The 55,763-nt window shown below is 71.0% G+C and carries 52 protein-coding genes (2 of these 52 running past the window's edge); 20 read left to right on the top strand and 32 right to left on the bottom strand.

All coding sequences use genetic code 11. The features are described from left to right. The 5 genes in view from ACFSVL_RS42315 to ACFSVL_RS42295 are tightly spaced (at most 27 nt apart) and all read left to right on the top strand, a layout consistent with a single transcriptional unit that may run on beyond the window. A protein-coding gene (locus tag ACFSVL_RS42315; RefSeq protein ID WP_378313060.1) for a Rieske 2Fe-2S domain-containing protein crosses the window boundary here: on the top strand, nt 1-322 show its end. The gene continues 854 nt to the left of window position 1, outside the view; only the last 322 of its 1,176 coding nucleotides appear in the window; the start codon falls outside the window, past its left edge; it ends in the stop codon at nt 320-322. Continuing rightward, nucleotides 319-585, top strand: a complete 267-nt coding sequence (locus tag ACFSVL_RS42310; RefSeq protein WP_378313058.1) for a hypothetical protein — start codon at nt 319-321, stop codon at nt 583-585. The genes ACFSVL_RS42315 and ACFSVL_RS42310 overlap by 4 nt, the downstream gene beginning before the upstream one ends. Next, nucleotides 578-1,603, top strand: coding sequence for a 2Fe-2S iron-sulfur cluster-binding protein (locus tag ACFSVL_RS42305; RefSeq protein WP_378313056.1), 1,026 nt, complete (start codon nt 578-580; stop codon nt 1,601-1,603). Before ACFSVL_RS42310 ends, ACFSVL_RS42305 begins: the two co-directional genes overlap by 8 nt. 10 nt (nt 1,604-1,613) lie before the next feature. Next, complete coding sequence (locus tag ACFSVL_RS42300; protein ID WP_378313054.1) at nt 1,614-2,474, top strand: MaoC/PaaZ C-terminal domain-containing protein; 861 nt, start codon at nt 1,614-1,616, stop codon at nt 2,472-2,474. A gap of 27 nt (nt 2,475-2,501) precedes the next feature. Then, nucleotides 2,502-2,969, top strand: a complete 468-nt coding sequence (locus tag ACFSVL_RS42295) for a riboflavin kinase (protein ID WP_378313053.1) — start codon at nt 2,502-2,504, stop codon at nt 2,967-2,969. A 1-nt stretch (nt 2,970) separates the two neighbouring features. Here the strand turns inward: ACFSVL_RS42295 and ACFSVL_RS42290 are convergent, their stop codons facing one another. The 6 genes from ACFSVL_RS42290 to ACFSVL_RS42265 all read right to left on the bottom strand — a co-directional run bounded on the left by ACFSVL_RS42290 (nt 2,971) and on the right by ACFSVL_RS42265 (nt 8,565). Beyond that, nucleotides 2,971-3,528, bottom strand: a complete 558-nt coding sequence (locus tag ACFSVL_RS42290) for a DUF5134 domain-containing protein (protein WP_378313051.1) — start codon at nt 3,526-3,528, stop codon at nt 2,971-2,973. 328 nt (nt 3,529-3,856) lie between these two features. Then, complete coding sequence (locus ACFSVL_RS42285) at nt 3,857-5,026, bottom strand: lipid-transfer protein (RefSeq protein ID WP_378313049.1); 1,170 nt, start codon at nt 5,024-5,026, stop codon at nt 3,857-3,859. Next, nucleotides 5,023-5,421 carry a MaoC family dehydratase gene (locus tag ACFSVL_RS42280; protein WP_378313047.1) on the bottom strand — a complete coding sequence of 133 codons (399 nt, stop codon included), beginning with the start codon at nt 5,419-5,421 and terminating at the stop codon, nt 5,023-5,025. Before ACFSVL_RS42280 ends, ACFSVL_RS42285 begins: the two co-directional genes overlap by 4 nt. Continuing rightward, entirely contained in the window at nt 5,418-6,326 is a 909-nt protein-coding gene (locus ACFSVL_RS42275; protein ID WP_378313045.1) for a bifunctional MaoC family dehydratase N-terminal/OB-fold nucleic acid binding domain-containing protein, read from the bottom strand. The genes ACFSVL_RS42280 and ACFSVL_RS42275 overlap by 4 nt, the downstream gene beginning before the upstream one ends. Next, nucleotides 6,323-7,495, bottom strand: coding sequence for an acyl-CoA dehydrogenase family protein (locus ACFSVL_RS42270; RefSeq protein WP_378313220.1), 1,173 nt, complete (start codon nt 7,493-7,495; stop codon nt 6,323-6,325). Before ACFSVL_RS42270 ends, ACFSVL_RS42275 begins: the two co-directional genes overlap by 4 nt. A 2-nt stretch (nt 7,496-7,497) precedes the next feature. Then, on the bottom strand, nt 7,498-8,565 hold the full coding sequence (locus tag ACFSVL_RS42265; RefSeq protein WP_378313043.1) for an acyl-CoA dehydrogenase family protein: 1,068 nt from the start codon (nt 8,563-8,565) through the stop codon (nt 7,498-7,500). A 127-nt stretch (nt 8,566-8,692) separates the two neighbouring features. Here ACFSVL_RS42265 and ACFSVL_RS42260 point away from each other — a divergent pair, with 127 nt between their 5' ends. Then, entirely contained in the window at nt 8,693-9,619 is a 927-nt protein-coding gene (locus ACFSVL_RS42260) for an alpha/beta fold hydrolase (RefSeq protein WP_378313041.1), read from the top strand. 27 nt (nt 9,620-9,646) lie between these two features. Here ACFSVL_RS42260 and ACFSVL_RS42255 read toward each other — a convergent pair whose 3' ends face one another. After that, nucleotides 9,647-10,192 carry a Uma2 family endonuclease gene (locus ACFSVL_RS42255; protein WP_378313218.1) on the bottom strand — a complete coding sequence of 182 codons (546 nt, stop codon included), beginning with the start codon at nt 10,190-10,192 and terminating at the stop codon, nt 9,647-9,649. A gap of 491 nt (nt 10,193-10,683) precedes the next feature. Here ACFSVL_RS42255 and ACFSVL_RS42250 point away from each other — a divergent pair, with 491 nt between their 5' ends. Next, entirely contained in the window at nt 10,684-12,315 is a 1,632-nt protein-coding gene (locus tag ACFSVL_RS42250; RefSeq protein ID WP_378313039.1) for a TIGR04141 family sporadically distributed protein, read from the top strand. Here ACFSVL_RS42250 and ACFSVL_RS42245 read toward each other — a convergent pair. After that, nucleotides 12,312-13,706 (bottom strand): WS/DGAT/MGAT family O-acyltransferase, encoded by a 1,395-nt coding sequence (locus ACFSVL_RS42245; protein ID WP_378313037.1) that lies wholly within the window; start codon nt 13,704-13,706, stop codon nt 12,312-12,314. The genes ACFSVL_RS42250 and ACFSVL_RS42245 overlap by 4 nt on opposite strands. 59 nt (nt 13,707-13,765) lie before the next feature. On the opposite strand from ACFSVL_RS42245, the gene ACFSVL_RS42240 reads away from it, so the two are divergent. Further along, nucleotides 13,766-15,004 (top strand): alpha/beta hydrolase fold domain-containing protein, encoded by a 1,239-nt coding sequence (locus tag ACFSVL_RS42240; protein ID WP_378313035.1) that lies wholly within the window; start codon nt 13,766-13,768, stop codon nt 15,002-15,004. Here the strand turns inward: ACFSVL_RS42240 and folE are convergent. Continuing rightward, nucleotides 14,968-15,564, bottom strand: a complete 597-nt coding sequence (gene folE, locus ACFSVL_RS42235; RefSeq protein ID WP_378313034.1) for a GTP cyclohydrolase I FolE — start codon at nt 15,562-15,564, stop codon at nt 14,968-14,970. The two genes, ACFSVL_RS42240 and folE, sit on opposite strands and share 37 nt — an antisense overlap. Nucleotides 15,565-15,704: 140 nt before the next feature. Between folE and ACFSVL_RS42230 the strand changes: the two genes are divergently transcribed. Continuing rightward, complete coding sequence (locus ACFSVL_RS42230; protein ID WP_378313032.1) at nt 15,705-16,415, top strand: helix-turn-helix transcriptional regulator; 711 nt, start codon at nt 15,705-15,707, stop codon at nt 16,413-16,415. A 129-nt stretch (nt 16,416-16,544) separates the two neighbouring features. On the opposite strand, the gene ACFSVL_RS42225 is transcribed toward ACFSVL_RS42230, so the two are convergent. From ACFSVL_RS42225 to kstR, 5 genes are all read right to left on the bottom strand, one after another. Further along, on the bottom strand, nt 16,545-17,090 hold the full coding sequence (locus ACFSVL_RS42225) for a TetR/AcrR family transcriptional regulator (RefSeq protein WP_378313030.1): 546 nt from the start codon (nt 17,088-17,090) through the stop codon (nt 16,545-16,547). A gap of 1 nt (nt 17,091) precedes the next feature. Beyond that, nucleotides 17,092-17,913, bottom strand: coding sequence for an SDR family NAD(P)-dependent oxidoreductase (locus ACFSVL_RS42220; RefSeq protein WP_378313028.1), 822 nt, complete (start codon nt 17,911-17,913; stop codon nt 17,092-17,094). 221 nt (nt 17,914-18,134) lie between these two features. Then, a complete protein-coding gene (locus ACFSVL_RS42215) occupies nt 18,135-19,289 on the bottom strand; it encodes an SWIM zinc finger family protein (protein ID WP_378313026.1) in 1,155 nt (384 codons plus the stop codon). Next, entirely contained in the window at nt 19,289-22,024 is a 2,736-nt protein-coding gene (locus tag ACFSVL_RS42210) for a DEAD/DEAH box helicase (RefSeq protein WP_378313024.1), read from the bottom strand. The genes ACFSVL_RS42215 and ACFSVL_RS42210 overlap by 1 nt, the downstream gene beginning before the upstream one ends. Before the next feature lie 370 nt (nt 22,025-22,394). Beyond that, nucleotides 22,395-23,027, bottom strand: coding sequence for a cholesterol catabolism transcriptional regulator KstR (gene kstR, locus ACFSVL_RS42205; RefSeq protein WP_378313022.1), 633 nt, complete (start codon nt 23,025-23,027; stop codon nt 22,395-22,397). Between the two features lie 157 nt (nt 23,028-23,184). Between kstR and ACFSVL_RS42200 the strand changes: the two genes are divergently transcribed. Further along, complete coding sequence (locus tag ACFSVL_RS42200; protein WP_378313020.1) at nt 23,185-25,182, top strand: acyl-CoA dehydrogenase family protein; 1,998 nt, start codon at nt 23,185-23,187, stop codon at nt 25,180-25,182. A 322-nt stretch (nt 25,183-25,504) separates the two neighbouring features. On the opposite strand, the gene ACFSVL_RS42195 is transcribed toward ACFSVL_RS42200, so the two are convergent. Next, on the bottom strand, nt 25,505-26,341 hold the full coding sequence (locus tag ACFSVL_RS42195; protein WP_378313018.1) for an LLM class F420-dependent oxidoreductase: 837 nt from the start codon (nt 26,339-26,341) through the stop codon (nt 25,505-25,507). A 108-nt stretch (nt 26,342-26,449) separates the two neighbouring features. On the opposite strand from ACFSVL_RS42195, the gene ACFSVL_RS42190 reads away from it, so the two are divergent. After that, entirely contained in the window at nt 26,450-27,154 is a 705-nt protein-coding gene (locus tag ACFSVL_RS42190; RefSeq protein WP_378313016.1) for a class I SAM-dependent methyltransferase, read from the top strand. A gap of 4 nt (nt 27,155-27,158) precedes the next feature. Here ACFSVL_RS42190 and icmF read toward each other — a convergent pair whose 3' ends face one another. Continuing rightward, nucleotides 27,159-30,407 carry a fused isobutyryl-CoA mutase/GTPase IcmF gene (gene icmF, locus ACFSVL_RS42185; RefSeq protein WP_378313015.1) on the bottom strand — a complete coding sequence of 1,083 codons (3,249 nt, stop codon included), beginning with the start codon at nt 30,405-30,407 and terminating at the stop codon, nt 27,159-27,161. 122 nt (nt 30,408-30,529) lie between these two features. Between icmF and ACFSVL_RS42180 the strand changes: the two genes are divergently transcribed. The 4 genes from ACFSVL_RS42180 to ACFSVL_RS42165 all read left to right on the top strand — a co-directional run bounded on the left by ACFSVL_RS42180 (nt 30,530) and on the right by ACFSVL_RS42165 (nt 32,586). Continuing rightward, nucleotides 30,530-30,862, top strand: coding sequence for an ArsR/SmtB family transcription factor (locus ACFSVL_RS42180; protein ID WP_378313013.1), 333 nt, complete (start codon nt 30,530-30,532; stop codon nt 30,860-30,862). Then, nucleotides 30,859-31,296: an SRPBCC family protein gene (locus ACFSVL_RS42175; protein WP_378313011.1), complete on the top strand. Its 438-nt coding sequence runs from the start codon at nt 30,859-30,861 to the stop codon at nt 31,294-31,296. The genes ACFSVL_RS42180 and ACFSVL_RS42175 overlap by 4 nt, the downstream gene beginning before the upstream one ends. Then, nucleotides 31,293-31,943 carry a DUF899 domain-containing protein gene (locus ACFSVL_RS42170; RefSeq protein WP_378313009.1) on the top strand — a complete coding sequence of 217 codons (651 nt, stop codon included), beginning with the start codon at nt 31,293-31,295 and terminating at the stop codon, nt 31,941-31,943. Before ACFSVL_RS42175 ends, ACFSVL_RS42170 begins: the two co-directional genes overlap by 4 nt. Before the next feature lie 85 nt (nt 31,944-32,028). Continuing rightward, complete coding sequence (locus ACFSVL_RS42165; RefSeq protein ID WP_378313007.1) at nt 32,029-32,586, top strand: dihydrofolate reductase family protein; 558 nt, start codon at nt 32,029-32,031, stop codon at nt 32,584-32,586. 135 nt (nt 32,587-32,721) lie between these two features. On the opposite strand, the gene ACFSVL_RS42160 is transcribed toward ACFSVL_RS42165, so the two are convergent. Genes ACFSVL_RS42160 through ACFSVL_RS42145 form a run of 4 tightly spaced genes read right to left on the bottom strand, consistent with a single transcriptional unit; the run spans nt 32,722 to nt 38,869 of the window. After that, nucleotides 32,722-33,336 (bottom strand): GTP-binding protein, encoded by a 615-nt coding sequence (locus ACFSVL_RS42160; RefSeq protein WP_116205993.1) that lies wholly within the window; start codon nt 33,334-33,336, stop codon nt 32,722-32,724. Next, a complete protein-coding gene (locus tag ACFSVL_RS42155; protein WP_378313005.1) occupies nt 33,317-34,087 on the bottom strand; it encodes a DUF742 domain-containing protein in 771 nt (256 codons plus the stop codon). The genes ACFSVL_RS42160 and ACFSVL_RS42155 overlap by 20 nt, the downstream gene beginning before the upstream one ends. Before the next feature lie 7 nt (nt 34,088-34,094). Continuing rightward, complete coding sequence (locus ACFSVL_RS42150) at nt 34,095-34,547, bottom strand: roadblock/LC7 domain-containing protein (protein ID WP_037809909.1); 453 nt, start codon at nt 34,545-34,547, stop codon at nt 34,095-34,097. Next, nucleotides 34,544-38,869, bottom strand: coding sequence for a sensor histidine kinase (locus ACFSVL_RS42145; protein WP_378313004.1), 4,326 nt, complete (start codon nt 38,867-38,869; stop codon nt 34,544-34,546). Before ACFSVL_RS42145 ends, ACFSVL_RS42150 begins: the two co-directional genes overlap by 4 nt. Nucleotides 38,870-39,835: 966 nt before the next feature. On the opposite strand from ACFSVL_RS42145, the gene ACFSVL_RS42140 reads away from it, so the two are divergent. Beyond that, the gene (locus ACFSVL_RS42140; protein ID WP_378313002.1) at nt 39,836-40,273 is read left to right on the top strand and encodes a DUF485 domain-containing protein; all 438 of its coding nucleotides are present in this window, start codon (nt 39,836-39,838) and stop codon (nt 40,271-40,273) included. Then, on the top strand, nt 40,270-41,871 hold the full coding sequence (locus tag ACFSVL_RS42135; RefSeq protein WP_378313001.1) for a solute symporter family protein: 1,602 nt from the start codon (nt 40,270-40,272) through the stop codon (nt 41,869-41,871). The genes ACFSVL_RS42140 and ACFSVL_RS42135 overlap by 4 nt, the downstream gene beginning before the upstream one ends. Before the next feature lie 64 nt (nt 41,872-41,935). Here ACFSVL_RS42135 and ACFSVL_RS42130 read toward each other — a convergent pair whose 3' ends face one another. From ACFSVL_RS42130 to ACFSVL_RS42105, 6 genes are all read right to left on the bottom strand, one after another. Further along, the gene (locus tag ACFSVL_RS42130) at nt 41,936-42,286 is read right to left on the bottom strand and encodes a DUF3817 domain-containing protein (protein ID WP_378312999.1); all 351 of its coding nucleotides are present in this window, start codon (nt 42,284-42,286) and stop codon (nt 41,936-41,938) included. Between the two features lie 26 nt (nt 42,287-42,312). Continuing rightward, nucleotides 42,313-42,648 carry a hypothetical protein gene (locus ACFSVL_RS42125; protein WP_378313216.1) on the bottom strand — a complete coding sequence of 112 codons (336 nt, stop codon included), beginning with the start codon at nt 42,646-42,648 and terminating at the stop codon, nt 42,313-42,315. A gap of 264 nt (nt 42,649-42,912) precedes the next feature. Further along, nucleotides 42,913-43,845, bottom strand: a complete 933-nt coding sequence (locus tag ACFSVL_RS42120; protein ID WP_378312997.1) for a lytic transglycosylase domain-containing protein — start codon at nt 43,843-43,845, stop codon at nt 42,913-42,915. A gap of 105 nt (nt 43,846-43,950) precedes the next feature. After that, nucleotides 43,951-44,418 (bottom strand): hypothetical protein, encoded by a 468-nt coding sequence (locus ACFSVL_RS42115; RefSeq protein WP_378312995.1) that lies wholly within the window; start codon nt 44,416-44,418, stop codon nt 43,951-43,953. Between the two features lie 107 nt (nt 44,419-44,525). Further along, nucleotides 44,526-45,008 carry a helix-turn-helix transcriptional regulator gene (locus ACFSVL_RS42110; protein WP_378312993.1) on the bottom strand — a complete coding sequence of 161 codons (483 nt, stop codon included), beginning with the start codon at nt 45,006-45,008 and terminating at the stop codon, nt 44,526-44,528. A 339-nt stretch (nt 45,009-45,347) separates the two neighbouring features. After that, nucleotides 45,348-45,515: a hypothetical protein gene (locus ACFSVL_RS42105; RefSeq protein ID WP_167441848.1), complete on the bottom strand. Its 168-nt coding sequence runs from the start codon at nt 45,513-45,515 to the stop codon at nt 45,348-45,350. Nucleotides 45,516-45,709: 194 nt separating this feature from the next. On the opposite strand from ACFSVL_RS42105, the gene ACFSVL_RS42100 reads away from it, so the two are divergent. Further along, nucleotides 45,710-46,225, top strand: a complete 516-nt coding sequence (locus tag ACFSVL_RS42100) for a GNAT family N-acetyltransferase (protein WP_378312991.1) — start codon at nt 45,710-45,712, stop codon at nt 46,223-46,225. A gap of 199 nt (nt 46,226-46,424) precedes the next feature. Here the strand turns inward: ACFSVL_RS42100 and ACFSVL_RS42095 are convergent, their stop codons facing one another. Both ACFSVL_RS42095 and ACFSVL_RS42090 read right to left on the bottom strand, forming a co-directional pair. After that, nucleotides 46,425-47,567 (bottom strand): CaiB/BaiF CoA transferase family protein, encoded by a 1,143-nt coding sequence (locus tag ACFSVL_RS42095; protein ID WP_378312989.1) that lies wholly within the window; start codon nt 47,565-47,567, stop codon nt 46,425-46,427. 27 nt (nt 47,568-47,594) lie between these two features. Next, a complete protein-coding gene (locus ACFSVL_RS42090) occupies nt 47,595-48,746 on the bottom strand; it encodes an acyl-CoA dehydrogenase family protein (RefSeq protein WP_378312988.1) in 1,152 nt (383 codons plus the stop codon). 98 nt (nt 48,747-48,844) lie between these two features. Between ACFSVL_RS42090 and ACFSVL_RS42085 the strand changes: the two genes are divergently transcribed. Next, complete coding sequence (locus tag ACFSVL_RS42085) at nt 48,845-49,453, top strand: TetR/AcrR family transcriptional regulator (RefSeq protein WP_344267802.1); 609 nt, start codon at nt 48,845-48,847, stop codon at nt 49,451-49,453. Nucleotides 49,454-49,520: 67 nt separating this feature from the next. After that, a complete protein-coding gene (locus ACFSVL_RS42080; protein WP_378312986.1) occupies nt 49,521-51,131 on the top strand; it encodes a succinic semialdehyde dehydrogenase in 1,611 nt (536 codons plus the stop codon). Nucleotides 51,132-51,135: 4 nt separating this feature from the next. Here ACFSVL_RS42080 and ACFSVL_RS42075 read toward each other — a convergent pair whose 3' ends face one another. From ACFSVL_RS42075 to ACFSVL_RS42060, 4 genes are all read right to left on the bottom strand, one after another. Continuing rightward, nucleotides 51,136-54,150, bottom strand: a complete 3,015-nt coding sequence (locus ACFSVL_RS42075) for a helix-turn-helix transcriptional regulator (protein WP_378312984.1) — start codon at nt 54,148-54,150, stop codon at nt 51,136-51,138. Nucleotides 54,151-54,425: 275 nt separating this feature from the next. Continuing rightward, complete coding sequence (locus tag ACFSVL_RS42070) at nt 54,426-54,632, bottom strand: hypothetical protein (RefSeq protein ID WP_378312982.1); 207 nt, start codon at nt 54,630-54,632, stop codon at nt 54,426-54,428. Between the two features lie 187 nt (nt 54,633-54,819). Next, entirely contained in the window at nt 54,820-55,023 is a 204-nt protein-coding gene (locus tag ACFSVL_RS42065) for a DUF397 domain-containing protein (RefSeq protein ID WP_378313215.1), read from the bottom strand. 32 nt (nt 55,024-55,055) lie between these two features. Next, nucleotides 55,056-55,763: the 3' portion of a helix-turn-helix domain-containing protein gene (locus ACFSVL_RS42060; RefSeq protein WP_378312980.1), read on the bottom strand. The gene runs 168 nt beyond the window's last position; only the last 708 of its 876 coding nucleotides appear in the window; the start codon falls outside the window, past its right edge; its stop codon occupies nt 55,056-55,058.

Below are 55,763 nucleotides of genomic sequence, written 5' to 3'. Positions count from 1 at the left end.
GCACGCGGACAAGATCGCGGCGAAGCTCGCCAAGGGCATCGGCGTCGGCTTCCTGCAGGACGTGGAGATCTGGAAGAACAAGACCAAGATCGACAACCCGCTGCTGTGCGAGGAGGACGGGCCGGTCTACCAGCTGCGCCGCTGGTACGACCAGTTCTACGTGGACGCCGCGGACGTCACCGAGGACATGACGCGCCGGTTCGAGTTCGAAGTGGACACCACGAAGGCGAACGAGGTGTGGGCCGCCGAAGTGCAGGAAAACCTGGCGCGCCAGCGGGCGGAGGCCGAAGCCGCGGCTGAGTCGGAGGAGGCTGGGGTGTGACGGCCGAAGCCACCGAATTCCTCACGTCCGGGCTGCGGCCGCACGAATGCCGCAGCTGCGGAACCTGTGTGCTGGTCAAGAAAAACAGCCTGAAGCACACCAGCATCCAGTGGACCACCGACGCCGCGACCAGTTGCCCGGTGTTCGCCGCGCACGCCGCGTCCGGCGGCAACACCGCGTTGCTGGACACCTGCGAGAAGCTCGCGGACAGCATCGACAACGCGGTGCGCGACGGAAATTTCGGGCAGGTGCCGCATGACTGACGTCGTCACGCTCACCGTCGCCGAGGTGATCGAGGAAACCGCGGACGCCCGGTCCATTGTGTTCACTGTCCCAGCCGAGCACGCCGAGCGGTTCGCCTACTCCCCCGGGCAATTCCTCACGCTGCGGATTCCCAGCGACCAAACGGGTTCCGTCGCGCGGTGCTACTCGCTGTCGAGCGCGCCGCACGAGGATCGGGTGCAGGTCACGGTGAAGCGGACCGCCGACGGCTACGGCTCCAACTGGGTCTGCGACGAACTGAAGGCGGGCGCGACGATCGACGTGCTGCGGCCGTCCGGCGTGTTCTGTCCGTCCTCTTTGGACGCGGACTTCCTGCTGTGCGCCGCGGGCAGCGGGATCACGCCGGTGATGTCGATTCTCAAGTCCGCGCTGGAAAAGGGCACCGGCCGGGTGGTGCTGGTGTACGCCAACCGCGACGAGCAGTCGGTGATCTTCGCCCGGGAATTGCGCGAATTGGCCGAGCGCTACGGAGACCGGCTCACTGTCCTGCATTGGCTGGAAAGCCTGCAGGGCTTGCCGACCGTCACCGCCTTGCAGGCGCTCGCCAAGCCTTACGCAGGCCATGAAGCATTCCTCTGCGGCCCGGCCCCGTTCATGGCCGCCGCGCAGGACGCATTGCGCGAACTGGGCGCGCCGCGAGAACGCGTGCACGTGGAGAAATTCCACTCGCTGACCGGAAATCCTTTCGACAGCGAGCCGGAGCCCGAGGAGGACGCGGGCGGCGAGACCACCGCGCTCACCGTCGAACTGGACGGCGAGACCCGGCAGGTCGCCTGGCCGCGGCAGCGGAAGCTGCTCGACCACCTGCTCGCCGAGGGCCTCGACGCGCCGTATTCCTGCCGCGAGGGCCAGTGCAGCGCGTGCGCGTGCCGCATCACGTCCGGCGAGGTGAAGATGCTGAACAACGAGGTGCTGGACGCCGACGACATCGCCGACGGGATCGTGCTGGCCTGCCAGTCGGTACCGTTGACCGACGAGGTGTCCGTCAGCTACGAGTGAGGGAGAACCCGTGCCCATCGACCCCGCAGCCGCGATCGGAGCCGATCTCGGCGAGGTCGCCTTCGCCTGGACGCCGTCCGACGTGCTGCTGTACCACCTTGCCGTGGGCGCGGGCGCGGATCCGGTGGCCGAGCGCGAGCTGCGCTACACCTACGAGCGCGACCTGCGCGTGCTGCCGACCTTCGCCACCGTCGCGGCCAACCTGCGCACCTTCGAGCCGCCCGCGCTGAAGTTCCCCGGCGTTGACGTCGACCTGGCGAAAGTGCTGCACGGCAAGCAGGAGATCGAACTGCACCGGCCGATCCCGGTCGAGGGCAAGGCGGTCGCGCGCACCCGGATCGCCGACGTCTTCGACAAGGGCAAGGCCGCCGTGCTGGTGCAGGAGACCGAGGTCGCCGACGAGTCCGGGGCTCCACTGTGGACAGCCCGGTCCAGCATCTTCGCCCGCGGCGAGGGCGGCTTCGGCGGCGAACGCGGGCCGTCGGACAAGATCGAGTGGCCGGACCGCGAACCGGACGAAGTGCTCGACGTGCCGACGCTGCCCCAGCAGGCGCTTTTGTACCGGCTGTGCGGCGACCGCAACCCGCTGCACGCCGATCCGGCGTTCGCCAAGGCGGCCGGCTTCGACCGGCCGATCCTGCACGGGCTGTGCACGTACGGCGTGGTCGCGAAGGCCGTGGTCGACGCGTTCCTCGACGGCGATCCCGAGCGTGTCTCGGCATTCGGGACGAAGTTCGCCGGCGTCATCTTCCCCGGCGAAAACCTGCGCGTGCGCGTGTGGCGCGAAGACGGCCGTCTGCTGGTCACGACCACCGCGCCGGAGCGGGACGACGCCCCTGTGCTGGCCGACACAGTGCTCCGGCCCCGCTGACCTTCAGGACCGTTATACGGTTGTCCCATGGCGGACGAGCGAGACGGCACCTTCTTCGTGGTGCGCGGGCCAGTCGAGCCGGGCGACAAGCGCGGCCGCGAGCTGGGCTTCCCCACCGCGAACATCGCGCTGCGCGACCAGCGCGGCGAACTGGGCGACGGGGTGTGGGCCGGCTGGGTCGAGCGGGCGGACGGCACGCGTGTGGCCGCCGCGGTGTCGGTGGGCCGCCGCCCGACCTACTACGGGGCCGACGGCTACCGGCTGGTCGAGGCCTTCCTGCTCGACTTCGAGGGCGACCTGTACGGCGAACGCCTCACCGTCTGGCTCGGCAAGCACCTGCGGGAACAGCAGGGGTTCGGCTCCGCGCAGGAGCTGATCGACGCGCTGGGCCGCGACGTCGCCGCCGCGCGCGAATGGGTCGCCGCGCACCCCTCGGACGCCTTGCCGGAGCTGGCCGAACTCCCGCCGGACGGCGAAGTCCAGCGGCTGGGCTGAGTCAGACCGCCGCGAGCAGCATGACTCCCATGCCCGCGCCCATCGCGGCGCGGCAGAGGGTGCGCGAGGCGTGCCCCGGCACCGTGGTGCCGCGCGAGCGCATCGCTACCACGCCCGAGCGGACCGCGTCCACCGCGAAGTAGGCCGCCCCGGCGATCGCGACCACCGGCCATGCCAGCCGGGCGTCCATTGTGGACATGTTGAGCCACGGCCCGTGCACCATTCCGCCGTGCGGCATCGCGGTGACCATGTACAGCATCGCCGCCGCCGACAGCGCGTGGTGCGCGCAGCCGTGTCCCTCGGCGCGGCCGCGCCAGGCGGAGTAAGCGAACCAGCCCGCGGTCAGCACCAGCACCGCCTGCCAGCCCGCGGCCGGGATCGGGCCGCCGACCGGCGACAGCATCGCGACCATCGCCACCACGAGCAGCAGTTCGGCGAGGTCGCCGTTGCGCACCCGGTGGCCGAGGCTGACGTAGTCGAGCTTCACCAGCCGCAGCACGCACGGCAGCGCCAGCAACGCGAACAGCGCGGTGAACAGCCAGGCCAGCGGGACAGTCACCTCGGCACCTCACTCATCCGGACACGCTGCGTCACACGGCCTTACTACCGTGACACGCGCGAGCCGGGAGGCACCAGCCAGCAATGAGGTGATCCGCGTTGACCCACAAGGGCTATGCGCGGGCCGACAAGCTCCAGTCGTGAGTGCCTGAGCCGGTTCTAACCCAATGCCGCGTGGCTTAAGCCGGCGCTGACGGTGCCGGGGGCGGGTTTGCGGTCCGTGAGGGGAACCCTGAGGGAATCAGATTCCCTCAGGGTTCCCCTCACGGACGTGAAGATGCGGTCAGGCGAGCATCAATCCGGCGTTGGGTTCTAACCGGGATAAACACTCACGACCCCGTCAACACCAGCCCACTAGTCGGAACCCCCGTCCCCGCCGTCACCACCGCCGTGCCCGCGCCGGCGACCTGGTTCGCCGCCGTCCCGCGCAGCTGCCGGACCGCCTCCGCGATGCCGTTCATGCCGTGGATGTACGCCTCGCCGAGCTGGCCGCCGTGCGGGTTGAGCGGCAGCTTCCCGCCGAGGGTCAGCGTGTCGCCCGCGATGAAGTCCTTCGCCTCGCCGCGCCCGCAGAAGCCCAGTTCCTCCAGCTGCATCAGCACATACGGGGTGAAGTGGTCATACAGCACCGCGACGTCCACATCGGACGGTCCGATCCCGGACTGCGCCCACAGCTGCCGCCCGACCACGCCCATTTCCGGCAGCGCGGCGAGATCGTCGCGGTAGTAGCTGGTCATCACGTACTGATCGGGCCCGCTGCCCTGCGCCGCCGCCGAGACCACCACCGGCGGCTGCCGCAGGTCGCGCGCGCGTTCGAGGCTGGTGATCACCAGCGCGACCCCGCCGTCGCTTTCCTGGCAGCAATCGAGCAGGTGCAAGGGTTCCGCGACCCAGCGCGAGGCCTGGTGCTCCTCCAGCGTGATCGGCCTGCCGTGGAACCACGCGTTCGGGTTGGTCGCCGCGTGCGCCCGGTCGATGACCGCGATCTTGCCGAAATCCTCGCTGGTGGCCCCGTATTCGTGCAGGTACCGCTGCGCGACCATGGCCACCGTCGCGGCCGGGGTCGCGATGCCCATCGGGTAGTGGAACGCATTGTCCACTCCGGACGTGTTCACCTGCTGCGCCGCCGCCGGCGACACTCGCCCGAACCGCATCCCGGAGCGCTCGTTGAACGCCCGGTACGCCACCACGACATCGGCGATGCCGCTGGATACCGCCATGGCCGCCTGCTGCACGGTCGCCGCCGCCGCGCCGCCGCCGTAATGCACGCGGCTGAAGAAGGTCAGCTCCGGGATGCCCAGTTCGCGGGCGAGCGCGATTTCCGCGTTGCCGTCCATCGTGAACGACACCATGCCGTCCACATCGGACGGAGTCAGCCCGGCGTCCGCCAGCGCGTGGCTCACGCATTCGGCCGCCAGCCGCAGCTCGCTGCGCCCGGAGTCCTTGGAGAACTCCGTCGCGCCGATCCCTGCGATGGCGGTGGTTCCGGTGAACGTCATGCGTCCTCCTCCGGCAGCGTCAGCGAAACCGTGCCGGTCACGTGCGCACCCAGACTGTCCATAGCGGACACTTCCAGCTCGACGTCATTGCCGTCGCGGGCGATGACCCGGCCGGAGAAGGTGAGCGTGTCCCCGGCGTAGCACGGCACGCCGAGCCGGATCTTGATCGAGCGCACGAGCGCCTGCGGTCCTGCCCAGTCGCTCACATACCGCTGCACAAGCCCGGTGTCGGTAAGAATGTTGAGGAAAATGTCCTTCGAACCGCGCGCGACCGCGGCGTCCCGGTCGTGGTGCACGTCCTGGAAATCCCGCGTCGCCAGCGCGGTGCTGATCACGAACGTCGGCGACGCTTCGAGCACCATCGGCGGCAGTTCGGTTCCGACTGCGGCAGTCATCGCGCCACCTTCCACGCGGGCAGGGTCAGTTCGTCGTCGACGCGCACGAACGCGGCGGTCACCGGAAGTCCGATGTGGACCTCGGCCGGGTCGGCGTCCAGCAGTTCGGCCATCACCCGCACGCCTTCCTCCAGTTCCACCAGCGCGACCACGAACGGCAGCCGCTTGCCCGGCACCGCCGGATGGTGGTGCACGACGAAGCTGTAGACCGTCCCGCGCCCGCTGGCGACGACGTAGTCCGGCACCGTGTCGAGCGATCCGTCCGGCGGCATCGGGCCGGGCGGATGCCGCAGCACCTCGCCCCAGCGCTGGATGCGCAGTTCGCCTTCGCGCAAGCCTTCCCAGAAGAACGCGGTGTCGTGGCTGATCACCGGCCGCAGCACCGGCGACGGCGGCGGTTCCGGTTCGCGCGGCCGGAACTTCAGCACGCGGAACACCATGTCCGCCACCAGTTCCCCGTCGACGTACCAATTCGTCCGGGTGGTCACGAACCAGCCTTCGCCGAGCCCGGTGCGCTTCGGGCCGGTGACGTCTTCTAGGACGTTCGTGGTCGAAACGTGTTCGCCGGGCCGCAGGTAGCGGTGGTAAGTCTGCTCGGAGTTGGTGGCCACAATGGACGTGAACCCGGCGTCGTCGAGCACCTTGAGGATCAAGCCGAGCGGGTCGTCGTCCCCGCGCACGCCGTGCAGCCCCGGCATGGTCCACACCTGCGCCATCGCCGGCGGCGCGACAAGTCCCTTGTGGACACTCGACTCGGCGAACTCCGCGTCGGTGTAGACCGGGTTGGCGTCGCCGATCGCCTCGACCCAGTTGTGCACCATCGCCTGGTTCACCGGATCGCGCGCGTACCTCGGCGCACTTTCGCCCTGTGCGGCGATTTTCGCGGCGGCTTCCTCGATCGTCATCGCGGCACCCTCGGCAGTTTCAGTCCGGCGGAGGCGATCAGTTCGCGCTGAATCTCGCTGACGCCTCCGCCGAACGTCAGCACCAGGTTCCGTTTAGCCAGCACGTCGAGCCATTCGGCGAGTTCCGCGGTGTCCGGGTCGGCGAGGTCGCCGTGCCGCCCGACCAGTTCCTCCAGCAGCCGCCCGATCCGCTGGATGCGCTCCGAGGAGAACACCTTGGTCGCCGAGGCGTCGGCGATCTCGACCGACCCGTGTGCCGCGGCCGCCGCGACCTGCCAGTTCAGCAGTTCGTTGACCCGCGCGACCGCGAACGTCTCGGCCAGCACCGCGCGCACGTCCGGAAGGTCGAGCAGCGGCGTGCCGTCCGGGGTCCGGCGCGCCGCCGCCCACGCCCACACGCGGTCGTGCAGGCCGCCGATGCGCCCGGCCGGGCCGAGCATCACGCGCTCGTGGTTGAGCTGCGTCGTGATCAGCCGCCAGCCCCGGTTTTCCTCGCCCACCAGCATGTTCGCCGGCACCCGGACGTCCTCGTAGAAGGTCGCGTTGACGTGGTGCGCGCCGTCGCAGGTGATGATCGGCGTCCACGAATAGCCGGGGTCGCGGGTGTCGACGATGAGGATCGAGATGCCCTTGTGCTTGGGCGCGTCCGGATCGGTGCGCACGGCGAGCCAGACGTAGTCCGCGTCGTGGCCGCCGGTGGTGAAGATTTTCTGTCCGTTGATCACGTAATCGTCGCCGTCGCGGACCGCGCGCGTGCGCAGCGAGGCGAGATCCGTCCCGGCCTCCGGCTCGGTGTACCCGATGGCGAAGTGCACTTCCCCGGCCAGAATCTTCGGCAGGAAAAGGGCTTTCTGTTCCTCCGTACCGAAAGCTTGCAGCGTCGGCCCGACTGTCTGCAGCGTCACCGACGGCAGCTGGACGTCCGCGCGGGCGGCTTCGTCCACGAAGATGTGCTGCTCGATCTCGCCGAAACCGCCGCCGCCGTACTCCTTGGGCCAGCCGACGCCGAGCTTGCCGTCGCGGCCCATCCGCCGCACGACGTCGCGGTACACCTGCCCGTGCCGCTCCCGCAGCAGCGCCCGGCGCTCGTCGGCCGTCAGCAGGCCCGCGAAGTACTCGCGCAGCTGCGCCCGCAGTTCCTGCTGCGCGGCCGTCAGTTCGATGTGCATGCTCATCCCGCCACTCGTTCGCCCAGCTTGCCGAGCCGGTGCGCCGCTCCCCCGACCGCGCGGCCGAGATCCTTCATCGCCGACGAGTACCGGTGCAGCGGATAGGTGCGGTCCACGCCGACCCCGCCGTGCAGGTGATGACAGATCGCCAGCGCGGACGGTGCTTCCTCGGTCAGCCAGTACGCGGCGATGTCCAGCTCGGTGTCCGCGTCCAATCCGGACGCCAGCCGCCACACCGCCGACTGCGCGGCCAGGTGCACCGTGCGGGAAGCGACGTAAACGTCCGCGATCTGCTGTGCCACCGCTTGGAAAGTCGCAAGTGGACGGCCGAATTGCTCGCGCTCGCCGACGTGCTTGGCCGTCAAAGCCAGCGCACCGGCGAGCAGTCCGTCGCCGAGCGCGAGCGCACCCGCCAAGGCGAAGCGGTGCAAGGTCTGCAACGCATGCCCAGGCGTGCGGTCACGCAGGAAATCGGCCTCGCTCACCCGCGCGCCGTCGAACCGCACGGTGTACTCCGGCGTCCCGGTCGCGTTGTACGCGGGCAGCACCTCGACTCCGTCGGCATGCGGATCCACCAACGCGACGCCGGTACCGCCCGGCAACGCGATGGGCGTGAGAATCCGTGCTGCCTCGGCCGCGTACGGCACGTGCGTCTTGACGCCGGTCACCGCCCACGCGCCGTCCGCCGCCGCACCGCTGGTCCCGGGGATGGAGGTCAGCGGTGCGGACGGCTCGTGCAAGGCCGCAGTGAGAATGGTCTCCCCCGCCGCTGCGGGCGGGAGGAATTCGGCGCGCTGCGCCGGGGTGCCAAGCGCTTCGATCGGCAGGATGCCGAGCGCCAGCACGGCGTACGCGGGCACCGCCGCCGCGGCCCGGCCCACCTCGGTGAGCACCGGGGCGACGTGGTCGACGCCGAGCCCGTCCCCGTCGAGGTCGGCGGGCAACGGCAGCGCGAGCAGGCCCGCGCCGGCCAGCGCTCGCCACTGGTCCGCGGGCTCGTCGGCCTTCCCGAGCACTTGCGCGGCGAGCGAGGCGATCTCGCCCTGCGTATCGTCGGGGGTGAAGTCCACTCCGGTCTCCCTCCACCTAGGTGGAACACGTTCTATTTTTAGCCGGAATGGGCTGGCTCGGCAACCCCCGGCTTCGGGGCCCGGGCTGTGGATCGACCGGGCGAGCGAAGAGGGGCGGCACGCCGACGTGGGTGCGGAACAAGTTCTCAAATCAGCGCTGGGCGACGTCGGCTGGCAGGCCACGCGCAAGCTCGCGACCATCCCGTCCACCGCGGGCGTCCCCGATCCGAAGCCGCTGCCGCTGCCCGGACGCGGCCAAACCGTCGTGGTCGACGTCGGCCCGCGGCACGCGCCCGCGGTGCTCCTGCTGCACTCGGTCGCCTGCACCGGCTTGCTCACCTGGTACCCCGCGCTGGAGCGGCTGTCGAAGAACCACCGGGTCGTCGTGTTCGACCAGCGCTGGCACGGCCAGGGCATCCGCTCGCACGAGTTCAGCCTCGAAGACTGCGCGGACGACGTGGTGGCGGTCGCGGACGCGCTCGGCATCGGCGAGTTCATGGTCGCGGGCTACTCGATGGGCGGCATGGTCGGCCAGCTGGCCGCGCACCGCTTCCCGGACCGCGTCACCGGCCTGGTGCTGTGCTCGACGGCGAGCAACTTCCGCCGCGGCCTCCGGCAACGCGTGGCACTCGACCTGTTCGGCCGCACCCTGCACCTGCTGCGCGACCAGGCCCGCATCGGCCTCGTCCCCGGCGAACCCCGCCGCGAACGCCTCGCCCGGCTGGAGGATCACCGGTGGGCGCTGGAGGAATTCCGCTCCACGAGCCCGTGGGCGATCGCGGTGGCGCTGGACGAGATCGGCCGCTTCGACTCGACGCCGTGGCTGCACACGCTCGACCTGCCCGCCGCGGTGGTGGTGACTTCACGGGACGGGTTCATCGCGCCGGCGCATCAGCGGAGCCTGGCGCGGCGGATTCCGGGGGCGGCGACGTATGAGATCCCGGCTGGGCATACGGCGTGTGTTTTCGCGGCGGATCAGTTCGTGGCGGCGTTGATGGCGGCGTGTACGTCGGTGCAGGCGGCCGGGCAAGTGCGGGTAGCGGATTCGGCGTAGGGGGTGTCGTGAGTGGCGATCCCGGTTCTAACCGTGATTGCCACTCACGAGGTCCGCGGGCCGCAACTCCAGCCGATACGGCTCCTCCAGCCGCACCACGTCGTCCCCAGTCGCCTCGCCGTCCAGCACGTACTCGCCCTCGGCCAGGCGGAAGCAGCTCAGCGTCGGCTCGTTCGGCTCGATCACCCAGTAGTACGGGCAGCCCGCGAGCGCGAGCCGGGCCGGCTTGAGGAAGCGGTCGATGTGCCTGCTCGACGGCGAGACCACCTCGACCGCCAGCACCGGGACGCCGACCAGCGCGCGTTCGGTGAACGTCTCGCGGCGGCCGACCACGACGTCCGGGATCATCACGGTGAACTCGTCGAGCACCACGTCCACCGGCGCGGGCAGGACCTCGCAGTCGGCAGGGCACACCGGGGTGAGCGCGGCGAGAAGGCGCGCGACCACCCGCTGGTGCAGCGGACGCGGGGACGGGCTCACCAGAAGCGTCCCGTCCACCAGTTCGTACCGGCGGCGTTCATCCGAGATCGTCTCCAGGTCCCGACGGGTGAGACGGTCGCCGTGCGCGAACATCGGGACTGTCATCATGCTGCCCCCGCAGGCGGGCCGACCGGAAACGACTCGGCCAGGGTAGTCGGGCACGCGCGGCAGCGCGAACCGTGCCGCGGCGGGCGGGCGACCCGGCTAGCCCATTCGCCGAGGTGTTCGTCCGGCAAATCGCTCACCGTGCGTCACCGAAATGCGAATACACCGCCCCGGACAGCCCATTCCTGCCCGGCGAACAGGTTCTTCCGAGAAGGCCGGACGATTTATCCAAACCGCCATTCCGTGTCCAGTAAACGGCCATCACCAGCTCACTGAACCGTTGCCCAGCCTCGGCAAACCCACTTAGACGCATCCCGAAAGGAAACCCTATCATCGGCCGGTACCGCGTCCCGTGAATGGGTGATTCAGCGGGATTTCACCATTCCGCACGCCATTCGCGCTCCGTGATTAACCGGCCGGACCGCCGCGCGGCCTAGGCTGAACGGACGTCCTGGAATTCCGTCCTCCCGGTGGTGGTCATGCCTGCCCCCAGCCGTCCGGCGTCCCTGTTCCGCCTCGACGGTTCCGCGGCGGAAACCGACCTGCTGACCCCGCTCTCCCCCGAGCAGATCAGCGCCGACCGCCCGGTCGACCTGCCCGGCACGCGCGCCCGGCTGGTCGCGGGCGCGTTCCGCACCGAGGCCCCGCAATGGCTGCAGCACGCCGAAGCGCTCGGCGGCGGCCCGCTGGACCTGCCTTCGACACTGCCGTTCGCCGTGCTGCTCGTGCCGCGTCCGCCGTGGACCTACGCGGTCACCTGGGGCGCGGGACATCTCGTGCTCAACGACGAACACGTCGAGCAGGGTTTCGGACTGCGCTTCGGCATCCGCCGGCTCGACCCGTTCGACCTCGGGCTGGTCGCGAGCGCCGCGCTGGACGTTTCCGCGCGCGCCACGCAGATCTCCATCCCCGGCGGCGGCGAACTGTCCGCGTTCCGGCTCGAACCGTACGGCGATCTCGTGCACCGGCTGGCCGGTTCGGCGGATCTCACCGACCTCACCTACGGCCGGGTGACCGGCAAGCGCTACCGCATCCGCGTCGGCACCTCGCTGTGGGCACCGCTGGCCAAGGATCCCGAAGCCTTCCTGGCCGATCTCGACGCGGTCGGCGCCGTAGTCAACGAGCCGGACGCGGATTCCGCGCTGCGCTTCATCGCCCAGACCCGCCCGATGGACCGCCACCATCCGCTTGTCCCCGAGCTGGAACGGCAACTCGCCGAAGCACTCGGCGGCAGCGACGCGCTCGGCCTGGCCTGGCCGTCGAGCGCCGCGAACGACGCGGAGAACGCCGGCTCGTTCCGCATCACCGGCCTCGGCCCCGGCGGCCCGATCCACGTCCCCGGCCGCCTCGAACTCGACCACCTCACCACCCGTCTCGGCGGAATTCCCGTTGCGCGACGGCTGAAAGCGCTGCGCGCGGGCCGCATCACGACCTGCGCCGACGAAGCGGGCACAGAACCCACCGGCGCGCCGCTGCCCGCCGCTCGCTGGCTGGTGTCCGAGACGACCGTCGAGCACACCCGGTACGTCTTCCATCAGTCCCGCTGGTACCGGATCGGCGAGACCTACGTCGCGCAGATGCGGGACCAGGTGCGCGATCTGCTGGCGCGCAAGCACCTCTGGCCGGACCTCGCCTGGAAGCCGAGCGGCCGGCCCGACGACGAACACCGGTACTGCCGGCAGGTCGCCGCCCTTGAGCCCGGGTACCTGTGCCTGGACAAGGATTTCGCCAGCACTCCCCTGCACCCGCGGTTCGAGCTGTGCGATCTGCTCGGCCCCGGCGACGAGCTGATCCACGTCAAATGGCTGGGCCGCGCCACCGCCGCCAGCCACCTCTACACCCAGGCCCTCGTATCCGCCGAGGCTCTGCACGACGAGCCGGACGCGTTGGCACAGCTGGCCGACAAGGTGTCCACATTGGACCCTGGCCGGATGCTGGGCGGGGCACCGGACACGGTCGTGCTCGCTGCTGCCGGGCGTTCGTGGAATGTGGACGAGCTGTTCACGCTCTCGCAGGTCGCCCTGCTGCGTCTGGACCGAGCGGTGCGCAGCCTGCGCGCGACGCTGAAGTTCGCCGATATCCCTTACACCGCGAAGAAACGCAGCCGTTAAACCGGCGCAGCCTTGCTCAGCTCGTCCAACGCCTCCGGCAACGCGTCCGCCAACGGCCACAGGTCCTTCACCAATTCCTTGGCCCCCAACAACCCGACGCCGACCTTGCCGTCATTCGACAGCACCGTGACGTTGAGCCCGGCCCCGTGGAACACCGGCCCCAGCGGGTACAGGCCGGTGATCCGCGCACCCAGCAGGTACAGCGGCATCGGCGGACCGGGGACGTTGGAGATGATCAGGTTGTGCACCACCGGATGCCGTTCGGCCAGCCGCAGCGCCGAGTACGCGCGCACGCCCAGTCCGAACACCGTCGCCGGGGAGAACTGGGCCCAGTCGGCGAGCATGTCGGCGTCGATGTCGTAATGGTGGTCCTTCGCCCGCCGGTTCGCCTCGGCCAGGAAGAACACCCGCGCCGCCGGATCGGGCAGATGCGTTGGCAGCGAAGCGAAAAAGGCCGACACGCGGTTGCTGCCGTGGTCGCGTTCCGTGCGTTCGTGCACCGACACCGGGACCGTCGCCACCAGCGGATCCCCGGGCAGTTCGCCGCGGCCGAGCAGGAATTGCCGCAGCGCGCCGGAAACCAGCGCCAGCACCACGTCGTTCACGGTGACCCCGAAGGCGTCCTTGACCTGTTTCACCGCGTCGAGGTCCAGCTGCGCGAACGCGACCGAACGATGTCCGGTGATGGTGCCGTTCAGCGAGGTCCGCGGCGCGGTGAACGGCACCGGCATGCCCTTGCCGCGCAACGCTTTCCCCGCCCACTTCGGCACCAGCCCGAGCAGCTCCGGCAGCAGCCGGGCGATCTCGAACGGCCGGTGCAGCAGCGCGTCGGCGCTCTCGCGCAGCAGCCGCAGCCGGGTGGGCAGGCCGTCGTTGTGCTGCTCGCCGTCGGGCAACTCGGGCAGCGGGGCGTCGGGTTCGAGCCCGGCGAGGTAGCCGATCAGGCTCGCCCCGCCGACGCCGTCGACGCTCGCGTGGTGCATTTTCAGCAGCACCGCGAGCCGCCCGCCGGACAATCCTTCGATGACGTAGCACTGCCACAGCGGATGCGCGCGGTCGAGCCGCTGCCCGGCGATGTGCGCGCACAGCTCGGCCAGCTCCCGGTCGTCGCCCGGCGCGGGAAGGCCGATCCGGTGCACGTGGTTGTCGAGGTCGAAATCCTCGTCCTCGACCCACACCGGATGGTTCAGGTTCCAGAGTGGATTGTGGAGTTTGCGGCGGAACGCCGGGATCACCGCGACCCGTTCGGCCAGCCTCCGCTTGAACTCGGGGAACGTGTAGCCGCCCGGCATGGTCGAGCCGTCCAGCGTCAGCAGGCCGCAGACGTGCAGGACCTGCGAGGGCGTCTCCAGGTAGAGGAAGCTCGCGTCCAGCCCGCTCAGTCGCTGCATGCCTGCCAGCGTAAGGCAGAACCCCGGCCGGGGCTCTCGGCGGAGGTAGCATCGGGAAGGTGAAACCGGACTTCGTGACCCGCCGCGCGGCGCAGCTCGGCCTCGCCGCTCTCGCGCTGCGCCCGCCGAAACCGCGGCCCACCTCGGTGCCGGTGTTCTTCGCCGGCTGGCTCACCGGCGAACTCGCGCCGCACCTGCTCGCGCTCACCGCGGCCGACACCGTGCAGCACCTCGCGCGCCACGGGTTGCGCCGCCGCAGCGATCGCGCAGGGCTGGCTTTGGCAACCCTGTCCGCGGCCGGTTTCGCGTCGCTCATCGCGACCTCGCAGAAGGCCCGCAACGAGGTCGAGTCCGCGCTCACCGAAGCACTCGGCGAGGACTACCCGGCCCAGCTCGCGAACCCGTCGGACTTCTCGACGCCGTGGGGACGGCTGCTGATGCCGTTCCGGATGCACGAACCGGACGTCGTGCGCGACCGGAATGTCGCGTACGCCCCGGGCGGCAAACGCTTCCTCCTGGACGTCTATCGGCCGCGCGAAACGGTCCGCGACGCGCCGGTGCTGCTGCAGATCCACGGCGGCGCGTGGACGATCGGCAACAAGGAACAGCAGGGCCTGCCGCTGATGCGCCACCTCGCCCGCCGCGGCTGGGTCTGCGTCGCGATCAACTACCCGCTCTCCCCCGCCTCGCGCTGGCCCGCGCACATCGTGGCGGCCAAGCAAGCGCTCGCCTGGATCCGCGAGCACGTCGCGGAGTACGGCGGCGATCCGCGCTTCGTCGCGGTCACCGGCGGTTCGGCAGGCGGGCATCTGGCCGCGCTGCTCGCGCTGAGCCAGAACGACCCGGCGCTGCAGCCGGGGTTCGAGGAGGCGGACACGAGCGTGCAGGCCTGCGTGCCGCACTACGGCGTGTACGACATCGCCGCGTCCACCGGCGAGGAGGAAAGCCGGTACCGCCTGGAAAGCCTGATGGCGCGGCGGGTGTTCGCCCCGGAGCACCGGATGGACGACTACCTCGCGGCGTCCCCGATGGACCGGGTCGCCGAGGACGCGCCGCCGTTCTTCGTGATCCACGGCCGCCACGATTCGCTGGTGCCGGTCGCGGAGGCGCGGGAGTTCGTCTCCCGCCTGCGTGCCAAATCGGCCAACCCGGTGGCGTACGCGGAACTCGCCGGCGCACAGCACGCGTTCGACGTCTTCCCGTCAATCCGCAGCACGCACGTGGTGCGCGGCGTCGAGCATTTTCTCGACTGGGCGCACGCTCAGGCGTTGACCCCGGTCAGCGAGAAGAACTCCTGACGCGACCGGGCGTCCTCGCGGAGCGTGCCCATCAGGGTGGACGTGACCGTGGAGGAACCGGTCGCCTGGACGCCGCGCAGCGTCATGCAGGTGTGCTCGGCCTCGATCACCACGCCGACGCCCTTCGGCGAAAGCTGGTCGCCGAGCCAGCCCGCGATCTGCTTCGTCAGCCGCTCCTGCACCTGCGGACGGCACGCGAAATGCTCGACCACCCGCGCGAGCTTCGACAGCCCGAGGATCCGGTCGCCCGGCAGGTACCCGACGTGCGCGACCCCGATGAAGGGCAGCAGGTGGTGCTCGCAGACCGACCGCACCGGGATGTCGCGGGCCAGCACCAGCTCGTCGTAGCCCTCGTCGTTGGGGAAGGTCGTGAGGTCGAACGCGCGGGGCGTGAACAGTTCGGCGTACGCGCGGGCCATCCGGCCGGGAGTGCCGCGCAGGCTCTCCGAATCGAGGCTGATGCCGAGCGCGCGCAGGAAGTCCCCCGCCGCGCTTTCGGCCGCGGCCAGGTCGAAGCCGGGGACGGGCTCGTGGACGACGCGGAGGGCGGTTCCGGACATGGGCGATCCTCGGGCTTCCGGGCTGACAGGACGGGTTTCGCCTATAAATCTTGGTCTTATCGCCCGGCGGAGTCAATGTGACCAGGTGAACAAGCCGGGTAGCGGGTTCGGAGAACCTCGCTGGGCGTTATCGTGGAGGTGTGACGAGTGACCTGGCGACTATCCGCGCGGTAGCGGCGCTGGACGAGGACCTGCGCCGGGGGATGTACGCCTTCATCCGCGGCGCCGGCCGCCCGGTGACGCGCGAGGAGGCCGCCGCGGCGGTCGGCATCTCGCGCAAGCTGGCGGCGTTCCACCTGGACAAACTCGTGACGGCCGGCCTGCTGCGCGCCCGCTACGAGACCGTCGGCGGAGTCCGCAAGGTGGGCCGCGCCCCGAAGGTCTACGAGCCCGCCGCGACCGATTTCGCGATCACCATCCCGCCCCGGCACCCGGACGTCCTGGCCGCGATCCTGGTCGACGCGGTCGCCTCGGCGGCCCCCGGGGAACCGGCCCGCGACGCCGCCCTGCGCGAGGCCGGACGGCACGGCGCCGCGGCCGGCGAAGCCGAACGCGAACGCTCCCGCCCGGGCCGCCTGGGCACGGAACGCGGGCTGACGCTGACCGGCACGGTGCTCGCCCGGCACGGCTTCGAGCCGAACCGCGAGACGCCGGTGTGCCTGCGCCTGCGCAACTGCCCGTTCCAGCCGCTGGCCGGCCGCGCGCCGGACCTGGTGTGCGGGATGACGGACCGGTTCCTGACCGGGGTGGTGGAAGGACTGCAGGTGCCCGGGGTGTCGACGGCTCGGGTCTCGCCGCGCGACGGGGGTTGTTGCATCGAGTTGCGGGGGACGGAGCCTTCTGGCGGGTGAGCGGGGCTTCGAGCCTGCCCTGGTTCACCGCAGGGTTCAGCAGGCCGACTCAGCTTCGACGAGCGCAGACCAAGCACGGTCTCCTTCTCCACAGCGAGCGCATCCCGGGGATCCTCGCTGTCGGACAGCCTAAAGCGACACCGCGCGCAGCACCCGCGCCACATGAGCAGCAGGCCACTCCGCCGTAAACGGCCGCGTACGCAACAGCCACCGATGAAAAACCGGCCCCAGCAACAGTTCCGCACCATCCTCCGCGGACTCGACACCGGCCCGGGCCAGGCGGTCGGCGATCGCGCGCAACTGCGGGCCCAGCAGCCGATCCAAGACCTCAGCACCGACGGCCAGGTCGGTCTGCAATTCGGCGGTCACCGCGCGGAGCAGGCGGTCGGTCGCCGGGTCGGTCAGCTCGGCGATCATCCCGGCGACCAAGGTTTCCAGGTCCGCGCGCAGGTCGCCGGTGTCCGGGACGGCGACCTCGCCGGAAGCGTCCAGGCTTTGCTCCAGCAGCGCGTCCAGCAGTACCTCGGCGGGCGACGACCACGTCCGGTACAGCGTTTGCTTCCCGGCGCCCGCGCGGGCCGCGATGCCCTCCATGCTCAGGCCGCCGAAACCGGCCTCGGCGGCCAGCGAGAGCACCGCGGCGTGGACGCGGGCCCGGGTGCTGGCGCGCGCCATGTCAGATCTCCGCGTCGGCGAAACGCTTGTCCTGCCGGTAATCCGTCAGCCGGCCGGCCAGTGCGGTCGCGACCATCGCGGGGGCGTCGTCGCCGGCCAGCACCCGGAGCCGCCGGTCGTCCGGGTCGTTGACGTGCCGCAGGATCTCGGCGGCGATCTCCGCGGGCGGCGTGCCCCCGCCGGTGCCGCTGGTCGCCCACGGCACGGCCGTGGTGCCGAACATCCGCTCGCGCAGCCCGTCGTAGGCCGGGTCCGGGGCGGCGAACCGCATGCTGCCGGTCGCCCATTCGGTGTCCATCCCGCCGGGCTCGACGATGCTCACCCGCACGCCGAACTCCGCGACCTCCTGCGCGATCGCCTCGCTCATCCCTTCCAGCCCCCATTTGCTCGCGCTGTACAGGCCGAATCCCGGCACCGAACCGGCCCCGCCGACCGACGAGACCTGCACGACGTGCCCCGACCGCTGTCCGCGCAGCACCGGCAGCGCCGCCTGGGTCAGCCACAACGCGCCGAGCAGATTCGTCTCCAGGATGTCCCGCGCCTCGTCCTCGCTCGCTTCCTCGGCCATGCCGACCAGCCCGTACCCGGCGTTGTTCACCACGACGTCCAGCCGGCCGAACTCGGCCACCGCCCGGCCGACGGCTTCCCGCGCGGCGGCCCGGTCCCGCACGTCGAGCACGTGTTCCACGACGTTCCGGTGCTCCGGCGCGCTCCCCGGCGCGCGGACCGTCGCCAGCACCCGGTCGCCCGCTTCCGCGGCGGCCAGCGCCAGCGTCCGGCCCAGCCCGCGACCGGTCCCGGTGATCACCCATGTTCTCGTCATGCCGCCGACGGTAGCACGAAACGAGACGGACCGTCTCGTTTCGCTCGCGTGAGTCAGCCCTCCGTCAGGCAGGCTGTCCCGTTCGCCCGCACGACTCAACCCTCCGCCGGGCAGGCCGTCCCGCTCGCCCGCACGACTCAGCCCTCCACCGGACACGCCGCCCCGCTCGCCCGCACGACTCAGCCCTCCACCGGACACGCCGCCCCGCTCGCTCGCACGACTCAGCTCTCCGCGGGGTAGGCGAGATCGACCGGCTGCTCGGCCGACGGCCCGTCCGGCCACCACTGGCCCGCGACGCGCACGAACCGGTACCACCGGCTGTCCCGTCCGTACCGGAGCTGGACCGCCCCGGCCGTCACCCGGTTACGCCACACCTTCACCTCCCCCGGCAACTCCGCCAGCTCCGCGCGGGCCGCCGCCAGCGGCCCGGGGCTGGGACTCCACACATCCCGCAACGCCGACAGTCCGTTCCGCCCCGCTTCCCGCCAAGCCTGCGCGGACACGATCAGCTCCGACGGCGCGACCCCGGCAGCCTCGGCCAGCCCGAAAACATCCGCGCCCGGCCGGGCCGCGCGACGGGCCAGGTCCTCGGCAAAAGTCAAGTCCGCCAAGGCATCCCGGGTGTGCAGCAGGCCGAACGCGAGCGAGGCGGCGTCGGCGGCCAGCGCGGTGAGCGCCGCGGACGTCAGGCCGGTGCGGGCGGGCGGATCGAGGTCGAGCACGGCGGGCGGGCCGGGTTCGCCGGGGAGCGCGGGCAACGGCGGCAGCGGCGCGATCCGGCGCGAGTACGCCTTTTTCGGCGTCAGCCCGACGTCCGGAGCGCGAGCCGGCCGCACCGCGCTGGGGGCGCGCAATTCGCGCAACCGGGCCAAAACCTCGTCCCGGCCCCGGCCGCGCAGGGTGAACAGCACGAACGGATCGGCGTCCACCTCGTCGGCGACCAGGTAGTACACCGCCGCCACGTGTTTGCACGGATTCGCGCTGTCCGGACAGGAACAGCGCGGCCGCAGATCGCCGGGGCCGGGCAGCAGGTCGGCACCGGCCTCGCGGGACTGGACGGCCAGCTCCTCCGGCAGTTCTCCGTCGAGCAGGGCGGCGGCGTGCCCGAGCCGGCGGCCGGCGACGTCGAGCAGCGTGTCCCATTCCTCCGCGCTGAACTCGCGCATCCGGATGGCGACGCGGTACGGGTCCGGCCTGCTTCCCCGCACCCACGCGGTGATCTCGCCCGCGCTGATCGCCAGCCCGTCCACGACGCCCTTGCGCGCGTACGTCCGCCCGCGCGGCAGCCGGTTCGGGTCCAGCTTCGCGCGCTGCTCCAGCGCCTCCACCCACGCCCGGCCCCACCATCGCCTGCCGAACGTGCGCCGCGGCGGCATCAGCCGCTCCCGAGCCGGACGAGATCGGCGAGCTGGTCGTCGGACAGCTCGGTGATCCAGTCCTCCCCAGCGCCGACGACCGCGTCGGCCAGCCCGCGCTTGGTCTCCAGCACCGCGGCGACGCGCTCCTCCAGCGTGCCCTCCGCGATGAGCCGGTGGACCTGCACCGGCCGGTCCTGGCCGATCCGGTACGCGCGGTCGGTCGCCTGGTCCTCCACCGCCGGGTTCCACCAGCGGTCGTAGTGGATCACGTGCGTGGCCTGGGTGAGGTTGAGCCCGACGCCGCCCGCCTTGAGCGACAACAGGAACACCGGCGTCTCGCCGGACTGGAACGCGGCCACCATCTCGTCGCGCCGCTTCGGCCCGACCTCGCCGGACAGCAGCGCGGTGGGCAGCCCGCGCTCGGCGAGCCGCCGCTCCAGCAGCCGGCACAGCCGCACGTACTGGCTGAACACCAGCACGCTCTCGCCCTCGTCGAGGATGACGTCCAGCAGCTCCTCGAACGCGGCGAGCTTGCCCGACCGGCCGGTGAGCGCGCCGGAGCTTTCCTTGAGGTAGTGCGCCGGATGGTTGCAGATCTGCTTGAGCTCGGTGAGCAGCTTCAGCACCTGGCCGCGCCGCTGCACGCCCTGCGCCTCCCGGATCTGCGCCAGGTTTTCCCGCACCACCGCCTCGTACAGCGTGGTCTGCTCGGCGGTGAGCGGAACGTACCGGTCGGTCTCAGTCTTGCGTGGCAGTTCCGGCGCGATGTCCGGGTCGGTTTTGCGGCGGCGCAGCAGAAACGGCCGGACCGTCGCGGCCAGCCTTCCGGTGACCGTCTCGTCCCGGTCCCGTTCGATCGGCCGCGCGACGGTGCGCCGGAACTTCTCCAGCGGCCCGAGCAGCCCCGGCGTGGTCCAGTCGAGCAGCGACCACAGTTCGGTGAGCCGGTTCTCCACCGGGGTTCCGGTGAGCGCCACCCGCGCCGCCGCGGGCACCTGCCGCAGCTCTTTCGCCGTGGCGGACAACGGGTTCTTCACGTGCTGCGCCTCGTCCGCCGCGACCATGCCCCAGTCCACTTCGGACAGCAGCTCGCGGTCGCGGCGCAGCACGCCGTACGTGGCGAGCACGACCTCGTCCGGGGCCAGGTCGTCGAGATGCCGTCCGCCGCCGTGGAACCGGCGCACCGGAACGCCGGGCGCGAACTTGCCGAACTCGCGTTCCCAGTTGCCCAGCAGCGACGTGGGGCACAGCACCAGCGTCGGCCCGGCGGCCAGCGCGCGGCGGTGCAGGTGCAGTGCGATGAGCTGGATTGTCTTGCCCAGCCCCATATCGTCGGCAAGGCACGCGCCGAGGCCGAGATCGGTCATCGCGACCAGCCAGCCCAGCCCCGCCCGCTGGTACGGCCGGAGCGTGGCGGTGAGCCCGTCCGGTTCCTCGACGGGCGCGGGATCTCGATCGCGCAGCCGGGCGGCGAGCCCGGACAACGCGGGCTGCGGGGCGAACTCGACCCGTTCGCCGTCCACTTCCAGCTCGCCGGTGAGCGCCGCGGCGAGCGCTTCGGCTCCGGTGAGCCGCGACCGTTTGGCCCGCATTCGCGCCAGCAGCGCGGGATCGAGCTGCACCCACTGTCCGCGCAGCCGGACAAGCGGGCGTTTGGCTTCGGCGAGCGCCGCCACCTCCTCGTCGGTGAGGTCGCTGCCGCCGAGACTGAGCCGCCAGCGGAATTCCAGCAGGCCGTTGAGCGGGAACGCCGGACCGGATTCGCTCGCCGGCGCCTGCGTGACGCTCGCTTTCGCGCGGACCTCCCCGGCGAAAAGATCCTTGGGCCACAACACTTCGATGCCCGCGCCGCCCAGGTCGCGGGCCCCGGTGCCGAGCAGGTCGACCACCTCGTCGTCGGACAGCGGGAGCGTGGTGGGAGCCGGTTCGGACAGGACCCGGCTCAGCGGCGGCCAGGCCCGCGCGCCCCGGCGCAGGCCAAGCAGGAGCTGGGTTTCCACTTGGTCGCCGAGGCGGTGCAGGACCGCTTCGGGGGCGTCCCAGAGCGTGGCGGCTTCGACGATCAGGCTCGGTTCGAGGGTGGACCGGACCGCCAGGACTCCGGCGAATTCCTCGTCGGTCGCTTCGATCCGCAGCAGCAGCTGCGCGCCGTCCGGGCGGCGCGCCTCCAGTTCGGTGAGCCAGGCCGCCCCGTCCGGATCCAGCAGGGTGGGCTGCGCTTCGGCGAACGCGGCCCCGCCGGACCCGACCGCCGCCGCCGGACTGCGCACCAGCACATCCGCCGCCGCGTCCCACACCGCGCGAACCAGGGATTCCGGTGAGTGCAACCGGATCCGCTTCACTCCGGACAACGGCAGCGCGTGCGCTTCGGGCGGCAGGGCCGCGGCGAGCCCGCGCAGGAGTTCTTCGTCGGCCGCGTCCAAGGGGCCGACCCGCCAGGTGCCCAGGCCGCTCGGCGTGGACGCCGGGCGCAACCGCCCGCGCGCCACCAGGTTCACCCCGGCGTTGACGACCGCCGACCACGCGGCCAGGGCCGGGCTGGTTTCGTCCGGCACGACGAGCAGCCGCGGGATGGCGTCCGCCAGCGGCACGAGCCGGGCGACCACCTCGGTGCGGGCGAACTTCCCGCCGCCGGGCAGGACGAGCTGGATCGGGGTGTCCCCCTCGATCTCGTCGCCCCACAACGCCAGCACTCCCTCACGCGGGGGATCCGAGGGGAGGTAGGTGGCCTGGGTGGTCTGGTCGAACTCCACCCCCGCACCGTAACGCCCGGGTCCGACAATTCCCCGGGCGCGGGAGCCGGAAGGCCCGTGCGGAAACCTCGGGAGGCTCTGATTCCCTCCTGCCAGGAACTCAAGGCGACGTTGCGGGTGCGGCGTGTTCGCCCAGACGGAAGCGGCCGGCGGACCGGGTTGGCTTGCTTCGGGGCCGACTCGGGCGGCGGGAGCTGGGTGTGTCGTCCGTGAGGGGAACCCTGAGGGAATCAGATTCCCTGAGGGTTCCCCTCACGGACGGAAAGACGCAGTCACCTGGGCATCAATCGGGCATTTCGACAACCGAGGCGTCCTTTATGGACAGCCACCAGGCTGAGGCGACGCGGCTTGAGTCCCCGGCGTCGGGGCGCTACTTGTCCAGGAGCAGGTGGACCGAAAGCTCCAGCCGGCTCGCCACGTCCGCCGCCGAAGCGCGGCGGGTCACCCACGCGACCAGGTTCGCCATCCACACGTCGGCGACCACGTGGAAGATGTCGCGGTCCGCCTCGGTCGGGTCGTCGATGCCCATCGCGCTCGCGAACATGTCCTCCATCAGCCTGCCGACCAGTTCGACCTCGGCGGCCGCGGACGTGTCGGCGAACATGAACGCGCGCACCATCGCCTCGGTCAGGTGCGGATCGCGCTGCATCAGGCGGGTGTTGCGGCCCAGGACGAACATCAGGCGCTCGGCGGGAGTCTCGCCGGGGATCGCGCTGCGCTGGATTTTCTCGTGCGCGGCCTCGAACTGCTGGGCAAGACCCGACACGAGCAGGTGAATTTTCGACGGGAAATACCGGTACAGCGTGCCCAGCGCGACGTCGGCCTTCTCGGCGACCGCGCGCATCTGCACGGCGTCGTAGCCGCCCTTGGAGGCCAGTGACAGCGTCGCGTCGATGATGCGGCGGCGGCGGTCCCGCTGGGCCGCGGAGCCCAGTTCCTCGCCCATCGCGCCGAGGCCGTTCGCCCGCGCTTTCGTCGCCGGCGTCTTCGCCTTCCCCGGCATCGCTGATCCCCTCTGCCCTCAGTCTCGCGGAACTCGTTCCAGTTTCCGGCTAAGCGTACCTGCCCTGAAGAAAGCTTCAACTCTCGACCACCTGGCGGAAAAACTGTAACACGTTCTACACTCGCCAGTAGCTCTGTACCCCGCGAGGAGGAGACCGATGCCGGTCGCGCTCACCGAGGAACAAACCGCGCTCGCCGCCGCCGTGCGGGACTGGGCGGCGGCACACGATCCGGTCGCCGCTGTGCGGGCCGCCGAAACCACTGGCGCCGGCCTGCCGGAAGGGTTCGCCGCGCTGGGGCTCACCGGCGTCGCGTTGCCGGCGTCGGTCAACGGGGCGGACGGGACCGTCGCGGATCTCGCGGCCGGGCTCGCGGCCGCCGCCGAAGCGCTGGTGCCGGGGCCGTTGCTGAGCACCGCGCTGGCCGGGCTGCTGCTCGCGGAGCACTCGAAGGAACTCGCCGCCGAGATCGCCGACGGGACCGCACACGTGGCGGTGCAATTGGACGAGGAGGCAGTGCCTGGCGCGGATGCCGGGTCGTGGCTGCTCGTGCCACGAGGCGAGCGATACGTGCTGGTGCCGCCCGGAGCGGCGGTGGAACCGTTGGCTCCCTTCGACTTTTCGCGCTCGCTGGGCCGCGTCAAGGCCGACGTGCCGGGCGAGGTGCTGGATCTGCCGGACGTCCGCGATCTCGCGGCGACGCTGGCAGTCGCGGAAGCGGCGGGCGTGGCACGGTGGTGCCTGACGACAGCCGTCGAGTACGCCAAGGTCCGGGAGCAATTCGGGCAGGTGATCGGCGCTTTCCAGGCGGTCAAGCACCTGTGTGCGGAAATGTTGTGCCGCACCGAAGCCGCCGAGGCGCTGGCATGGGACGCGGCTTCGGCGGTCGGCGATCCGCTGGCGGTCGCGAGCGCCGCGGCGGTGGCGCTGGACGCCGCGGTCGAGAACGCGAAGGACTGCATTCAGGTTCTCGGCGGGATCGGGTTCACCTGGGAGCACGAAGCGCACCTATACCTGCGACGCGCGTTGGCATTGCGGCAGTGGCTCGGCGGTTCGCAGCGGTGGCGGAAGCGCGCCGCGGACCTGGCGTTGGCCGGAAAGCGGCGGACGCTCGGCGTGAACGTCGGCGAGGACGCCGAGGTGACCCGGCTGGTCGCGGAAATCGCTGCGCTGCCGGAGGAAAACCGGCGCACCGCGCTCGCGGACTCGGGATTGCTGGCCCCGCACTGGCCGCAGCCGTACGGCCGTGGCGCGGACGCCGCGGAGCAGCTCAGGATCGACGCCGCGTTGACGGCGGCGGACATCAAGCGGCCGGACATGGTGATCGGCGGCTGGGCGGTGCCGACGATCCTCGCGCACGGCACCGATGAGCAGCGCGAACGCTTCGCCGCGCCGACGCTGCGCGGCGAAGTGACGTGGTGTCAGCTGTTCAGCGAGCCCGGCGCCGGCTCGGATCTCGCCTCGCTGCGCACCGCGGCACGGCGGACGGACGGCGGCTGGCTGTTGACCGGGCAGAAGGTGTGGACGTCGCTCGCGCACGAGGCGGATTGGGCGATCTGCCTCGCCCGCACCGACCCGGACGTGCCGAAGCACAAGGGAATCACCTACTTCCTGGTCGACATGCGCGCCGCCGGGATCACGACGCGGCCGCTGCGCGAGATCACCGGGCGCAGCGTGTTCAACGAGGTTTTCCTGGACGACGTGTTCGTGCCGGACGCCGATGTCGTCGGCGAACCCGGCGCGGGCTGGAAGCTGGCGCGCACCACGCTGGCGAACGAACGCGTCGCGCTGGGCCGCGGTTCGGCGGTCGGCGAGAACGTCGAAGAGCTGCTGGAATCGGCCCCGGAAGACGTTGATCGCGACCGGCTCGGCGCGTTGATCGGCCAAGGCAGCGCGTGTTCGGTGCTCGACCTGCGAGCGACACTGCGGCGGCTGGACGGCCTCGGCCCGGGCGCGGAATCGTCGGTGGCGAAGCTGCTCGGCGTGCGGCACCGGCAGGAAACCGCGGAGTTCGCGCTCGACCTCGCGTCCGAGCTGGTCGCGGAAACCCCTGCGGCGCAAGAATTCCTGCTCACCCGCTGTCTGTCCATCGCGGGCGGCACCACGCAGGTCCTGCTCTCCGCCGCCGCGGAACGCGTGCTCGGCCTCCCCCGCTGAACGTCCGTGAAGGGCCCCTTCACGGACCCAGATCCCATGCCAGGGACCTAAGGCGGCGTTATGAGTACGACTGAGGGACCGCTGGCTTGCGCCGGGGCCGACGCGAGCGGCGGGAACTGGTCGCGCCGTCCGTGAGGGGAACCCTGAGGGAATCAGATTCCCTCAGGGTTCCCCTCACGGACTTGAAGAAACGGGCATATCGGCGCCAACCGGGCATTTCGCTGGCTGGGGCGTCCTTTATGGACGGTCAGCGAGCTGACGCCGCCCGGCTTAAGTCCCTGGCACGGGAATCTGATTCCCTCAAGGAGTCCTTCACGGACAGCTACTCAGCCCGGTGCGCGGCGGCCAAGCGGGCGTACTCGTCCAGCAGCGCCAGCGTTTCCGCCTCCGGCAGCGTCGGCAGCATGAACCCGTAGTGGTCCAGCCCGGCGTCGGCGTACTGCTTGATCGCGTCCGCGTCGGCCGGTCCGCCGAAGAGCTGCGACGGCATATCGCCACGCCCCGCGTCGGCGAGCCGCTGCCGGATGTCGCGCACCTGGTCCGGCGAGACCGCGGGGTTCGGGATCCACCCGTCCCCGTGCTCGATCAGCCGCTTCAGCGCCGCGTCGCTCGCGCCGCCGACCAGGATCGGCGGATGCGGCGTCTGCACCGGCTTCGGCCACGCGAAGATCGGGTCGAAGTCGATGTGCTTGCCGTGGAACTCCGCCTGTTCCTGCGTCCAGATCGCCTTCAGCGCGGCGATCTGCTCGTTCAGCAGCGCGCCCCGGGTCTTCGGGTCGGTGCCGTGATTGGCCATTTCCTCCCGGTTCCAGCCCGCCCCGACCCCGAACGCGAACCGGCCGCGCGACACCAGGTCGAGCGACGCCACCTCCTTCGCGGTGTGGATGAGGTCGCGCTGGATCAGCAGCACGACCCCGGTGCCCAGCACCAGCTCCGAGGTGTTCACCGCGGCCGCGGTCAGGGCCACGAACGGGTCGAGCGTGCGGTAGTAGATCCGCGGCAGCTCGCCCCCGCTGGGGTACGGCGTCTCCCGGCTCGCCGGGATGTGCGAATGCTCGGCGAGGAAGAGCGACGCGAACCCGCGCTCCTCGGCCGCCTCGCCCAGCACGTCGGGCCGGATGCCTTCGTCGGTCACGAACGTCGAGATCCCGAAATCCATGCCTCCTTCTACCTCCGGGATCCGGCAGGTATTCCCGGAGAGCTGTTGACAGATCACCAGCAGTGTCCGCTAGCGTGAAATCATCACCCGTTGAATAGGAGGCCGCGCATGGATGTGACAGACGTCGACTTCGAGGAGATGTACCAGGGCAAGACCCCGATCGGGGACAAGATGCCGTGGGACATCGCCGGCCCGCAGCCGGCCGTGGTCGCGCTCGAAGCGGACGGCGGATTCCACGGCGAGGTGCTCGACATCGGGTGCGGCCTCGGCGAAAACGCCCTGTTCCTCGCGTCTCGCGGACACCGCGTGACCGGTCTCGACGGCGCGCCGACCGCGCTCGCGCGAGCCCGCGAAGCAGCCGAGAAGCGCGGCCTGGACGTCACCTTCGCCCAGGCGGACGCCACCCGGCTCGACGGCTACGAAGGCCGCTTCGACGCGGTCCTCGACAGCGCGCTGTACCACTGTCTCGACGAAGAGCAGCGGCACGCGTACGTGGCGGCGCTCGGGCGCGCGACCAAGTCCGGCGCACAGCTGAACGTGTTCTGCTTCTCCGACGCGGTACCGGAGAACTTCCCGGTGCCGTACCGCATCACCGAGCAGAACCTGCGCGACACCGTCGGCGGCGACTGGACGATCGACGTGATCGAGCAGGCCGTATACACCACCGCGATGACCCGCGAGGGCCTCATCGCGGCGGTCGCCTCCGTCACGCCGGACGCGCAGCCGGACCCGACCGCGCTCAACGCGCTGGACGTCGACGAGCAGGGCCGGGTCCTCGTCCCGATGCTGCGGCTGGCCGCGCGGCGGGCGTGACGGGTCAGACGTTGCGCCGGTACTGCCCGCCGACCTCGAAGAACGCCTCGGTGATCTGACCGAGCGAGCACACCCGCGCGGCATCCATGAGCACGTCGAACAGGTTGCCGCCGCGGGTGGCCGCCTCGCGCAGCGCCTTGAGCGCCTGCTGGGCCTCCTCGCGGTGCCCGTGCTGGAAGTCGGCGAGCCTGCGCAGCTGCGACTGCTTCTCGTCCTCGGTCGCGCGGGCCAGCTCCACCTCGACGTCGTCCTCCCCGGCCTTCGGGTTGCGGAAGGTGTTGACGCCGATGATCGGCAGCGAGCCGTCGTGCTTCTTGCGCTCGTACAGCAGCGATTCGTCCTGGATCCGGCCGCGCTGGTAGCCGGTCTCCATCGCGCCGAGCACGCCGCCGCGTTCGGAGATCCGGTCGAACTCGGTGAGCACGGCCTCCTCGACCAGGTCGGTCAGCTCGTCGATCACGAACGAACCCTGCAGCGGGTTCTCGTTCTTCGACAGGCCCCACTCCTTGTTGATGATCATCTGGATGGCCATCGCGCGGCGCACCGACGATTCCGACGGCGTGGTGATCGCCTCGTCGAACGCGTTGGTGTGCAAGGAGTTCGCGTTGTCGTACAGCGCGCACAGCGCCTGCAGCGTGGTGCGGATGTCGTTGAAGCTCATCTCCTGGGCGTGCAGCGACCGGCCGGAGGTCTGCACGTGGTACTTGAGCTTCTGCGACCGGTCGTTCGCGCCGTACCGCTCGCGCATCGCCACGGCCCAGATCCGCCGCGCGACCCGGCCGAGCACCGAGTACTCCGCGTCCATCCCGTTGGAGAAGAAGAACGACAGGTTCGGCGCGAAATCGTCGATGTCCATGCCGCGCGCCAGGTACGACTCCACGTAGGTGAACCCGTTGGCGAGCGTGAAGGCCAGCTGCGAGATCGGGTTCGCCCCGGCCTCGGCGATGTGGTAGCCGGAAATCGACACCGAGTAGAAGTTGCGCACCCCGTGCTGGATGAACCACTCCTGGATGTCGGCCATCATCCGGAGGCTGAACTCGGTGGAGAAGATGCAGGTGTTCTGGCCCTGGTCTTCCTTGAGGATGTCCGCCTGCACGGTGCCGCGCACGTTCTTCAGCGCCCACTCGCGCAGCTGCGCGGCCTCCGCTTCGGCCGGTTCGCGCCCGTGCTCCTCACGGAACTCGGCGAACTTCTGGTCGATCGCGGTGTTGAGGAAGAACGCCAGGATCGTCGGCGCGGGGCCGTTGATCGTCATCGACACCGAGGTGTTCGGCGCGGTCAGGTCGAAGCCGTCGTAGAGCGCCTTCATGTCGTCCAGCGTCGCGATGGAGACGCCGGACGTGCCGACCTTGCCGTAGATGTCCGGGCGGGTGTCCGGGTCGTGGCCGTAGAGCGTGACCGAGTCGAACGCCGTCGACAGCCGCTTGGCCTCGGAATCGGCCGACAGCAGCTTGAACCGGCGGTTGGTGCGGAACGCGTCGCCCTCGCCGGCGAACATCCGCGCCGGGTCCTCGCCCTCGCGCTTGAACGGGAAGACGCCCGCGGTGTACGGGAAGTAGCCGGGCAGGTTTTCCCGGCGCAGGAAGGAAAGCAGCTCGCCGGACTCGGTGTAGCGCGGCAGCGCGACGCGCGGGATCCGGTTGCCGGACAGGGTTTCCCGCCACAGCTGGGTGTGCAGCTCCTTGTCCCGGATCTTCACCACCAGCTCGTCCTGGCGGTATTCCGCGGCGAGCGCCTGGAACCGTTCGAGAAGCTTGGTCGATTCGCCGTCCACATCGGACTCGGCGGCGGCGATGAGACCGTCCAGCGCGTCCGTGCTCGCGTCCACTGTGCCCAACTCGGACAGCGCGGCCTTGGCCTCGGCCAGGTGCTCGTGCTTGCGGACCGCCGCGACCTGCTTGTCGGTCTGCTCGTGGTACCCGCGCACCGTCTCGGAAATCTCGGCGAGGTAGCGCGCGCGGTTGCCCGGGATGATCGTGCTGGCGTCCGTGGACACCTTGCCCGCCACCGCCGGCAGCGTACCGGCCGACACCGACAGCCCGCGGTCGGCGAGCATGTCGCGCAGGTGCTGGTACAGCGCGGTCACGCCGTCGTCGTTGAACTTCGCCGCGCTCGTGCCGTACACCGGCATCTCCTCGGGCGCGGACCCGAACGCCTCGCGGTTGCGCACCAGCTGCCGCGCGACGTCCCGACGCGCGTCCTCGGCGCCACGGCGCTCGAACTTGTTGATCGCTACCACGTCGGCGAAGTCGAGCATGTCGATCTTCTCCAGCTGCGACGCGGCGCCGAACTCCGGCGTCATCACGTACAGCGACTCGTCCACGTAGTCGACGATGCCCGCGTCGCCCTGGCCGATACCGGGCGTCTCCACGATCACCAGGTCGAACCCGGCCGCCTTGCACGCCAGGATCGATTCCTTCAGCCCGGCCGGAATCTCGCCGCTGGTGGTGCGGGTCGCGAGCGAGCGGAAGTACACCGGAGAGCCGTCGAGGCAGTTCATCCGGATCCGGTCGCCGAGCAGCGCGCCGCCGCCCTTGCGCCGCGACGGGTCCACCGCGAGCACCGCGATGCGCAGCTTGTCTTCCTGGTCGAGACGGAAACGGCGGATCAGCTCGTCGGTGAGCGAGGACTTGCCGGACCCGCCGGTGCCGGTGATGCCGAGAACCGGCACGTGCTTCTGCCCGGCGGCCTCGGTGATCGCCGACAGCCATTCCGCGGGCAGGTTTTCGCGCTGCAGCTGGGTGATCACCCGCGCGAGCGCCGGCACGTCGCCGGAGAGCAGCTTGTCGACCGAGGCGGGCGGCTGTGCGGACAGGTCGCTGTCGCAGGCCTTGATCATCATGTTGATCATGCCCGGCAGGCCCATCTCGTAGCCGTCTTCCGGCGAGAAGATCCGCGCCACGCCGCGCGAGTGCAGCAGGTCGATCTCCTCGCGCACGATGACGCCGCCACCGCCGCCGAACACCTTGATGTGCCCCGCGCCGCGCTCGTTCAGCAGCTCCACGAGGTAGCTGAAGTACTCGACGTGCCCGCCCTGGTAGGCGGAAATGGCGACGCCCTGGACGTCCTCGGCGATCGCGGCCGTGGCCACCTCGTCGACCGACCGGTTGTGGCCGAGGTGCACCACCTCCGCGCCCTGGGACTGCAGGATCCGGCGCATGATGTTGATCGAGGCGTCGTGGCCGTCGAACAGGCTGGAAGCCGTGACGAACCGGACCGGGTTCGCGGGACGGTACAGGTCGCTGCCGCTCATCCTCCCAATTTACTAGGACTTCCTACTATTGGAAACCCGAGCTGGAAGTGACCCGGCTCTCAGGGGTTGACAGCGGAGCTATATTCAACTCATCAGTTAATTAACCAAGTGATTGAGTACCGATGTCCGCAGACCAGCTGAGCACCACTTTCGCCGCACTGGCCGATCCGACCCGGCGCGCGATCCTCGCCCGCCTCACCCGCGGCGAGGCCACCGTCAACGAGCTGGCCGCGCCATTCGAGGTGAGCCTGCAGGCGGTGTCGAAGCACCTGAAGGTGCTGGAACAGGCCGGGCTGATCAGCCGCGGCCGCACCCGGCAATGGCGCCCCTGCCGACTGGAGGCGGGCCCGCTGGCCGACGTGGCCGGCTGGGTCGCCGAGTACCGGCAGTTCTGGGAGTCCGGATTCGACCGCTTGGACGAGCACCTGCGGCAACTGCAGGAGGGGGACGAATGAGCGAGCTGACCATCGTGCGGGTCTTCGACGCACCGCGGGATCTGGTGTTCCAGGCCTGGACCGACCCGGCGCATCTCGCGAGCTGGTTCGGCCCGCACGGCTTCGTCGCGTCCGAGACCCGCACGGACCCGCGGCCCGGCGGCACCTGGCACAGCCGGATCACCAGCGCCGAGCAGGGCATCGACCGGCGGGTGTCCGGCGTCTACCGCGAGGTCTCGGCGCCGTCCCGGCTCGTGTTCACCTTCCGCTGGCAGCACCCGGAGGACGAAGTCGGCGAAACGCTCGTGACCATCGATTTCGCCGAGCTGGCAGGGAAGACCTCGATGACGTTCCATCAGGCTCCGTTCCCGAACGAAGCCGAGCGGGACGGGCACAGCGATGGCTGGCAGTCCGGTTTCGAAGATCTCGACCACATCCTGGAGGAACTGAAATGACCGTCGCACTCCCCCGCGTCGTCACGCCCGAGGAATGGGCCAGCGCCCGCGAATCCTTGCTGCGCAAGGAAAAAGAGCACACTCGCGCCGGCGACCGATTGGCCGCCGAACGCCGCCGCATGCCCATGGTCCGCTTCGCAAAGGACTACGCATTCACCACTCCCGACGGCCGCCAAAGCCTGCTGGACCTCTTCGAAGGCCGCCGTCAGCTGCTCGTCTACCACTTCATGCTGGGCCCCGGCAACGAAGCAGGCTGCCCGGGCTGCTCGATGCTGGTCGACTCCATGGGCCACCCCGCCCACCTGCACGCCCGCGACGCGACCCTCAAGATCGTCGCCCCCGCCACCGCCCCCGAAATCGAGCGCTACTGGTCCCGGATGGGCTGGACCCTCCCGTGGGCGTCGGCGCATGGCACGGATTTCCCCGCGGACTGCGGCATCGACGGCGGTTTCGGCCTGAGCGTCTTCCTCCGCGACGGCGACGACGTGTACCGCACCTACTTCACCGACGGCCGCGGCGGCGACCAGTTCGTCTCGACCCTGCGCTACCTGGACGTCACCCCGTTCGGCAGGCAGGAGGCCTGGGAGGAAGAGCCCCACGGCACCGACGCCCCGAGCAGCTGGTGGCGCCGCCACGACGAGTACTGAAAAATTTCCGCGGCCCGATGTCCAGACGGCCACCCCGGCTCCGACCCTCTCGGTAACTGGCCCTCATCACGGAAGCGAGCCCGCCATGGCCAACCTGGTCTACCTGGTCCACACGTCCCTGGACGGCTGCGTAGAAGGCCCCGCCGGAGAGTTCGACTGGCCCCAGATGGGCCCAGAACTGTCCGGCTACGCCAACGACTTATCGCAACGCGCCGGAATGTTCGCCTACGGCCGCCGCGTATGGGAAATGATGTCGAGCTACTGGCCCGACGTAGAGTCGATCTCGGATCACCCGCACGACCTGGCCTTCGCCCCGATCTGGCGGGAAAAGCCGAAACTGGTCTTCTCCCGCACCCTTGCGTCAGCCGCTTGGAACACCCACATCGCGGCCGGCGACCTAACCGAAGAAGTCGCCAAGCACAAAGCCGCCGGCGACATCCTCCTGATGGGCGGCTACACCCTAGCCGCGGAACTAGGCCGCCGCGGACTCATCGACGAATACCTGGTCTGCGTCCACCCAGTAATCCTGGGCGGCGACAAACGCCCCTTCGCCAACGACTCCGACCGCATCGGCTTGCGGCTGGTCGAGTCGCGCACCCTAGACGGCACAGTCGCCCTACTCCACTACCGCGCCGAGCGCTGATCTCTAGACCCGACTACAACGCGGGATCGCGTCGGCGTCTGGAGGGCAGTGCGCACGGCCCCCAGGCCGGGTGCACTGCCCTCCAGACGCCGACTCAAAGGCGATCCCGCCGCGACGACGGAGTCGGCGCCAAAATTACTGATGTGCCTTAGCCGCCCTCAACGCGATCCACTGCCGCATCGCATACTCAACGAGCGTGATCAGCGTCTGCTTGGTCGACTCCCGCTCCCGAGCGTCACACCGCACAATCGGAATGCTGGAATCAATAGACAGCGCTTCCCGCACGTCATTGATGTCGTGCTCCAGCACCCCATCAAACGTATTAACACCCACGATATAAGGCAGCCCGCGGTCCTCGAAGAAGTCGATCGGCGCGAACGAATCCGCCAGCCGCCGAGTATCCGCGAGCACCACCGCCCCGATCGCACCCCGCACCAGGTCGTCCCACATGAACCAGAACCGCTGCTGGCCGGGCGTGCCGAACAGGTAGAGGATCAGGTCGGCGTCGAGGGAGACGCGGCCGAAGTCCATGGCGACCGTGGTGGTCGTCTTGTGCGGGGTCTGGTCGAGGTTGTCGATGCCGCGGCTGGCGTCGGTCATCATCGCCTCGGTGGTGAGCGGAACGATTTCCGACACCGAGCCCACGAAAGTCGTCTTGCCCGCTCCGAAGCCGCCCGCCACCACGATCTTCGCCGATGTCATGGTCGGGGGCGCGGTTTCCCGCGGTGCCTTAAAGCCGACGGAGTCCACTCAAAACCCTTTCCATCAACATCAAGTGTGCTTCGGCGCCGTCCTGGCCCGAGATCGTCCGGTGCACGGTGACGAGGCCGGCGTCGGCCGCGTCGCTGATCAGCACCCGTGCCACCCCCAGCGGCACCGACAGCACCGCGGCGATCTCCGCCACCGAACGCGGGGTCCGGCACGCTTCCATGATCGAGATGCTCTCGATCTGTTCCGCCGCCGCCTGCGGGAATCCTCCCGCGGCGACATGGTCCTTCGTGGAGATCAGGGTCTCCAGTTCGAGCGCGTAGTTCGCCCGGGTGCGCCCGCCGGTGAGAGCGTACGGGCGCACGATCGACGTCTCCTCGGCCGGGTCCACCCGATCGTGGCGCTCGGGGCGGACGATCGCCGACGGCATCGAGAACTCGCCGCTCGGCGGTCCGGGGTCGAAGAGCCCGCCTGGTCTGGGGCCGTCGGAGTCCGTACTGCCCGGTGGAGAGACGAGAGAGGTCACACCATCTCCTTGGTCGGCCGGCGGCACGGGGGCCGGCGGCGGGTCCGCTGCCGCGTGCGCTCCCGCGGCGGGCGGCGCTGAGGACTGGGATTCCTTCGTTTCTTTGCCGCTCTTCTTCCGTTTTCTGCGCGAGCGGCCCGAATCAAGGCTGAACCCGTTGAGGACGTCGGCGAACGTGCCGTCGTCCCCGGCGGCGGGCTCGTCCCCGCGCGGGGGCTCGCCGCCGGCACCGGGCTCTTCGCCGAACAATCCGGACCCCTGGCTCATCGCGCCATCATCCCACCGGTTCGCCGATCAGCGAGCCCCCGGCGCCCTGCAGCTGCGCGCGCAGCTCGGGGGTCAGGATCTGGCCGACGCGGTCGACGAGCATCGTCATCTCGTAGGCGACCTGCCCGATGTCGCAGTTCGGCGCGGCGAGGATCGCCAGGCACGAGCCGTCGCTGATGGACATCAGCACCATGATGCCGAGTTCCATCTCGACGACGGTCTCGCGCACCGAGCCCGCCTCGAAGCACCGGGCGGCGCCCTGGGTGAGGCTGACGAGCCCGGACGCCACGGCGGCGAGCTGGTCGGCGCGGTCGAGCGGCAGCCGGTTGGAGGCCGTCAGCAGAAGACCGTCGGCCGACACGACGACCGCGTGCGCGACGCCCGGGACGCGGTCGGCGAAGTCGTTCACCAGCCAGCCGAACTGGTTCTGCTGCGGCTGGGCCGCATTCGGCGAGGTCATTCACCCTCCAATGTTTCGTGGTTCGTCTCAGCGGCCTGCGCGGTGCGGTGCCTGCCGCGCTGGATCCCCTGCTGGAAACTGCTCAGGCGACCGCGCACGTCGTGCGCGTCGCGGGACGGACGGGGGCTCGCCGACCCGGCGGGCGGCGGTGCGCTGCCGGGAAGAAGCTGTTCTCCTCGACGGCGCCGGGGCAATCCTGCCGAAGTGAACGAAGCGGGCGTCGACTGGGACACCGACTGGACGGTCCGCCACCCCTCGTCGGAACCGAAGTTCCACTCGGCGGTGGCTTCGGCGGGCCCCGGGGAGGGGCTTGCCGAACCGTCCGAGCCGCTCGGCGCGGACGGGGTCTGCGGGGCCGGGGCGGCCGGGGTGTCCGCTCCGGCGGAGGACTGCCGCGACGGGACCTGTCCCGGCACCAGCGGCTGGCCCCAGAGGCCGGTCTTCACCGGGGCCGCGGCGGTCTGGCCCGGCACCGCGGCTTGACCCGGCACCGCGGTCTGGCCCGGCACCGCGGTCTGGCCCGATGTCGCGGACTGCCCTTGCGTTCCGGTCTGGCCCGGCGTTCCGGTCTGGCCAGGGAGGTTCTGGCCCGGCACCCGGGTCTGGCCCAGCCCCTGCGCCGAAGCCGGGGCCGGGGCCGGGTCCGCCGCCGCGCTCTTCTCGGCCTGCGGGCCCGGCGCGGCGGCCGGAGGCTGTGCGGCGCTGCGCCACGTCGTCAGCGGCGAAGCCTTGCCCGGCACCGGTTTCTCGGCGGGCGGGCCCCACAGCGAGGTCTGCTCCGTACTCGGCGACGAGGCAGGCGCGGAAGACCCGGAAGCCTGCCCGTTCGCCGAAGCCGGGCTGTCCGTCTCCTCCGCGGCGGCCTGGCCGTTGGCCGAAGCCTGCGCCGCCTGCGACGCCGGGGTCTGGCCGGTGCCGGAGACCGCCGCTTCGAGCCCGGCCACCGCGGCCGGGACCTGGTTCGGGTCGGCCGACGGCGGGGCGGGCGGGAGGCTGCTCGCGCCCTTGCGGCGGGTCGGCAGGTTGTCCGGCTTCTCCGGCCGGACCGTCCGGTCCGGTTGCGGCGCGGGCAGTTCCGTGCGCGCGGCCGGGGACTGGCGCGGCCATCCGCCGTCCGGGTCGAACGCAGGGGGCACGGCCGGGACGGGAGCCGTCTCGTCCGAAGACCCCGCGCCGGCGGGCCGTCCGCCGAACCCGGACGGGGCGTCCGTGCCCGGGGTGCGCCGCGGCATCCCGCCGGGACGGTTCTGGTCCGCCGGAGCGCCGAACGCCCCCGCGACCGTCTGCCGCCGCCGGGCCGCCTCGTTGTGCCCGCGCGGGACCTCCGGCGCGGCGGCCTGCTCCGCGGCGCCCGCCGAATCCGGAGTGCTGCCCGCGGTTTCCGGCTCGGCGGTCCCGCGGACCTCCTGCCTGCCGCGGGTCACCCCGCGCTGGAAGCTGTTGAGCCGGCCCCGCACGTCCGCCGGGTCGCGGACCGGAAGGTCCGAGACACCACTGCTCTGCGTCTCGGCCGCGGGAGCCGCCTGCTCCGGCGTGGCGCTGCCCGGCATGAGCTGTTCGCCGCGACGCCGCCGGGGAAGACCCGACTTCGTGAACGCGGTCGGCTCCACCTGGGACAGTGCCTGCACCGTGCGCCAGTTTTCGTCGCTCGCGAAATCCCAGTTGCGCTGCTGCTGCTCCTCATCCGAACCGTCGGCATCGGAAGAGTCCGAAGCGGACGGAGCGGCGGGCGCGGCGGCGGGCGGCGGCTGCGCGGGCGAACGGAACCAGGCCGACAGCATCTCGTCGAAGATCGGCGTGTTCTCGATCGTCGTCTCGGCCGCGGACGGCGGCGGCACCTCCGGCACCTGCTGCGCGGCCTGGTTCCACCAGTCGCTCAGCGTCGTCGCGTTGGCCGCGGAGAACAGGTCCTTGCCCGAGGGCAGTTCGCCGTCGCGCTCGTCGCGGGTTTCCGCGGCCGGTTCCGGCGCGGGCTCCGGGCGCGGCGGCGGGACGTCGACGATCTGCGGCAGCTTCGGCGCGGGCGGCGGCGGGGCGGGCGTGTCGTCGTCGCGCGGGATCGGGCTGAACAGCGCGGTGCCGGACACCTCGAGGTCCGACGGCGGTCGCGCGACCTGGTCCCCGGAGAAGCCGGCGAGGTCGCCCGCCGACGGCCACCGCTGCGTTTCCTCGGAGTTGCTGCCCTGCTGCGGAACGAGACCCGGCACGGCCGACCCGTTGGCGGCCGGGCGCTGCCGGCGCGGAAGTCCTCCCGGCGCGGCGGGCGGAGCGGCGAGGCTCGCCTTGGGACCGGGCAGCGCCCCGGGTTCCGACCGGTCGCCCGGCACCGCGGCCAGGCCGGTCATCACCAGTTCCGGCGGCACCACCACGGTGGCCCGCACGCCGACGATGTCCTTGCCGCCGTGCAGCGAAACGCCGATGCGGTGGCGGCCGGCGAGGCGGCCGACCACGAACAGGCCCATCCGGCGCGAGGTCGCGAGGTCGACCGAGCCCGAGTCGGTGAGCCGGCCGTTGGCCTCCACCACCTCGTACTCGTTCATGCCGATGCCCTTGTCGAGGATGTCGACGTTGAGCGAACCGTCCTCGGCGAGCCGCGTCGCGACCGTGACCTGGGTTTCCGGCGCGGAGAACGCGGTCGCGTTGTCGAGCAGCTCCGCGATGAGCCGCTGGACGTCGCTCGCGGCGAACCCGACGATCTTCACCGCGGGCGGGTGCTGCACCGAAACCCGCTGGTACTGCTCGATTTCCGACACCGCGGCGCGCAGCACGTCGTGCGTGGCGACCGGCTGGCCGGAGCGGCGGCCCGGCTCGGCCCCGGAGAGGACCATCAGGTTCTCGTTGTTGCGCCGCATCCGGGTGGCGAGGTGGTCGAGCTGGAACAGCGTGGCGAGCTGGTCGGCGTCCTCCTCGTCGCGCTCCAGCCGCTCGATCAGCTGCAGCTGCCGCTGCACAAGGCTCTGGCTGCGCCGCGACAGGTTGACGAACACGCTGGAGTAGCCGGCGCGCATGGCGGCCTGCTCGGTCGCCAGCCGCAGCGCCTGGCTGTGCACCTTCTCGAACGCCCGCGCGACCTCGCCGACCTCGTCCTGCACCTGGACCGGCACCGGCTCGACCTCGACGCTCTGCGCGCGGCCCTCCTGGATGTTGCGGACCGCCTCGGGCAGGTCCTTCTCCGCGACGTCCAGCGCGCTGCGCCGCAGGACCTTCAGCGAGCGCAGCAGCTGGCGGGCGATGACGAACACGACCGCGGCCGCCGCGGCGAGCGCCGCGAACAGCAGCACTGCCAGCAGACCGGCGCTGCTGCCCGCGTCCTCCACCAGCGCGGACGACGCCGCGGTGAGGTCGGTGCTCATCCGGCCGGAGACTTCGGTCAGCTGCGCGGTCACCGCGCTCGAGGCCTTGTTCCACTCCTGCGGCGAAATCCGCTTGAGCGCGTCGTCGGTGGAGCCGCCCTGTCCGCCGAGCACGGTGCCGAGCATCCGCTTGCGGTCGTAAGAGGTGTCCGGCTTGAGCGTGCTCTCGAAGTCCTGGCGCTGTGGCGCGGTCGCGGCCGCGTTGAAGTCGGCGACGCGGTCGTCGAAACGCAGCTCCGCTTCGCGCACGTCGCTCAGCTGCTGCGGGGTGAGCGTCCCCGCGGAGATGCCGTAGGCGACCAGGGACTGGGTGACCGACACCTGTTCCTTCGCCGCTTCGAGGTCGTGCAGCGCGCTCGGGGTGCTGCCGAGCGCGTCGGCGCTCGCGCCCGCCGACACCGCGGTGTCGGCGGCGATCAGCGCGGTGGTGACGGCGTTGTAGTCGCCCACCGCCTCGGCCGCGTTCAGCAGGCCGGCCCCGACCTGCTGGCGGATCACCGCGATCTCGTTGACCTGCGCGGTCGCCGAGTTCACCGCGCCGGACACGCTGGAGCCGTCGGCCCCGACCCTGGCGGCCGCCTCGGTGAACGGCGCGACCGCCGCGTCGGTGGCCGCGCGGGCGGCCTTCAGTTCGGGGGTGACCCCCGAGGTTCCCGCGGTCAGCTGGGAAGCGGTCTGGGTGCGTTCGCGCTGCAGCCCGTCGGTGAGCGCGCGCAGCTGGGTGCTCAGCGCGACGAGCCGGTCGATCCGCTGGTAGTCGCTCGACCGCGAGACCTGGCCCGCGATGGCGGTGATGCCGAGGACGAGCGCGAGCACGATGGGGACGATCGTGACCGCGGACAGCTTGACCGGAAGGCTCCAGTCCCGCCAGCGCAGCGCCGACCGCCAGCCCGACGACCAGCGCGGCCGCTTGGGCGGGCGGCCGAGCAGCTTCTCCACAGGCACTTGGCCTTCTCCTGCAACGGTCACGAAAGTGACTCCCTGTCCGGCGTCGTGGCTGCCAGTCGGCGGTTCCCGCGGTTCTGCGCGCGGCCGGCGCGGCACGCGCTCCCGGCCCGGCGCCCCGCGGTCCGCCTGCCCGCGCGGCCGACCGGCGGGCACGGCGGGGCTGATCCGGCACCGGCCCGGTCGGCGATCGGCTTCCCGGGACTATGCACGTGCACGACGCAAGTTGCGGACTGCACGGCGGTGGTCGAGATCAACTTGTCTGCGCCTTATCGATCGCTGCGGGCGGCTGGGGCCAAAGAATCGTACACCAATCGCCGCCTGCGTTATTGCGTTCCGCATCGGGGTGCTGACCTGGGAAAATAGTCGGACTGCGCGGACTCGGCGCCGCGGATTCGGGAACGATCGCCCGGCAACGGAATTCCGGTTACCCGGCGCTCTCGCCCGGAGCGTCCGGCCGTCACCCGATTAGCCCACACAGGGTAAGCGGCACCCTCGATGGGACTACGCTCCGTGCCCCCATCGGGTGGGTGCCCCCGGAAGTTGAACCCGATGTTGTGGAGATGCAGCGACGCGCCGCTCGACCCGGTGATTTTTGCCAGCCTCCCTTCCCTGCCTGGGAATCCCCGCCCGGACGCGGACCTGCCCGCCGAAGCGGAGCGGCCGCCCCGCCCGGCGGCTACGACCGGTCACCGTAGTGGATCTTGACCGGCCCGTCACTCCGCCGTCTGCCGCAACCCGGACGGCGTACCGCGACTCGCCGTGACATCCGCGCTCACTATTCCGAGTGATCAGCCTGTGATCTGCCCGGACGCGGCGTTTTGCGCTATTTCCCGGGCGAAAAGGAATTTCCGGTGCCCTTCCGAACCGGCTTTTTCCGCGTTCCGGCGGCGTCGTTACTATGGCCGCCTCCCAGTCCGCAAGGGCGATCCGGGCGCTTCTCCGAACGCCGCCCGCCGCCACCCATCGCGCAAGTTGCCGGAGGCAGCCATGCACAACGTCGCGCGCACCACCGGGCCGACCGCCGCGACCGAGGACACCGGCCAGATGCCCGCGCTGTTCGACCGCGAAGGAGGCGGCCCCGCCCCGCGGGGCAGGCGCCGCAAGCGCGGCCCGGACTACGAGCAGATCCAGCGCAGCCCCCAGTTCCGCGCGCTGCGCGGCCGGTTCCGCCGGTTCGTCTTCCCGATGAGCATCGGGTTCTTCGCCTGGTACCTCGTCTACGTCGTGCTCGCCGCCTACGCGGGCGAGTTCATGAGCACGCCGGTCTTCGGCCTGGTCAACGTCGGCATGCTGCTCGGCCTCGGCCAGTTCGTCACCACCGCGGCGATCACCGCGCTGTACGTCCGCTTCGCCGACCGCGAGATGGACCCGCGCGCCGAAGAGATCCGCGCGCAGGCCGCCGTCACGGAAGGAACCCCTCAGTGACTACCGCTTCGCTCGCCGAAGGAGCTTCGGCGAGCAACCCGTTGATCAACACCGGGGTGTTCGCGCTGTTCGTCGCGATCACCCTGTTCGTGGTGTACCGCGCGGGCAACCGCCGCTCGTCCACGTCGGGCTACTACACCGCCGACAGCGCCTTCACCGGAAGGCAGAACGGCGTCGCGCTGTCCGGCGACTTCCTGTCCGCGGCCTCGTTCCTCGGCATCGCCGGCGCGATCGCGATCAACGGCTACGACGGCTTCCTCTACTCCATCGGCTTCCTCGTCGCGTGGCTGGTCGACCTGCTGCTGCTCGCGGAACTGCTGCGCAACACCGGCCGCTTCACCATGGGCGACGTGCTCAGCTTCCGGATGAAGCAGCGCCCGGTGCGCGCCGCGTCGGCCACGTCGACGCTGGTGATCTCCTTCTTCTACATGCTCGCGCAGATGGCGGGCGCGGGCGGCCTGGTCGCGCTGCTGCTGGACGTCCACTCGAAGTGGGGCCAGGCGGTCGTGATCACCGTGGTCGGGCTGGTGATGATCTCCTACGTGCTGCTCGGCGGCATGAAGGGCACTACCTGGGTGCAGATCATCAAGGCCACCATCCTGCTCACCGCGGCCTCGCTGATCACCGTGTTCCTGATGGGCAAGTACGGCTTCAACTTCTCCAGCCTGCTGCGCGCGGCCGCCGACCGCAGCCCGATGGGCAAGGACCTGCTGTCCCCCGGCGGTTCCTACGGCGCCAACGGGACCACGAAGCTCGATTTCGTGTCGCTGTCGCTGGCGCTGGTGCTCGGCGTCGCCTCGCTGCCGCACGTGCTGATGCGCTTCTACACCGTGCCGAACGCCCGCGAGGCGCGCCGCTCGGTGGTGTGGGCGACCGCGTGCATGTTCGTCTTCTACCTGTGCACGCTGGTGATCGGCTTCGGCGCGGCGGCGATCGTCGGGCCGGACGAGATCAAGGCCGCGCCCGGCGGCGAGAACTCGGCCGCGCCGCTGCTGGCCCTGCACGTGGGCGGGACGGTGCTGCTCGGCGTCATCTCGGCGGTCGCGTTCGCGACGATCCTCGCCGTGGTGGCCGGGCTGACGCTGACCGCGTCCGCCTCGTTCGCGCACGACGTCTACGCGAATGTCGTGAAGCGCGGCAAGGCGGAACCGGAGGACGAGGTGCGGGTCGCCCGGCTGACCGCGGTCGTGATCGGCGTGCTCGCCATCCTCGGCGGCATCCTCGCCAACGGACAGAACATCGCGTTCCTCGTGGCGCTCGCGCTCGCGGTGGCGGCGTCGGCGAACCTGTCGACCCTGCTGTACTCGCTGTTCTGGAAGCGGTTCAACACCACCGGCACGCTGTGGAGCATCTACGGCGGGCTCATCGCCTGCGTCGTGCTGGTGCTGTTCTCGCCGGTGGTGTCGGGCGCGCCGGACTCGATCTTCCCGAGCGTCGACTTCCACTGGTTCCCGCTGAAGAACCCGGGCCTGGTGTCGATCCCGGTGTCGTTCCTGTGCGGCGCGATCGGCACCTTCGTCGGCCGGTCGAAGGGCGATCCGGCCAAGCACGCGGAAATGGAGGTCCGGTCGCTGACCGGAATCGGCTTCGGCTCCTGACCCTTCTCGCTCAAACGACCGCGGCCCCCGGGAAGTGTTCCCGGGGGCCGCGGTCTTTCGCTGCTCAGAAGATGTCGCGCCCGGCCTGCACCCGGTGCGTCACCCGGCGCTCGACGACGAACGACACGAACGGAACGCAACCGGCCAGCAGGACCAGGACGGTGCTCTTGATCGACCAGCGGGCCTTGATCGCGAGGTCGATGGTGAGCACCAGGTAGATCATGTAGAGCACGCCGTGGATCGGCGAGTACACCGCGGCGGGCGTGGCGTTGCCGAAGCCGTACTCGATGATCATGGTGACGCACAGGGCGAGCAGGCCGACGCCGGTCACGTACGCGCTGGCGCGGAACCGGGTCAGCGAGCCGGACACCTTCGACTGGCGAGCCGGGGCGGCACCGTCGGTGCTGGTGGTCATGGGAGCGTCCTCACTTCCGCGGGCGTTCAGGACTGCTGGTCGCGGGCGTTCAGCTCGCGCAGGTAGCGGTTGTAGGCGGCGAGTTCGTCGTCCTCTTCGGCGGGAGCCGCGGCCGGGCGCGGGGCGGGCACGCGCACCGGGGCCGGAGCGGGCGCCGGGGGTTCTGCGGCGGCTTCCTCTTCGCGTTCGCGCAGCTTCTTGATGCGCCAGAACATGAACGCCGGGAAGAGCCCGAAAAGCGGCCATTGCAGCACGTAGCCGAGGTTCTGGAAGGTGCCGGTGGCGGACGTGAACCGGTCCCACTGCCACCAGGCCAGCCCGCAGCACAACGCCAGGCTCACGACGCTCGTCGCGACGATCATGAGCCGGCGCCCGAGCGGGGACGCGGCCGGGCCGGGATGTGCGGGCACGGTATCGACGCTAGCACTGGCCTGGGCGGGCGTTGCTGAGAGGCGGCGAGGTCGTGACCGGCGCCCCACCCTGATCGCCGAACGCCACGGCGGAGTTTTCCCCCGCGGAAGTCCGTGAGGGGAACCCCGCAGGACTCTGATTCCGTCAGGGTTCCCCTCACGGACACCCATGCGGGCCGGATGCGAGGGGGAGGAAGCTGCCCGGAGCCGGGAGCGTCAGCCCGCCTGGACCTTTTGCGCGGCCTTGGCGTACCCGTCGGCCAGGCCGAAGACCTTCTGCGCGTACTCCGTCGAGTTGTTGTACGACAGGATCCCCGCCCACCAGCCCGCCGGGCTGGCCATGTCGCGGCCGCCCGCGCAGAGGTAGCGGGCCGCGGTGAGGGCGGCGTCGTCGATCTGCTGCGGGTCGGCGCGGCCGTCGCCGGTGGCGTCGGACGCCCATTTCCGCCAGGTGCCCGGGATGAACTGCATGGGGCCGACCGCGCGGTCCGCGACCGGGTCGCCGTCGAGCTGGCCGCCGTCGGTGTCGCTGATCGCGCGGACCCCGGAGGAGCCGTCGAGCGGGACGCCGATGATCGGCTTCGACGGGCGGCCGTCGGCACCGAGGACCGCGCCGCCGTACTGGCCGTGGTTGGACTCGATGCGGCCGATGCCGGCGAGCGTCGCCCAGGAGATGTGGCAGCCGCGGTCGACCTCGCGCATCGCGAGTTCCGCGTTGCCGTACGCGCGCACCGCCCGCGCCGGGATGCCGGTGACCGGCGCGACCTTGTCCGCCCAGCCCTGCAGCGGGTCGCCGCCGCTCGGGCGGGCCGACTGCGGCGCGGTGCCCTGGTCGGCCGCCCCGCCCGCGGCGACGGCGTTGACCGGCGCGATCGAACCGGGCTTGACGTCGACCGCCTTGACGCTCAGCGCCGGGATGTCCGTCGTGGTCGGGCTGGCTTCCGGGGCGGCCGCCCTGGTCACGATCCAGACCCCGCCGCCCGCGACCGCGAGCACCGCGACGACGACGGCGAGCCGCACCGCGAGCGCGGCGCCGTGGCCGCGGCGGGCGGGCGAGGGGGCGGCGGCGGGAGCCGCGGTCTCGTCCCCGGTCCGCGCGGTGTCGGGGGTCTGTCCGGTGGCGGGCACGAAACTCCGGTCCTCCAGCATGGCTTGGGGTTCGCAACACACAACGAGCCCGCGCAGGTTAGCGTTACGCACGCATCGCCATGGTCCCCGCCACGCCGGTTCACCCGGCCGGGTAGTCCGGTTCCGTCAGGTGGACGGTTCAAGCCGCAGTGTGCCGAAGGAACGCTCGCCGGCGAGCCATTCGTCTTGCTCGTGGTCGCGGACGAGGGCGCCGAGCCGCTGCCGCACATCCGGGTCCAGCAGGCGCGAGCCGCGACGGAAGTCGTCGAGATCCCGCGGAGCGGCGAGCAGGGTGATCAGCTGCAGCACCTGGCCGCTGTTGTCTCGCGGGAGGGCAAGCAGATCGGCGGCAGCCAGGAGCGCGCCGGAGACGAGATCGCTCGGCGGGAATCGTTCCAACGCACCGTAGGCCGCTTGGTGAGCGCCGCCGTGGTCGTCCTCGGCTCGCAGCGACGCGATCAGCGTGTGGACCACTTCGGGTCCTTCGTCGCCGTCGACCAGGTCGGCCAGCTCCATGTACCGCTCGGCGTCGAAATCGGCGTCGCACACGCTCAGCAGTTCGCGCCGCCAAGCCGCCAGCTCGGCAATCGGCATTTCGGTCTCCCCCTGGTCCGCCGCCGCACTTTAGCGGCTTCGCCGGGGAAAGAACCCGAAGTTCGCCGTGGTGCCTGGCCGGATGCACCGGCCAGGCGCCACAGCTGTCAAGCGGGCTTCTGCTGCCGCGCCAGGCGCGCGACGCACCAGGCCGGCGCGCTGCCGCGGCGGAGGTGCTGCAAGACCGTCATCGGGCCGAGCCGGCGGGCGAGGTCGGACGGCGCGAGACCGGCCGCCCGGTAGTCCAGGGCCCGCTGGTCCAGCGGGCTGATGCCGGCGTCCCACCACTGCTGCGCTTCGCCGACGTCGCCGACCATCTGCCACCAGCCGGCGGCGGCCACGAGGAGTTCCTCCGGGACCTCCGGCAGCCGGGCGCGCATCGCGTCGAGGTAGCCGGGGTCGGCGGCTTCGACCGGGGCCCAGCGGGCGGGTCCGGACCGGGCGCGCTGGCCGGGGATGCCGGGCGGAGCGGCCGGCGCGTCGGCCAGCCAGGCCGAGGCGATGCGGTCGACCTCCTGCTCCTCGGGGGTCTTCTCGCGCTCGGCCGACCACTGCCGGATCAACGCGTCCACTCCGGGATCTCCGGTCATCCCTGCCTCCTCATCGGTCCCCGACGGGCAGGCATTCGACTACCTGCCCCGTTGCGCGTCCACGACTGGCACCCCACGCGCGACCGGGCGGAAAACCCGCCGTGACCCGGTTCCCGGGGGACCGGAGAACCGGCTGATCACGCAATGTGAGCACCGTAGGGCGGCACCCGCTTTCTCCGCCATACCCCGGACCCCGGAAATTCCGTGACCAGGCGGTTTCATGGGCCAATCCACCCGGATGGTCGAGCGAAGTGCCCGAATCCCGGGATCCGGTGACGATGCGTGACCAGTTGCCCGGACGGGCGAGCGGCGGCGGTCCTGCGGCGCGGAAAGGCCGGGTCAGGCGAAGAGGCTCTTGAAGAAGGTGACGATCGCTTCGGCGCCGTCCTTGAGCCAGCCGAGCACGCGGTGCACGAAGTCCGCGGAGTTGGTGGGCTGCGTGATCAGGAAGAACAGCACGAGCGCGACCACTCCGACGACGATGATCTTCTTCAGGCCGCTCGACATGGTTCCGTCCCCCTCCGCTCCTCCGGCCCCCGGTCGGACGCCGGCCCCGCCTCGGCAGAGTCGGCTCCCACTGTAGTGACGACCCGCCGGAATGGCCCGTCGCGGGCGTGGATCCAGCCAGAAAGCTCACGACGGGGTGACCCCGGTCACCATCGGGTGATCAAGTCCGGAAGGCGCCCCGGTACGCTCCGGCGATGGACGAAGGCGCGGTGACTCTTCGCCCGGTGCGGGAGTCCGATCTCGGGCTGCTGGAGGCGCTGACCAACGACCCGGAGACGGTCGGCGAGCACCAGTGGTTCGGCTGGCACGACCCCGGGTACCTTCAGCGGCTCTGGCGCGAGAACGGCATGCTGACCACCGACAACGGCATGCTTGTCCCGGTCCTCGGCGAACGCCCGCTCGGGCTCGTGTCGTGGCATCGCACGCGGACCGGCCCGCACACCTACTGCTGGAACATCGGCATGGTCCTGCTGCCGGAGGCGCGCGGGCACGGCCTCGGCGCGCAGGCGCAGCGGCAGCTCGCGCGCTACCTGTTCGCGCACACGCAGTTCAACCGCGTCGAGGCCAGCACGGAGGTCGGCAACCGGGCTGGGCAGCGGTCTTTGGAGAAGGCCGGGTTCAGCCGTGAAGGGGTGCTGCGCGGGTTCGATTTCCGGGATGGGGAGTGGCGGGATCACATCCTCTACGCGATGGTCCGTTCCGACTTGTGAGTGCCTACGCCGGTCAGAACCCAATGCCGCGTAGCTTGAGCTGGCGCTGACGGTGCCGGGGGCGGGTTTGCGGTCCGTGAGGGGAACCCTGAGGGAATCAGAGTCCCTCAGGGTTCCCCTCACGGACGTGAAGATACGGTCGGACGGGCATCAATCGCGGCTTAGGTTCCCGGCATTGGGTTAGAACCGGCTTCCGCGCTCACAAGACCGCGCCCGCCTCCCGCAGCGCCGCGACCCCGGCGTCGTCGTATCCCAGGTCCGCCAGCACGTCCGCGGTGTCCGCGCCCTTCTCGTGCGGCGCTTCTGGCGTAGCGGCGGGCGTCCGGTCGAACCGCGGGGCCGGCGCGGGCTGCACCGTGCCGCCGATGTCCACGAACGTTCCGCGCGCCGCGTTCTGCGGATGCTCGGCGGCCTCCCACGGCGACAGCACCGCGGTGAGGCACGCGTCGGTGCCTTCCGCCCGCGCGACCAGCTCGTCGCGGGTGAACCGGCCGACCGCCTCCGCCAGGATCTTGCGCAGCCGCGGCCACTGGCTCTGGTCCACATGCATCGGCAGGTCCTCGTTCTCCAGCCCGAGCACCTTGACGAGGTCGGCCCAGAACCGCATCTCGATCGCGCCGATGGCGACGTACTTGCCGTCGGCGGTCTCGTAGGTGTCGTAGAACGGCGCGCCGCCGTCGAGGAGGTTCTCGCCGCGCTCCCCCGGCCAGACGCCCGCCGCGCGCATTCCGTGCAGGCTCGTGGTCAACAGTGCCGCGCCTTCCACCATCGACGCGTCCACGACCTGGCCGCGCCCGGACGTCGTGCGCTCGTGCAGCGCGGCCAGCACGCCCATCGCGAGCATCAGGCCGCCCCCGCCGAAATCGCCGACCAGGTTGAGCGGCGGCACCGGGCGTTCGCCCGCCCGGCCGATCGGGTCGAGCGCGCCGGCGACGCCGATGTAGTTGATGTCGTGCCCGGCCGCCGAGGCGAGCGGGCCGTCCTGGCCCCAGCCGGTCATCCGGCCGTACACGAGCCGCGGGTTGCGCGCGTGCACCTGCTCCGGGCCGAGGCCCATCCGCTCCGCGACGCCCGGCCGGAAGCCTTCGATCAGCACGTCGGCGCGTTCGGCCAGCTTCAGCACGAGTTCGACGCCCTCGGGCGTTTTCGTGTTCACGCCGACCGAGCGCCTGCCGCGGGCGAGCGGGTCGTTCGGGATGCCGAGGACGTCGGCGCCCGGGGCGGCGCGGTCGACGCGGATCACGTCCGCGCCGAGGTCGGCCAGGATCATGCAGGCGAACGGAGCCGGCGCGAGCCCGGCCAGCTCCACCACCCGCAGCCCGGCGAGCGGACCTTGTTTCACGGGAAAATCCTTTCGCGGCAACGGATTTCAGAGCGTGCGGGAGATGATTTCCTTCATGATCTCGCTGGTGCCGCCGAAGATCCGCGAGATCCGCACGTCGGCCCAGGCCCGCGCGATCGGGTACTCGGTCATGTAGCCGTAGCCGCCGAAGAGCTGCAGGCAGTCGTCGACCACCTTGTTGACCCGTTCGGTGGTCCACAGCTTCGCCATCGCCGCGCCCTGCACGTCGAGTTCGCCGCGCAGGTGCCGTTCGATGCACTGGTCGAGGAACGCGCGCGACACCGCGGCTTCCGTCGCCGCCTCGGCGAGCTTGAACTTCGTGTTCTGGAAGTTGAAGATCGGGCGGCCGAACGCCGTGCGTTCCTTGGTGTAGTCGATGGTCAGGTTCACCGCGGCTTCGAGCCCGGCCACCGCGGTCACCGCGATGATCAGCCGTTCCTGCGGCAGCTGCAGCATGAGCTGGATGAAGCCCTGGCCCTCGGCGTCGCCGAGCAGGTTGGCGGCGGGCACGCGGACGTCGTCGAAGAACAGCTCGGCGGTGTCCTGGCCCTTGAGCCCGGCCTTGTCGAGCACGCGGCCGCGGCGGAAGCCCGGGGTGTCGGTTTCGACCACGATCAGCGACACGCCCTGCGCGCCGGCGTCCGGGTCGGTCTTGCACGCGACCACGACGAGGTCGGAGTGGAAACCGTTGGTGATGAACGTTTTCGCGCCGTTGATCACGTAGTGGTCGCCGTCGCGGACCGCGCGGGTCTTGATGTTCTGCAGGTCTGAACCAGTGCCCGGCTCGGTCATCGCGACCGCGCCGACCAGTTCGCCGGTGGCCATCTTCGGCAGCCACTCGCGCTTGCGCTCCTCCGACGCGTACGCCAGCAGATAGTGCGCGACGATTCCACTGTGGACGGTGACGCCCCACGCGCTGTCCCCGGCGCGGGCCTGCTCCTCGTACAGCACGGCCTCGTGCGCGAAGGTGCCGCCGCCCCCGCCGTACTCCTCCGGGATCGACAGGCACAGCAGGCCGAGTTCGCCCGCCTTGGTCCAGATCTCCCGGTCGAGCTTCTTCTCCGCCGCCCAGCGCTCCTGGTTCGGCACGAATTCCTTCTGCAGGAACGACCGGGCCAGCTCCCGGAGGTCTTCGAGTTCGGTGGTGCTCCACGAGCTTTTCTGGGTCTGCAACGGCACGGCTACGCCTCCCGCGAACTGGAAAACATGACGCTTGGCAGGTAAGTTCTAGCCGGAATGTACATCCCATCCGTCCGGCAGGTAAAGCAGGAGCCGCGATGACCGAGGTCGCCAGGGGACACCGCACCCAGGCCGAACGCCGCGAGCAGACGCGCACCGCCCTGCTGGACGCGACGATCGACTGCCTGGTCGAGATCGGGTACTCGCGGGCGTCGGTGCAGGAGATCTGCACCCGCGCGGGCGTCTCGAAGGGCGCGGTGCAGCACTACTTCGCCACGAAGGCCGAGCTGATGGCGGCGGCGGTCGAGCACCTCACCACGAAGCTGCGCACCCAGCTCGCCGCCTCGCTCGGCTCGCTGCCGGGCGGCGCGTCCGGCGTCGCGGCGGCGATCGACCTGCTGTGGGAGGGCTACTCGGGCACGCTGTCCACCGCGGTCACCGAGCTGTGGGTGGCCGCCCGCACCGACCCGGAGCTGCGCGCGGCGATCCGGCCGGTGGACCGCGCGCTGGGCCGGGCGACCCTGGAGCACATCAGCGAAGTCGCCGGCGACCTGCCGAAAGAGCGCGCGGAGATGCTGTTCTGGCTCACCGTGAACCTCACCCGCGGCCTCGCCCTCGACGCCGAACTCGGCGGCGACCCGCGCCGGCGCCGCCAGCTGCTGGAGGAGTGGAAGCGGATCGCCGTGCTGCTGTATTCGGGCGACTAGTGTCCATACCGCCGGTATGGTGTACTCGTCGGTAACACCCGGCCCCGCACGGAAGAAGGTGCGCTCGATGACGAGTACGACCCCGGCGAACCTCGCCGGCCAGTCCCTGCCCGCGACCGTCGGCGGGGTGGCGGGCGCTCCGTCCGCGGCCCGCGCGGCGGCGCTCGTGGCCCGCGTGACCGGCGGCGCCGACAACGCGCCGGTGCAGATGACCGCGCCTTTCACCGGCCAGCCGATCGCCTCGCTCCCCCAGGCCGACGACGCCGAGGTGCGCGCCGCGTTCGCCGACGCCCGCCAGGCGCAGCGCGAATGGGCGGCGCTGCCGGTGGCCCGGCGGCAGCAGTTCCTCCTGCGGCTGCACGACCTGGTGCTCGCGCGGCAGGCGGAGGTCCTCGACCTCGTGCAGGTGGAAGCCGGCAAGGCCCGGATCGACGCGTTCGACGAGGTCAGCGCCACCGTCCTGGTCGCGGCCTACTACGGCAAGCACAGCGCGAAGATCCTGTCGCCGCGACGCGCGCCCGGCGTGATCCCGGGCCTGACGCGCGCGGGCGAGCTGCGGCACCCCAAGGGCGTCGTCGGGATCATCTCGCCGTGGAACTACCCGCTCGCGCTGACCGCGATGGACGTCTTCCCCGCGCTCGTCGCCGGGAACGCGGTGGTGCAGAAGCCGGACAACCAGACCGCGCTGTCCGCGCTGTGGCTGCAGGAACTGGCCGAGGAAGCCGGGCTGCCTGCCGGGTTGTGGCAGATCGTGCTGGGCCGGGGTTCGCGGATCGGCGACGCGCTGCTGGAGGAATGCGACTACCTGTGCTTCACCGGGTCCACGCCGACCGGCAAGGACCTGGCCGGCCGGATCGCGCAGCGGCTCACCAGCTATTCGCTCGAACTGGGCGGCAAGAACCCGATGATCGTGCTGCCGGACGCCGACGTCGCCAAGTCCGCCGCCGGCGCGGTCACGGCGTGCTTCTCGTCGGCGGGCCAGCTGTGCGTGTCGGTGGAGCGGATTTACGTGCACGACAGCATCCGCGAGGAATTCACCCGCGAGTTCGTGGCGCGGACGGCGGCGCTGCGGCTCGGCGGCGCGCTGGATTACCACGCCGGGATGGGGTCGTTGACGTCCCAGAGCCAGCTGGAAACGGTGTCGGCGCATGTGGAGGACGCTCGGTCAAAGGGCGCGCGGGTGCTGACCGGCGGGCGGGCCCGGCCGGATCTCGGGCCGCTGTTCTACGAGCCGACAGTATTGACGGACGTGCGGCCGGGGATGACGCCGTTCGCTTCGGAGACGTTCGGACCGGTGGTGTCGATCTACGGGTTCAGCGATGTCACGGACGCGATCGAGCGGGCCAACGACACGCCGTTCGGGCTGAACGCGAGCGTGTGGACGCGCAACGGCCGCGCCGGCTGGGAAGTCGGCGCACGGCTGAAGGCGGGCACGGTGAACGTGAACGAGGGCTACGCGGCGACGTTCGGGACCGTGGGCGTGCCCATGGGCGGGATGAAGGAATCCGGTGCTGGGCGGCGGAACGGCGCCGAAGGACTGTTGAAGTACACCGAAGCGCAGTCGATCGCGGTGCAGCGCGCGGTGGGGTTGCGGCCGCCTAAGGGAGTGCCGGGATCGCTGTGGACGCGGTTCATGACCGTGAGCATGAAGCTGCTGCGGCGGCTGCCGGGCCGCTGAGCCCTTACTCGGGTGCGGTGAGCAGGCCGCGGTCGTAAGCGATCGCGACTGCTTCCGCACGACGGCTGGCACCGAGCTTCGCCATCACGCGGGACAAGTGCACGCTGACGGTCTTCTCGCTGATGTACAGCTCCTCCCCCACCTGACGGTTGGTGCGGCCGAGCGCGACGCGCTCCAGCACGTCCCGCTCGCGGTCGGTCAACGGGTTCACCTGGGGCCGCTCGGGCGGCGGCGCTTCGACGCCGGACAACTCGATCCGGGCCCGGTGCGCCAGGTCGCGCACGGCGTCGCGCAGCGGGACCGCGTCGAGCTTCACCGCGACCGAATGCGCGGCCTCCAGCGCTTCCGCCGCGCCAGGACGTCCGGCGGCCAGCAGCGCTTCGCCTTGCCGCCAGCGGCACACCGCCTGCTCGTAGACCGCGCCGTAGGAATAAGCCTCGGCCGCTTCGGCCCACCGGTCCGGATCGGCCGCCCCTTCGAGCGCCGACGCGGCGGCCTCCATCCTCGCCAGCCACGCCCGGCCTTCCGGACCCATCGTGCCGGAGCGCGGGTGTCCCTCCGCAGCGCAGCGACGGCCGTGTTCCAGCAGGCGACGGCCGGTCGCCGCGAAAGCGTCCGCTGCGGCTTGATCGCCCTTGGCGCGGGCATCGGCGGCGAGCACGGCGGCCGACGGGATCGCCAGCGCCACGATCCGGATGCCGCCGAGCAGCGCGGTCTCGACTTTTTCCAGCCACTGCACCAGTTCTTCGGTGATCCGCAGCGCTTCGGCGTGCTCACCGCGCCAGGCGGCGAGCTCGATCGCGGCGTCGCCGGACGCGAGCGCGATCTGCAGATCGGCCATCCACTGCTGCCGGAGCGCCGGCAGCGCCTTGGCCGCGTCGGCGAACCGGCCGCGGCCCACGAGGAACAGCACCCAGTTGGCCAGGATCCGGGCGGCGACCGCGCTGGACACGCCCCGCCGCGCGCGTCCGGCAGCGTCCTCCTTCGGCCAGTCTCCGCTGAGGTAGCGCAGGTACAGCAGCCGGGCGCGCAGCTCCAGCCCGTACGTGCTCCAGGTGAGCCCGCTTTCCTCCGCCCGCGCCACCCCGCGCGCGGCGTGCGCGAGAGCCAGCTCCATTTCGGCCTGGTCGTCGTAGCTGAGCGCGAGGAAGTACATCGCGCGGATCTCGACGTTCAGCGCGCCCGAATCGTGCGCCTTGCGTTCGGCTTCGCACAACCGCTCGCGGGCCTCGACCGGGTCGCCCGCGCTGTCGGCCAGCGTGCCGAGCGTGACGAGCGCCGACGCCTCAGCCCCGACCGCCCCGACGGCGCGCGCGTTCGCCACCGCGGTGTGCGCGCTGGCGAGTGCCTCGTCCGGCTGATCGCGCAACCGCTGGAACCCGGCCCGCGAGGCCAGCACCCAGGCCCGCGGCCCGCTCGGTTCCCGGTCCGCGACCAGCTCCCAGGCCCGTTCGATCGCGCGGACCGCCTCGTCGAACGTGCCTTCCAGCGTGAGCAGCGTTTCGGCCAGCCGACGCCAGACCTTCGCCGCATGCTCGGGCGACGCGTCCGGCTTGAGCGCTTCGGTGGCTGAACGCGCGTACGCGACCGCGCGCTCCGGCTCGCCCGAGGTGCCCGCGAAGTAAGAGGCCTCGCTGAGCAGCTTCAGCTCGTTAATGCCTTCCGGACGGTTCTCCGGCGCCACGGCGTCCCAGATGGACTGTGCCTGCTCGATGTGCCGCAACGCCGCACCGGGCGCGCCCAGCTTTTCCGCCTCGTCCGCGGCACGGAGCAAAGCGGCTAGAGCGGTGTCGAAATCCCGGCTTTCCAGGCTGTGGAAGGCGAGCTTCGCGTCGTGGCCGCGGCCTTGCGGCATCGACTTGATCCGCGCGGCGTATCCGGCGTGCATCCGCGTGCGCTCGCCGGGCAGCAGGTCCGCGTAGACCGCTTCCTGCAGCAAGGCGTGGCGGAAGGTGTAGAAACCGCTTTCGATCACCAGGACGTGGTGCTGCACCGCCTCGCGCAGCGCCTCGTCCAGCTCCAGGTCGCCGATGCCCGCGACCTGCGCGAGCGCCGCGTGCGACACCGATTCGTTGGCCACCGAGATGACCCGCAGCACCCGGCGCGTCTCGGCCGGGAAGCGTTCCAGCCGGGCGAGGAGGACTTCGGCGAGCCCGGCGGGAAGATCCCGGCAGTCGGCGTCGGCGGCGAGGAGTTCCTCCACGAAGAACGGATTGCCCTCGGACCGTTCGGCGATGTCCGCGACCACGTCCGGCGACAGCGGTTCCTCGGCCAGCGCCGCCACGAACGCCCGCGCGTCCGCCGGACCGAACGGGGCCAGCGCGACCTGTTCCACGGTGTTGAGCCGGACCAGTTCGGACAGCAGGCCGCGCAGCGGATGCCTCCGGTGGACGTCCTCCTCGCGATAGCTGCCGACGACCAGCAGCCGCTGCGCGCGCAGCCTGCTCAGCAGGAACGACAGCAGGTTGCGGGTGGAGGAATCCGCCCAGTGCAGGTCTTCGAGCAGGACGACCACCGGCTGGTCCTGGCCGACCTCGGTGAGCACCCCCAGCACCGCGTCGAAAAGCTGAAGCTGGCCGAGGTCCTGCTCGGGCCGCACCCGGCGGACGCCCTCGCGCTCGCCTTCGGAAACCTGCCCGTGGTCGCCGGTGGCCGCGGGCCGCGGCTCGCCGCCCTGGGGCAGCAGCATGCCGAGCGCCGACCGGGCCCGCACCGCCGCCGCGACCGCGGGATCGGCCGACGACCCGAGCGGCGCGAGCGCCTCGGCGAACGGCAGGTAGGGCAGACCGCCGTCGCGCACGTCGATGCACCGCCCGGTGAGCACGAGCCCGCCGCAGCCGGCGACGTGCTCGGCGAGCGCGGTGAGCAGGCGGGTCTTGCCGACCCCGGCGTCGCCCGCGATCAGCACCGCACCCGCTTCCCCGCGTTCCGCGCGCGCGAAGGCCGCGCGGAGCCGCCGCATCTCCTGTGTGCGGGCGACGAGCGGGATACCGGAACCGAGACGAGGCACGAGATGCATTCTCACCTACACCCCCGACAGTTCCGACATGGATTTCCTCGTGGCGGCCGGTCCGATCGGCGGGCGGGGCCCCGGCCGGTGCGCGGTGCTGAGGTCTGTGAGGGGAACCCTGAAGGAATCTGATTCCTTCAGGGTTCCCCTCACAGACCTCAGCGGGAGCGGAGTGCCTGGCGAACGGTGCGAAGCCCGGCGGGCGGAGCGGCCGTGCCGGAAACCCTGTTCCGGCGCGTCCGCCCCGCCCGACCCCCTTACCGTCCCCGACCCGCACCGGCGGCTCAAGCGCTATGTCGCGCCCGTGCCTCCGGTACCGTCGCCGTCCGCCGTTGCTGGCGGGGCACCTCGACGTTCGTGACGCGGTGCGCGCGCACCCAGCGGACGACCCGGTTGCCCCGGCTCATGCGCGCGTGGCGGGCGGCGCGGCGCAGCTCGGCCATCCGGTAGTCGACCTCGGCGCGGGTCGCGTCCCAGTTGTAGTCGCTCATCGTTTCTCTCCCCAGCGGGCCGTCGGTTCCCTGACGACGTCCACTTTCGTGCTGAGGCCCCGCCCCGGGCATCGGGCGATCGCCCACTCCCGGACGCGAAAAGACCCCTTACCCGCGGTCCCGACCGGGGATTCCCAGGTCGAACGGGGTAAGGGGTCTTCGCCGAACGATCAGCCTGCCGAACGGGTCAAGCCGGTCCCTGGCCGTCGGCGCGCACCGCGTCCAGCAGCCCCTGCCAGCCGGCGGCGGGCAGGCGGAAGGCTCCGCCTTCGGGGTCTTTGGAATCGCGGACCGCGGCGCCGCCTGCGACGAAGGCGACCTCGACGCAGTCGTTGCCGCCGCCGCTGTAGCTGCTCTTGCGCCACTGCGCACCGGAAAGGTCGGCCATCATGGTCCCCACATCCTCACTGTCTCGGGTCGGTATTACTCGTGCACCACGGCGGCCTGTTCGGCGAACCGGCCCGCCGCGTCGGTGATCAGGGCCACCGAGTCGTCCGGCTTGAGCGCTGCTGCGCGCAGGTGGTCGAACATCAGCGCGTAGCGCCGGACGTCGTCGGGCTGTTCGAGGTACAGGCCGCTGGAAGTGCTGTCGTCGACGTAGACGACGTCGGGGTCGGCCTGCTCGGGGAAGCCCATGATGAGGAACGGTCCCTCCATGCCGGGGTGCGCGCCCGCTCCGAACGGCACCACCTGAACGGTCACGTTCGGTTTCTCGGCCATCGCGGTCATCCGGTACAGCTGCTCGGCCATCACCTCGGCGCTGTCGACCACGCGGTGCAGCACCGCCTCGTCGATCACCGCCCAGTACTCGACCGGCGGGTTCTCGGTCAGCAGCTGCTGGCGGGCCATCCGGGCGGCGACGCGGCGGCGGGTCTCGGCGTCTTCGGCGTCCGGGCGCAGCGCGCGGATCACCGAGAACGCGTAGCGCTCGGTCTGCAGCAGCCCCGGGACCAGCAGCGCCTGGAACGCGCGCAGGGAACTCGCGTCGGCTTCGAGGCCGACGAAGGTGCCGGTGAAGACTTCGTTGTAAGCGTGCCACCATCCGCGTTTGCGGGCTTCGCGCGCCAGCTGGACGAGCGCTTCCTGCTCGTCGCCAGTGATGCCGTACAGCGCGAGCATGTCCCTCGCGTC

It is taken from the genome of Amycolatopsis silviterrae (assembly GCF_042684085.1).
In the GTDB taxonomy this organism is placed as follows: domain Bacteria; phylum Actinomycetota; class Actinomycetes; order Mycobacteriales; family Pseudonocardiaceae; genus Amycolatopsis; species Amycolatopsis silviterrae.
The sequence above is the reverse complement of the archived record's forward strand: the minus strand, read 5'-3'. Positions and strand labels throughout refer to the sequence as shown.

Excerpts from the sequence above, each read along its gene's own strand:
- ACFSVL_RS42305 (WP_378313056.1), top strand. The coding sequence starts at position 578 with ATGACTGACGTCGTCACGCTCACCGTCGCCGAGGTGATCGAGGAAACC.
- ACFSVL_RS42295 (WP_378313053.1), top strand. The coding sequence starts at position 2,502 with ATGGCGGACGAGCGAGACGGCACCTTCTTCGTGGTGCGCGGGCCAGTC.
- ACFSVL_RS42285 (WP_378313049.1), bottom strand. The coding sequence starts at position 5,026 with ATGACGTTCACCGGAACCACCGCCATCGCAGGGATCGGCGCGACGGAG.
- ACFSVL_RS42280 (WP_378313047.1), bottom strand. The coding sequence starts at position 5,421 with ATGACTGCCGCAGTCGGAACCGAACTGCCGCCGATGGTGCTCGAAGCG.
- ACFSVL_RS42275 (WP_378313045.1), bottom strand. The coding sequence starts at position 6,326 with ATGACGATCGAGGAAGCCGCCGCGAAAATCGCCGCACAGGGCGAAAGT.
- ACFSVL_RS42270 (WP_378313220.1), bottom strand. The coding sequence starts at position 7,495 with ATGCACATCGAACTGACGGCCGCGCAGCAGGAACTGCGGGCGCAGCTG.
- ACFSVL_RS42255 (WP_378313218.1), bottom strand. The coding sequence starts at position 10,192 with ATGTTCGCGCACGGCGACCGTCTCACCCGTCGGGACCTGGAGACGATC.
- ACFSVL_RS42250 (WP_378313039.1), top strand. The coding sequence starts at position 10,684 with ATGCCTGCCCCCAGCCGTCCGGCGTCCCTGTTCCGCCTCGACGGTTCC.
- ACFSVL_RS42245 (WP_378313037.1), bottom strand. The coding sequence starts at position 13,706 with ATGCAGCGACTGAGCGGGCTGGACGCGAGCTTCCTCTACCTGGAGACG.
- folE (WP_378313034.1), bottom strand. The coding sequence starts at position 15,564 with ATGTCCGGAACCGCCCTCCGCGTCGTCCACGAGCCCGTCCCCGGCTTC.
- ACFSVL_RS42225 (WP_378313030.1), bottom strand. The coding sequence starts at position 17,090 with ATGGCGCGCGCCAGCACCCGGGCCCGCGTCCACGCCGCGGTGCTCTCG.
- ACFSVL_RS42220 (WP_378313028.1), bottom strand. The coding sequence starts at position 17,913 with ATGACGAGAACATGGGTGATCACCGGGACCGGTCGCGGGCTGGGCCGG.
- ACFSVL_RS42215 (WP_378313026.1), bottom strand. The coding sequence starts at position 19,289 with ATGCCGCCGCGGCGCACGTTCGGCAGGCGATGGTGGGGCCGGGCGTGG.
- kstR (WP_378313022.1), bottom strand. The coding sequence starts at position 23,027 with ATGCCGGGGAAGGCGAAGACGCCGGCGACGAAAGCGCGGGCGAACGGC.
- ACFSVL_RS42200 (WP_378313020.1), top strand. The coding sequence starts at position 23,185 with ATGCCGGTCGCGCTCACCGAGGAACAAACCGCGCTCGCCGCCGCCGTG.
- ACFSVL_RS42195 (WP_378313018.1), bottom strand. The coding sequence starts at position 26,341 with ATGGATTTCGGGATCTCGACGTTCGTGACCGACGAAGGCATCCGGCCC.
- ACFSVL_RS42190 (WP_378313016.1), top strand. The coding sequence starts at position 26,450 with ATGGATGTGACAGACGTCGACTTCGAGGAGATGTACCAGGGCAAGACC.
- icmF (WP_378313015.1), bottom strand. The coding sequence starts at position 30,407 with ATGAGCGGCAGCGACCTGTACCGTCCCGCGAACCCGGTCCGGTTCGTC.
- ACFSVL_RS42180 (WP_378313013.1), top strand. The coding sequence starts at position 30,530 with ATGTCCGCAGACCAGCTGAGCACCACTTTCGCCGCACTGGCCGATCCG.
- ACFSVL_RS42175 (WP_378313011.1), top strand. The coding sequence starts at position 30,859 with ATGAGCGAGCTGACCATCGTGCGGGTCTTCGACGCACCGCGGGATCTG.
- ACFSVL_RS42170 (WP_378313009.1), top strand. The coding sequence starts at position 31,293 with ATGACCGTCGCACTCCCCCGCGTCGTCACGCCCGAGGAATGGGCCAGC.
- ACFSVL_RS42165 (WP_378313007.1), top strand. The coding sequence starts at position 32,029 with ATGGCCAACCTGGTCTACCTGGTCCACACGTCCCTGGACGGCTGCGTA.
- ACFSVL_RS42155 (WP_378313005.1), bottom strand. The coding sequence starts at position 34,087 with ATGAGCCAGGGGTCCGGATTGTTCGGCGAAGAGCCCGGTGCCGGCGGC.
- ACFSVL_RS42150 (WP_037809909.1), bottom strand. The coding sequence starts at position 34,547 with ATGACCTCGCCGAATGCGGCCCAGCCGCAGCAGAACCAGTTCGGCTGG.
- ACFSVL_RS42140 (WP_378313002.1), top strand. The coding sequence starts at position 39,836 with ATGCACAACGTCGCGCGCACCACCGGGCCGACCGCCGCGACCGAGGAC.
- ACFSVL_RS42130 (WP_378312999.1), bottom strand. The coding sequence starts at position 42,286 with ATGACCACCAGCACCGACGGTGCCGCCCCGGCTCGCCAGTCGAAGGTG.
- ACFSVL_RS42125 (WP_378313216.1), bottom strand. The coding sequence starts at position 42,648 with ATGATCGTCGCGACGAGCGTCGTGAGCCTGGCGTTGTGCTGCGGGCTG.
- ACFSVL_RS42120 (WP_378312997.1), bottom strand. The coding sequence starts at position 43,845 with ATGCTGGAGGACCGGAGTTTCGTGCCCGCCACCGGACAGACCCCCGAC.
- ACFSVL_RS42115 (WP_378312995.1), bottom strand. The coding sequence starts at position 44,418 with ATGCCGATTGCCGAGCTGGCGGCTTGGCGGCGCGAACTGCTGAGCGTG.
- ACFSVL_RS42110 (WP_378312993.1), bottom strand. The coding sequence starts at position 45,008 with ATGACCGGAGATCCCGGAGTGGACGCGTTGATCCGGCAGTGGTCGGCC.
- ACFSVL_RS42105 (WP_167441848.1), bottom strand. The coding sequence starts at position 45,515 with ATGTCGAGCGGCCTGAAGAAGATCATCGTCGTCGGAGTGGTCGCGCTC.
- ACFSVL_RS42100 (WP_378312991.1), top strand. The coding sequence starts at position 45,710 with ATGGACGAAGGCGCGGTGACTCTTCGCCCGGTGCGGGAGTCCGATCTC.
- ACFSVL_RS42085 (WP_344267802.1), top strand. The coding sequence starts at position 48,845 with ATGACCGAGGTCGCCAGGGGACACCGCACCCAGGCCGAACGCCGCGAG.
- ACFSVL_RS42080 (WP_378312986.1), top strand. The coding sequence starts at position 49,521 with ATGACGAGTACGACCCCGGCGAACCTCGCCGGCCAGTCCCTGCCCGCG.
- ACFSVL_RS42075 (WP_378312984.1), bottom strand. The coding sequence starts at position 54,150 with ATGCATCTCGTGCCTCGTCTCGGTTCCGGTATCCCGCTCGTCGCCCGC.
- ACFSVL_RS42070 (WP_378312982.1), bottom strand. The coding sequence starts at position 54,632 with ATGAGCGACTACAACTGGGACGCGACCCGCGCCGAGGTCGACTACCGG.
- ACFSVL_RS42065 (WP_378313215.1), bottom strand. The coding sequence starts at position 55,023 with ATGATGGCCGACCTTTCCGGTGCGCAGTGGCGCAAGAGCAGCTACAGC.